This is a genomic window from Pseudomonas paraeruginosa, from assembly GCF_003025345.2.
Lineage (GTDB): Bacteria > Pseudomonadota > Gammaproteobacteria > Pseudomonadales > Pseudomonadaceae > Pseudomonas > Pseudomonas paraeruginosa.
This window is the reverse complement of record NZ_CP020560.1, coordinates 4,376,476-4,433,331: the sequence shown is the minus strand read 5'-3', so window position 1 is coordinate 4,433,331 and position 56,856 is coordinate 4,376,476. Positions and strand designations below refer to the sequence as shown.

Sequence of the window (56,856 nt, the reverse complement as noted above, 5' to 3'; positions counted from 1 at the left end):
CAGGTTGACCCCGGGCACGAAGCTCAGCACCAGCAGCACCAGCGCGCGCGGCAGGAAGTAGGCGAGCTTGCGCATCTCCCGGCCCATGGTGCGCGGGATCATCGCCAGCAGTTCGGCCCAGCTGAACGGCGGGAAGTCGTCGCGGCCGCGAACCACCACCTCGACCTTTTCCGAGAGGAAGCCGTTGAACGGCGCGGAGATGATGTTGGCGACCATGGTGAAGGTGAAGAACACGATCACCAGCACCAGCAGGACGAACAGTGGCCAGACGATGTACTGCAGGAAGCCCAGCCAGTCGGGCAGGCTGGGCATCAGCAGGTCGACCCAGTGGCTGAACTGCTGCATGGCGAAGCCGATCAGCAGGGCGAACACCAGCAGGTTGATGCTCAGGGGGATCAGCACGAACAGGCGCAGGCCGGGGCGCATGATCAGCCTCAGGCCTTCACCGAGGTATTGCGGGCCGCTCAGGGCTGGCATGGGTAGGGGCTCTCCAATGGGGGGCGGGCAGAAACCTTAGCAGACTCGCGAAAGCCCGGGACAGGGCGTGTTTGACCGGGCATTTCAGGGGGACGCCTGGTACAGGCAGTAGCGGTTGCGTTGTCGCTTGGCCTGGTACATGGCGCTGTCGGCGGCGCGCACCAGGCCCTCGGCGTCGCCGGCATGCCGTGGATAAAGGGCGATGCCGATGCTCGGGGTGACGAAGTCGATGTGCTCGCCGCCCAGCGCAATGGGCTGGACCAGCGCCGCCAGCAGCCGTTCGGCGAGGCGCGCGGGGCTGTTCGCCTGGCTGTCCTCGAGGAGCACGGCGAACTCGTCGCCGCCCAGGCGATAGGCCTTGTCCGGTTGCCGCAGGGTGTTGCGCAGGCGCTCGGCGACGGTCCTCAGCAGGGCGTCGCCGATGTCGTGGCCGAAGCGGTCGTTGACTTCCTTGAAGCGGTCCAGGTCCAGGTACAGCAGGGCGATCTCCGCGCCGCCGTTGCCGGCGCGGAACAACGCCTGGCCGAGCTGTTCCTCGAAGGCCTTGCGGTTGCCCAGGCCGGTCAGCGGGTCGCGGTAGGCCATTTCCAGCAATTGCTGCTGGTAGGCGACCTGGTCGCTGACGTCGCGGACGATGCCGCGGTAGCCGCGCAGTTCGCCCTGCAGGTCGTGGACCAGCGAGACCGTGGCCTCGAAGTAGCCGAGGCTGCCGTCGGCGCGCTGGAGGGGCACGGCGAAGGTTTTCCCGGCGCCGCTCTGCATGGCGCGCTGGAAGGGCTGGCGGGTGCGCGCCGGGTCGTCCTCGCCGAGCAGTTCGTAGTAGGGATGGCCGACCAGCGTTTCGCAGGGGTGGCCGAGCAACTGGCAGAGCGCGGGGTTGACGGTGAGGATCACGCCCCCGGCGTCCATCTCGAAGTAGCCGTCGCGCATCGACTGGAGGATCGCCCGGTCGCGCGCCTCGCTGTGTTCGAGGCGTTCGAGCATCTGGTTCATCTCGCCGGCCAGTTGCCCGAGCTCGTCGTTGCCGAAGTCGCTCAGGCGCGCCGAGTGGCTGTTGCGGCCGACCTCGGCGACCTCCCGGTTGAGCCGCTGGACCCGGCGCAGGACCCACAGTTCCAGGGCCAGGTAGCCGACCAGGAAGGCGCCCAGCGCGACCAGCAGGGAGGTGCCGAGGAAGAAGTTGATGGTCTTCTCGCCCTGCAGGTAGAGCTGGCGCGGGGTGGTGATGTCGAAGCGCAGCTGCGGCTCGCCGCGCGAGCTGAGGTATTGCAGGGAGACCTGCTGGCGGTGTTCGCCGAGGAAGCGCCGCGGGCTCAGCAGGGCCTGGTTGCGGGTGGTTCCGGTGCGGCTGTGGAGGGCTCGCCAGCTCGGGTCGGTGGGCGCGTTGGGCTGCGGCAGCAGGTCGGCGTTCATCTGTTCGCGCAGGCCGCCCAGGCGTTCCTGGTCGAGGAAGTAGCCGGCGAGGATCACCCCTTTCGGCGGTGCGCTGCCCTGGTTGTCGCTGATCGGCACGCTGACCAGCAGGGTCGGCAGGTTGTCCACCAGCAGCAGCTCGCTCAGGCTGTGCCCGGTGCCGTGCCGGAAATCCATGGCGCCCAGCTCCAGGGCGCGCCGTACCAGGGCTTGTGCCAGCTCCTGGTCGGACGCCGAGGATGCGCCGAACAGCACGCGCTGGCCGGGAGCGGCCGGCGACCACTGCCTGAGCGCCACGCGCCCGCGCTCGTCGAGGAACAGGACGAAGTCGAAGCCGAGGTCGTCGAGCATCTCGTGGTCGAGGTTCTCCTGTTCGAAATCGTCGTCGGGCTTCTGGATGAAACGATAGGTGGCGTTCCACCAGGCGTAGGTATGGACGATGTCGAGGTGGCGCTTGAGCTCGAAGTCCAGCTTGTTCTGCAGGAACAGCGCCTCTTCCTGCAGGCGCCGTTCGTCCTCGCGGTCGAAACGGCTGAGCAGGATGCTTTCCGACAGCAGCCAGATCCCGCCGAGGCTGACGATCAGCAGCGGCAGGAACAACCGGAGCAGGCGCGAACGTAGGGGCATGCGGGGACCGGGATAGTGGGGGACTGCCTGAGTCTAGCCGGAGGAGGCCGGCATAGGCGGTCTCTATCATGCGAATTGAAATTCGACATTTCAATGTATCGTCGCGGCTGGGTAACCTGCGCCGCATATCCTTTCGGCAGCCCGGCGGCATCGGGCGCGACCCAGCCCTTTCCAGGAGTGTCATCGATGAGTGTACTGGTCAACAAGCAAGCCCCCGACTTCAACGCCGCCGCGGTGCTCGGCGACGGATCCATCGTCGATTCCTTCCAGCTTTCCAGCCTGCGCGGCAAGTACGTGGTGCTGTTCTTCTGGCCCCTGGATTTCACCTTCGTCTGCCCTTCGGAAATCATCGCCCACAACAACCGCATGGATAAGTTCCGCGAGCTGGGCGTGGAAGTGGTCGGCGTGTCCATCGACTCGCAGTTCACCCACCACGCCTGGCGCAGCACGCCGGTGGAAAAGGGCGGCATCGGCGCGGTCGAGTTCACCATGGTCGCCGACCTCAAGCACGAGATCACCCGCGCCTACGGCATCGAGCATGACGACGGCGTGGCTTTGCGCGCGTCGTTCCTGATCGACCGCGCCGGGGTGGTCCAGCACCAGGTGGTGAACAACCTGCCGCTGGGGCGCGAGGTGGACGAGATGGTGCGCCTGGTCGAGGCCCTGCAGTTCACCGAGGAACACGGCGAAGTCTGCCCGGCCGGCTGGCGCAAGGGCCGGAAGGGCATGCAGGCGAGCGCCGCGGGCGTGGCCGCGTACCTGGCCGAGAACGCCGAGGCGCTGTGAAACCAGTCGCCGGCCGCGGCGAGCGGCCGGCCAGTCTTTTCCCGGGGCGACCGCTCCTTCCAAGCCTTCCCCATGTGCTTTGGTGGCCCCGTTTTTATTCGCGCCGACGCTGACGTCGGCAGGAGTTCGACGAGATGTCCGATACCGTTCGCCATGCCCGAGTGATCATCCTCGGTTCCGGCCCCGCCGGTTACAGCGCGGCCGTCTACGCCGCGCGCGCCAACCTCAGGCCGCTGCTGATCACCGGCATGCAGGCCGGCGGCCAGCTGACCACCACCACCGAGGTCGACAACTGGCCCGGCGATCCCCATGGCCTCACCGGCCCGGCGCTGATGCAGCGGATGCAGGAACACGCCGAGCGCTTCGAGACCGAGATCGTCTTCGACCACATCCATGCCGTGGACCTGGCCGGCAAGCCGTTCACCCTGCGGGGCGACAACGGCACCTATACCTGCGACGCGCTGATCATCGCCACCGGCGCCAGCGCGCGCTACCTGGGGCTGCCGTCGGAACAGGCGTTCATGGGCAAGGGCGTGTCGGCCTGCGCCACCTGCGACGGCTTCTTCTATCGCAACCGCGAAGTGGCGGTGATCGGTGGCGGCAATACCGCCGTGGAAGAGGCCCTGTACCTGGCCAACATCGCCAGCCGGGTGACCCTGGTGCATCGCCGCGGGACCTTCCGCGCCGAGAAGATCCTCCAGGACAAGCTGCGCGCGCGGGTCGCCGAGGGCAGGATAGTGCTCAAGCTCGACGCCGAGGTCGACGAAGTGCTCGGCGACGCCATGGGCGTCACCGGCGTGCGGCTGAAGAGGCGTGACGGCGGCAGCGAGGAGATCGCCGTGGATGGCATGTTCGTCGCCATCGGCCATACTCCCAATACCTCGCTGTTCGAGGGGCAGTTGGCCCTGAAGGACGGCTACCTGGTGGTCGACGGCGGGCGTGAAGGCAATGCCACCGCGACCAACGTACCGGGCGTGTTCGCCGCCGGTGACGTGGCAGACCACGTCTACCGCCAGGCGATCACCTCGGCCGGCGCCGGTTGCATGGCCGCGCTGGATGTGGAGCGCTATCTCGATTCGCTCTGATGAGAAGACAGCCCTGAGTGCTGCGTGCAGGGAAGGCCCCGCTTCGGCGGGGCTTTTCTTTGCCCGCGCGAAATGGGTGCCGCCGCCGGTGGGTGATCCGGTGACGCCGTGACGCGGGGGAGCGCGGCCGACGCGCGAGAACACGACTTAAGGTCGGCAAGGGTTGAATAGAGCAATTACTCTAGCCGGCCTAGAATCCAGACGCTTCGCGGTTTCCACCACAATAGAAAGAAGGAGGGTCATCCATGTTTCTCAGCCCTAGCGCAATCTGCCTGCTCGGCCTGATCACCTGGACCCTGTTGCTGGTCTTCCTGCTGGTCAGCCAGCGTGGCCTGCTGGTGTTCGGCGGGCGCATGGCGGTGAACGCCTTCGCCGCCGACGGCAGCAATACCCCCGGCGGCTTCGGCCAGCGCCTGGTCCGTGCCCATGCCAACTGCGTGGAGAATCTGCCGCTGCTGGCCGGCGTGCTGCTCTACGCGATCGCCAGCGGACAGACCAGCCTGACCGATCCGCTGGCGCCGCTGCTGCTCGGCGCGCGGCTGTTCCAGTCGCTGATGCACCTGCTCAGCATTTCCGCGCTGTTCGTCTGGCTGCGCTTCGCCGGCTTCCTCGTGCAACTGCTGGTGCTGGCCTGGTGGCTGCTGCTCCTGGCGGGGCTGGCGTAGCGGCGCGGCTTCAGTCGACCGCCGCCAGTTGCTCGGCGAACAGCGCCCGGTCGACGTTCGCCCCGCTGAGGATCAGGCCCACCTTCAGTCCCTCGAGGCGCTCGCGTTCCTGCCACGCCGCGGCGAGGGCGGCGACGCCGGCGCCCTCGCCGACGTTATGGGTGCAGGTGAAGCACAGGCGCATGGCCGCGCCGATCTCCGCATCGCTGACCCGCACCACGCGGTCGGCGCCGGCCAGGATCATTTCCAGCGCGCTCGGGTCCGGGGTGCTGCAGGCCATGCCGTCGGCCAGCCGGGTGGCGACCGGATGGCTGATCGCCGCGCCGGCCTCGAACGACAGCGCATAGGCCGGCGCGTGGGCGGAGACCACGCCGACGATGCGGGTCTTCAGGCCCAGCGCGTCGCGTGCGGCGATCAGGCCGCAGATACCCGAACCCATGCCGATCGGCACGTAGACTTCATCGAGATCGGGCTGCGCGGCGAACAGCTCCAGGGCGTAGCTGGCGACCCCGGCCACCAGCCAGGGATGGAACGCCGGAATCAGGTGCAGGCCGTCGCGCCGGGCGCGCTCGGCGGCGTATTCGCGGGAGGCCTGGAAATCCTCACCGTGTTCGACCAGCTCGGCGCCGAGGCTGCGCATCGCCGCGTTCTTCTCGCGGCTGTTGCCGTGCGGCACGACGATGACCGGGTGGATACCATGGCGGCTCGCCGAGAAGGCCACCGACTGGCCATGGTTGCCGCGGGTGGCGCTGATCACCCCGGCCGGCCGTTCGCCCTGGTGCGCCAGGTGGTGGAAGTAGGCCAGCCCGCCGCGCAGCTTGAAAGCGCCCACCGGCAGGTGGTTCTCGTGCTTCATCCAGACATCGCAGCCCAGCGCCTCGCACAGCAGCGGCCAGCGGATCTGCGGCGTCGGCGGCAGGGTCTGGCGGACGATCGCGGCGGCCTGCTCGAGGGCGGCGAGAGAAAATGACATGTGCGATTCCCCTGTACTTGTGGTCGGACCAGCCTAGGGAGCGCACAGGGGATTGAACAGGCACACGTAGCCGGGGTTTCGCCGGCGGACTGTACCGCTGGCCGGTTGTGTGGCGAAAGCGACTGCCGCCCGGGGGCGGGCGGCAGTCATGGGGGTTACAGCAGGGTCCAGGCGTCCTGCCAGGCCATGCCCTTGCCCGGCGCGTAGTACAGATCCCAGCCCTTGCACCAGCCGGAGTTCGGGTAGGGCTTGCACTGGTAGCGCTTGCCGTCGGCGCCGCGCACCACGGTGCCGGCGTCGTACTGCTGGAGGCCTTGCGGATAGTCGAAGTCGACCTTGCCGTCGCCGCCCGGTTGCTCGCCGCCGCCTTCGCTGGGCAGTTCGATGTCGACCTGGAAGCGATAGCCGGCCTGGCGCACGTAGACCTGGTTGTCCTGCGAACTGGCCACCGGGCTGACCGCGCCGTAGGCATCCAGTACGCCGACGTTGACCAGGGTCGAGTCCTGGTTGACCTTCTGCGCCAGCGCCAGCGGCCATTGCTTGGCGCCGTTGCTGCCCTGGGCCAGGGTCAGGCTGTGGCGCTGGGCGTCGCGGCCCTGGGCGTCGAACAGGCGCAGGGTGACGGTGGCGCCGGCCGGCAGGTCCTGCTGCGCACGCAGGTTGCCAAGCGCTTGCCAGGGGTTGGCGACGGCGCCGCTGAAGCTCACGTCGATGCAGGCGTAGAAGGCTTCCGGGCTGTCCGAGCGCTGCCAGACGTTGTAGATCACGTGCTTGCCGGTCTTGCCCTGGGGCAGCGGGCAGTTCATCCGGTAGGTGCCGTTCTCCAGCTTGACGCTGGTGATCGAACAGAACGGCGCCGGCTCCAGGTCGCCCCAGGCCAGCGGTTTCTCCGGGTTGTAGCCGTCCTTGGTGATGTAGAAGTCGAAGTAGCGGGTCGCGTGTGGCGCGCTGGCCTTGTAGACGAACTGGAAGTTGCCGCTGGCGTCCGGGGCGATGGCGGTGCTCGGCCAGTCGCTGCGGGCCAGGTTCAGGCCCTTGAACAGCGCCTTGCCGGCGCCGCAGAGCTGGCCGTCGGGGACCACCGCCTGGTGGTTGCCGTTGGCGTTGCCCTGGTTGACGCCATTCCAGTCGTACAGCGCCTGGGTGCCGCCGGCGGCGACGGCGGCCTTGCAGGCGGCCGACTTGGGATTCTCCGGACCTTCGAGGAAGCAGCCGTAGACCCGGCTGGGCGGCGTTTCCATCGAGCCGTGGGCGTTGGCCGCCTGGGGCAGGAACAGGGCGAGGGTGAGTGGCAGGAGTGCCAGGGTGGCTGAGTAGTGTTTCATGACAAGTCCTTTTTTGCAGAACCGGATTCATTGCGAAGCGGGCTGATCCTAGCCCCGGCTGGCGCTGCAGGGTCCCTACCAAATGTGACGGGGCGGTCAGAATTCCTACCCATTGCGGGTGGATGTCACGGAATGCAAAGCAGTCGGCACCCGCACTGTGAGCCGGTAGAGGCAGGCAAAGGGCCGCCATCGAGGGGCTGGAAGCGACGGCGACGCAGGAGGGCGGACCTGTCAGAACGATCAGTGTCCGCGCCCGGCCGCAGCCGGGCGGGAAGGTGGCTAGACCTGGCTGCCGAGCTGCTCGGCGCGGCGCAGCCAGCCCTGGCGCTGTTCCTCGCCGGAACTGCGCATCGGCGCGAACTCTTCCAGGCGGCGGGTGGCGATGCCACAGGCGCCGAGCACGTTGCGCACCATCTGCCGGTGCGCCGGCGGGCCCTTGAGGAAGCGCAGGCGCGACAGCGGCTGGTCGTGGCAGACCAGCAGGTCGGCGCTGCGCCCGCCCAGCAGTTGCTCCCAGTCCTTGTCCTGGGTGCCGCGGTAGCGGAAGGCGAAGCCCGGCTGCAGGGCGCGGTCGAAGAAGCCCTGCAGCAGGGCCGGCAGGCCGCCCCACCAGACCGGGTAGACGAACACCAGGTGCTCGGCCCAGTGGATCTGCCGCTGCGCTTCCAGCAGGTCGGGCTCGAGCACCTGGCTCTGCTCGTAGCCCTCGTGGAGGATCGGGTCGAAGGCCAGCTCGCCGAGTTTCAGTTCGCGCACCACGTGGTCCTTGCTCCGCGCGCCCTGGGCATAGCATTCGGCGAGCAGGTGGCAGAAGCTCTTGCGCTTGGGCGAGCCGATGACCAGCAGGATGCGCTTGCCGTCGCCTTCCAGCGGGGTGGCGCCGCTCTTGGCGGTCTCAACCATGGTGGCCGGCCTCCAGCATCAGTTCCGGACGCACCCATTCGTCGAACTGCGCCTCGTCCAGATAGCCCAGTTGCAGCGCCGCGGCGCGCAGGGTGGTGCCTTCGGCGTAGGCCTTCTTGGCGATCTCCGCGGCCTTGTCGTAGCCGATGTGCGGGTTCAGCGCGGTGACCAGCATCAGGCCGCGCTCCAGCAGGTCGGCCATGCGCTGGGCGTCCGGCTCCAGGCCGGCGACGCAGTGCTTGTTGAAGTTGCGGCAACCGTCGGCGAGCAGGCGGATGGATTCCAGCAGGTTGTAGACGATCACCGGCTTGAACACGTTGAGCTGCAGGTGACCCTGGCTGGCGGCGAAGGAGATCGTGCTGTCGTTGCCCATGACCTGGCAGGCCAGCATCGACAGGGCCTCGCACTGGGTCGGGTTGACCTTGCCGGGCATGATCGAGCTGCCCGGCTCGTTGGCCGGCAGCTTCACCTCGGCGAAACCGGCGCGGGGGCCGGAGCCGAGCAGGCGCAGGTCGTTGGCGATCTTCATCAGCGCCACCGCCAGGCTCTTCAGGGCGCCGGAGAGGATCACCAGCGGCTCGTGGCCGGCCAGCGCGGCGAACTTGTTCGGCGCGGCGACGAAGGGCAGGCCCGACTCGGCGGCGATTTCCGCGGCGATGGCGTCGGCGAAGCCCTTCGGCGCGTTGAGCCCGGTGCCCACTGCGGTGCCGCCCTGGGCCAGCTGGTAGACCGCCGGGAGTGCCGCGCGGATGGCGCGCTCGGCGTAGTCGAGCTGGGCGACGAAGGCCGAGAGCTCCTGGCCGAAGGTGATCGGCGTGGCGTCCATCAGGTGGGTGCGACCGGTCTTGACCAGGCTGGCGTGGCGCGCCGACTGTTCGGCGAGGCCGCCGGAAAGCTCGGCGATGGCCGGCAGCAATTGTTCGTGCACGGCCTTGGCGGCGGCGATGTGCATGGCGGTGGGGAAGCTGTCGTTGGAGCTCTGCGCGCGGTTGACATGGTCGTTGGGGTGCACCGGCGACTTGCCGCCGCGCGGGTTGCCGGCCAGTTCGTTGGCGCGGCCGGCGATCACCTCGTTGACGTTCATGTTGGTCTGGGTACCGCTGCCGGTCTGCCAGACCACCAGCGGAAAATGCTCGTCATGGCGGCCTTCGAGCACTTCGTCGGCGGCCTGCTCGATCAGCCGGGCGACTTCCGGCGGCAGTTCGCCGAGGTGGTCGTTGACCCGCGCGGCGGCTTTCTTGATCAGCGCCAGGGCATGGATCACGGCGAGCGGCATGCGCTGGCCGCCGATGGCGAAGTTTTCCAGCGAGCGCTGGGTCTGGGCGCCCCAGTAGGCGTCGTCGGGCACCTCGATGGTGCCCAGGCTGTCGGTTTCGGTCCGGCTCATGAGAATTCTCCAGGCGTGCGTTTCCGGCAGTTTAGGCCCTCCGTCCGGCTCTGGGTTCCGCTGCCGTCGCTTCGTCGCGGGCATTTTCCGTCGCGGCGCGGGTCGGAAATAGATTGGCCGCCGCGCGCGGCTACCAGCGTGCGCGGGTCGAGCCGATCCAGCCGAGGGCGCCGTCCACCGGTACGCAATCGCCGTCGTCGTGGCGCAGGGTGCCGCTGAAGCGGCCGAACCACTGCCGGGTATTGGCGTAGAACAGGCCGACGCTGGGGCGCGCCTGGTGCAGCTGTTCGGGGCGGAAGAGCAGTTCGACGCGGCCACAGGCGCTGTCCAGGCGCCATTCGGCCAGCGGGTCGCGAGGTTCGCGGATATGCACGTCGTCGAGCACGCGGCTGAGCGTGCCGCCGAACCACAGGGCGTTCTCGCGCAGGCCGCTGGCCTCGGTCCAGCCGCTGCCGAAGTTGCCGGCGATGCCGCCAGGCGCGGCGAAGGCGGCGCGGGTCCAGTAGGTGTGCAGCGGCCAGACGCCGCGACCGAAGTCCAATGCGGCGAAGCTCTGGCCCGCCTGGCAGTCGTAGTGCCGGTTGCCGAGCTGCAGGCTGCCGCTGATCGGCAGGCCGAGCTGGCGGCTGCAGGCGTGGAAGGTCTGCTCGCCCATCGGCACCACCAGGTTCACCGATTCCAGGTGCGATGGCCGCCGCACTTCCAGCGCCAGCTCCAGCGGCAGGCCGCCGAGATCCGGGGCCTGGCCGGTGATGCGCAGGCGCCCGGGCTGCTCGTCGAAACGCAGTTGCAGGCGCGGGTGCTCGAAGGCATGGCTGGCCTGCGGCTCGTCGGGCAGCTGGCAGCCGTGGCCGAAGAAGCGGATCTGCGTGTGCGCCACCGCCTGGCCGCTGGCCAGGTCGAGGAAGTAGGCGGCACCGTAGTTCAGGTAGTCGAGGTCGGCGACGGTCAGCGAGAGCATCCAGCCGGGACTGACGATGCACCAGTGGTTCCAGCGCTTGCGCCGGCCGAAGTGGCCGGGGATGCGGCAGAACACCCGCGGCCGGGTGGACCAGCCGATCGCGCGGGGATCGAGCCGGCCTTGGCCATCGCAGAGGTTGCGCAGGGGCGGGGGCGATACGGCGAGGGTATCGGCGGCGGTTTCGTTCATCCAACACATCCATGTGACAGGCTGAGGCAAGCATGCCGGCTGCGGAAGGAGGGCGGCAAGTACCCGCTACAGAACTGATAGTAGACGATGGGTAGCGGCGGGCGCGGAATAGGATTTTGCCGATATTCGGCGTCGCGCTTGAGCGGATTTCGAACTTAGGCGCAGAATGTCGGGTCCCACGGACACACCTACCCAACCTCAAGGATTTTCCATGACCCGTCTTCGCCTCATCGGCAGCGCCGTGCTGCTCAGCCTCAGCTCCATGGCCATGGCCGATTCCGCCAGCCAGGCCGAGCAATTCCTCAAGCTGGTCCATGCCGACAAGCTGACGGTGCCGGTCTACGCCCAGGTGCAGCAGATGCTGGCCCAGCGCTTCGCCCAGGCGAAGGCGCCGGAGAGCAAGAAGGCGGTCCTCGAGCGTTACCAGGCCAAAGCCAATGCCGAGCTGGACCGCGCCATCGGCTGGGACAAGATCAAGCCCGAGCTGATCAAGCTCTACACCAGCAACTTCAGCGAGTCCGAGCTGAAGGACCTGAACGCCTTCTACCAGTCGCCGCTGGGCAAGAAAGTCCTGGAGAAGATGCCGCGCCTGACCGCCGAATCCGCCCAGCTGACCCAGTCCAGGCTGCAGGGCGCCGTGGAGCCGGTGAACAAGCTGATGGCCGACATGGACAAGGAACTCGGCGTCGCCGCGCCGGCCCAGAAGAAAAAGTGAGCCGTGATTCGCGATGAGCATGCGTGACCGTATCCAGACCGCCTTGCAGCCCCTCGACCCGCAGCACGTCGAGGTGCACGACGAGAGCCACATGCACAGCCGCGGGCTGGAGACCCACTTCAAGGTGGTGCTGGTCAGCCCGCAGTTCGCCGGCCTGAACTCGGTGAAGCGGCACCAGAAGGTGTACGCCACCCTCGGCGGGCTGATGGGCGAATTCCATGCCCTGGCGCTGCACACCTACACTCCGGAGGAGTGGAGCCAGGCCGCGGTGCCGGCCTCGCCGACCTGCCGCGGCGGCAGCAAGCACGACAGCCACTGAGACGGCGTCCGTCGCGGCGGGGTGCAGAGCCTGCCCCTGCTGCGCTAGACTACGCACCCAGCGCCGGCCTTCCGCCGGCGTTGTCGTTTCCATGGCGCCAGCGGCTGGCGCTTTTCGTTCCGGTCCGCCCTTTACGCGGGCGACCACCTGGAGGCCATATCCCCATGACATCCATCGTCGTGGCGGCGCTGTACAAGTTCGTGACTCTCGACGATTACGTGGCGCTGCGTGAACCCCTGCTGCAAACCCTGCTCGACAACGGTGTGAAAGGCACCCTGCTGCTGGCCGAGGAAGGCATCAACGGCACCGTCTCCGGTAGCCGCGAAGGCATCGATGCGCTGTTCGCCTGGCTGCGCAGCGATCCGCGGCTGGCCGACATCGAGCACAAGGAATCCTATTGCGACGAACAGCCGTTCTATCGCACCAAGGTCAAGCTGAAGAAGGAAATCGTCACCCTCGGCGTGCCCGGCGTCGATCCGAACAAGCGGGTCGGGCAATACGTCGAGGCGAAGGACTGGAACGCCCTGATCAGCGATCCGGAAGTGCTGCTGATCGACACCCGCAACGACTACGAGGTGGCGATCGGCACCTTCGAGGGCGCGGTCGATCCGAAGACCCGCTCGTTCCGCGAATTCCCCGAGTACATCAAGGCCCACTACGATCCCGCGCGGCACAAGAAGGTGGCGATGTTCTGCACCGGCGGCATCCGTTGCGAGAAGGCTTCCAGCTACATGCTCGGCGCCGGCTTCGAGGAGGTCTTCCATCTCCGGGGTGGGATCCTCAAGTACCTCGAGGAGGTGCCGCAGGAGCAGAGCCTGTGGCGCGGCGACTGCTTCGTATTCGACAACCGGGTGACCGTGCGCCACGATCTTAGCGAGGGTGAATACGATCAGTGCCACGCCTGCCGCAACCCGGTATCGGTGGAAGACCGCCAGTCCGAGCACTACGTGCCCGGCATCAGCTGTCCGCACTGCTGGGACTCGCTGAGCGAGAAGACCCGGGCCGGCGCCCGCGAGCGGCAGAAGCAGATCGAACTGGCGCGGCAGCGCAACCAGCCGCACCCGCTCGGCCGCGACCCGCGCCAGTCCACGCTGGAGAACTGAACCTTGGCCAAGGCCCGCCTGCTGTATGTGATGGACCCGATGTGTTCCTGGTGCTGGGGCTTCGCCCCGGTCGCCGAGGCGCTGGCCCGGCAGGCGGCGGCCGACGCGGTCGCCTTCCACCTGGTGGCCGGTGGCCTGCGCGCCGGCCACGGCGCGGCACTCGACCCGAATACCCGAAGCTATATTCTCGGCCACTGGCAGACGGTGCGGCAGGCCACCGGCCAGCCGTTCCGCTTCGACGACGCACTGCCCGACGGCTTCGTCTACGACACCGAGCCGGCCTGTCGCGCCCTGGTGGCCGCGCGCAGCCTCGACGAGGCGTGCGCCTGGCCGCTGGTCAAGGCGATCCAGCGGGCGTTCTATGCCGAGGGCCTCGACGTCACCCGGGCGGCGGTGTTGACCGACCTGGCGGAGGCGGTGGGTATCCCGCGCATCGAGTTCGCCGCGGCCTTCGACAGCGGCGAGGCGCACGATGCCACCGCCGCCGACTTTGCCTGGGTCCAGGACCTCGGCATCGCCGGGTTCCCGACCCTGCTGGCCGAGCGCGACGGCCAGCTGGCGCTGCTCACCAACGGCTACCAGCCGCTCGCCGAGCTGGCGCCGCTGCTCGGCCGCTGGCTGGAGCGGGGCCGGCATGAGTGAGCGCGGAGACCGCCTGAGCTGGGCGGAGATTCGCCGACTCGCACTGCGCCACAAGAAAGCCCTGCTGCTCGCCAACCTGGTGGCGCTGCTGGCTACCCTCTGTACCGTGCCCATCCCCTTGCTGCTGCCGCTGCTGGTGGACGAAGTGCTGCTCGGCAAGGGCGACGCCGCGCTGCGTTTCATGGACCGCCTGTTGCCCGCCGACTGGCAGGTGGCGTTCGGCTACATAGGCCTGATGCTGGCGGCGACGCTCCTGTTGCGGGGGGCGGCTCTCGTGTTCAACGTGCTCCAGGCGAAGTTGTTCGCGCGGCTGTCCAAGGACATCGTCTACCGCGTCCGCCTGCGCCTGATCGAGCGTCTGCGGCACATCGCCCTGGGCGAGTACGAGACACTCGGCGGTGGTTCGGTCAGCGCCCACCTGGTCACCGACCTGGACACCCTGGACAAGTTCGTCGGGGAAACCCTCAGCCGCTTCCTGGTGGCCCTGCTGACCCTGCTCGGCACCGCCGCGATCCTGGTCTGGATGCACTGGCAGCTCGCCTTGCTGATCCTGCTGTTCAACCCGCTGGTGATCTGGTCCACGGTACAGCTGGGCAAGCGCGTCAAGCACCTCAAGAAGCTCGAGAACGACAGTACCGCGCGCTTCACCCAGGCGTTGACCGAAACCCTCGAGGCGATCCTGGAGGTCCGTGCCGGCAATCGCCAGGGCTTTTTCCTCGGCCGCCTCGGCCAGCGCGCCCAGGAGGTCCGTGATCATGCCGTGGCCTCGCAATGGAAGAGCGACGCCGCCGGCCGCGCCAGCGGCCTGCTGTTCCAGTTCGGCATCGACGTGTTCCGCGCCGCGGCGATGCTCACCGTGCTGCTCTCGGACCTGTCGATCGGGCAGATGCTGGCGGTGTTCAGCTACCTGTGGTTCATGATCGGCCCGGTCGAGCAGCTGCTCGGTCTGCAGTACGCCTACTATGCCGCCGGCGGCGCGCTGCAACGGATCAACGAGCTGCTGGCGCGGGCCGACGAGCCGCGCTATCCGCCGCTGCGCGACCCCTTCGCCGGCCGCGCCACCGTCGGCATCGAGGTGCGCGGGCTGGACTTCGCCTATGGCGAGGACAAGGTCCTGGAACAGCTCGACCTGAACATCGCAGCCGGCGAGAAGGTCGCCCTGGTCGGTGCCAGCGGCGGCGGCAAGAGCACCCTGGTGCAACTGCTGCTCGGCCTCTACAGCGCGCAGCGCGGCAGCATCCGCTATGGCGGCGTGGCGCTGGAGGAGATCGGCCTGGATTGCGTGCGCGAGCACGTGGCGGTTGTCCTGCAGCATCCGGCGCTGTTCAACGACAGCGTGCGCGCCAACCTGACCATGGGCCGCGAGCGCAGCGACGAGGCCTGCTGGCGAGCCCTGGAGATCGCCCAGCTGGGCGACGCCGTGCGGCGCCTGCCGCAGGGCCTGGACACTCTCGTCGGCCGTTCCGGGGTACGCCTGTCGGGCGGCCAGCGGCAGCGCCTGGCGATCGCCCGGATGATCCTCGCCGAGCCCAGGGTGGTGATCCTCGACGAGGCCACCTCGGCCCTCGACGCTGCCACCGAGTACGCCCTGCACCAGGCCCTCGGCGACTTTCTCGAGGGCCGCACCACATTGATCGTGGCCCATCGGCTGTCGGCGGTGAAGCAGGCCGACCGGGTCCTGGTGTTCGACGGTGGGCGCATCGCCGAGGACGGCGATCACCAGCAACTGATCGCCGAAGGCGGTCTCTACGCCCGGCTCTACGGCCATCTTCAGCAGATGTGAGGCGGCGGGCTGGCGCCTGGCGTTTTTTTCGTATATTCCCTATAAGACGTCGGGTTTTTATTGGCTGTAGCAATAAAAACCGCTGTCCGTTCCGCCAGGTGCAGGGCAGGTTCGGCAAACAGCCACTAGACTCAGACTGTTTGCCGGCTTATGGCCGGCTTCCGGCAGGGCAAGGCCTCGGGAGTTCTGCGTAGGGATCTTGAGCGGCCGACAGGTGATGCAGTCAGGGGTGTCGCGGACGCGCGCCCGATCGCTTTGCGCCAGTTTGAATGGTAGATGGAATGAGGCAGAACCGGACTCTCGACAAGCCCCGCCTGCTCGGCCTGGTATGGCCCTTCATCGTCGTGGTGTTGCTGCAGGCCATGCTCGCGGGAGGCAGTCTCTATGTCCTCTCCGCGGTGCGCAGCTACGTCGGTGGCGAAAGCCTCTGGTCGAAGGGCCAGAAGGACGCCATCTACTATCTCACCCTGTACGCCGACTCGCGTGCCGACGAAGACTTCCATCGCTACGAGGAAGCCATCGCGATTCCCCTCGGCGACCGCGAGATGCGCCTGGCGCTGGACCAGCCCGACGCCGACATCGAGGCGGCGCGGCAGGGTATCCTCAAGGGCGGCAACCACCCCGACGACGTTACCGCGATCATCTGGCTGTACCGCAACTTCCACGACTTCAGCTATTTCGAACGGGCCATCGAGCTGTGGCTGGTGGGCGACAAGTACGTCATGGAACTGATCGACGTCGCCGCCAGGATGCGCGCGGGGATCGGCGCCGGGCAGGCCGGCGCCGAGCAGGTACTCCAGTGGAAGAGCGAGATCCACGCGATCAACGAGAAGGTCACGCCGGCGGCCAAGGCCTTCAGCGACGCCCTTGGCGAAGGCTCGCGGGCGCTGCTCAGGTTGCTGCTGGTGGCCAACCTGGCGACCGCCAGCGTGCTGATCCTTCTGGCGTTCCTGCGCACCCGCCAGCAGCTGATGCAGCGCCAGGAGGTGGAGAACGCCCTCGACGCCGAGCGCGAGCGGGCGCAGATCACCCTGGCATCGATCGGCGACGGGGTCATCACCGCCGACACCGAGGGGGGCATCTCCTACCTCAACCCAGCCGCCGAGCAGATGACCAATTGGACCCTGGACAAGGCCCGCGGCCTGCCCCTGGCGTCGCTGTTCCGGATCGTCGACGAAAGCTCGCGGGAGGAGGGCATGCTGCTGATCGAGCAGATCCTCAGCGGCGAGATCGACGGTGGCCGCGAGCATTCCAAGCTGGTCCTGCGCCACGACGGCAGCAGCGTGCCGGTGACCCTGGTGGGCGCGCCGATCCACCGCGGCGGCGAGATCACCGGGGTGGTGCTGGTGCTTCACGACATGACCCGCGAGCGCCAGTACATGGCGCGCCTGTCCTGGCAGGCGACCCACGACGCGCTGACCGGCCTGACCAACCGTCGTGAATTCGAATACCGCCTGCAGATGGCGTTGGAGCGCCTGGAGCGAAGCAATGGGCGGCACGCGCTGATGTTCCTCGACCTGGACCAGTTCAAACTGGTCAACGACACCTGCGGGCACGCCGCCGGCGACGAACTGCTGCGCCAGGTCTGCACCCTGCTGCAACAGGGCCTGCGCGAAGGCGACACGCTGGCGCGGCTGGGCGGCGACGAGTTCGGCATTCTGCTGGAGAACTGCCCGGCGGAGAAGGCCGTGGAGATCGCCGACCACCTGCGCAAGACGGTGCAGGACCTGCACTTCACCTGGAGCGGACAGCCGTTCAATTGCACCGTCAGCGTCGGCCTGGTGCATCTGCTGCCGGGTATCTCGACCCTCGAGGAAGCGCTTCGCTCGGCCGACATGGCCTGCTACATGGCCAAGGAAAAAGGCCGCAACCGGGTCCAGGTGTTCCACCAGGACGACGTCGAGCTGTCGATGCGCTTCGGCGAGATGACCTGGGTCCAGCGTATCCACCTGGCGCTGGAGGAGGATCGCTTCAGCCTCTATGCCCAGCCCATCGTGCCGCTGGGCGAAGACGGCGAAGGCCCGCATGTCGAACTGCTGCTGCGCCTGCGCGACGAGGACGGGCGGCTGGTGCCGCCGCTGAGCTTCATCCCCGCCGCCGAGCGCTACGGCCTGATGACCCTGATCGACCGCTGGGTGGTGGAGAACGCCTTCAGGACCCTCGCCGAGCGCGCCGAAGACCCCGATGCGGAACCGATCGGCACCTGCGCCATCAATCTTTCCGGGGCGACCATCGGCGACGAATCGTTCCTGCAATTCCTCAACGAGCAGTTCGCCCGCTATCGCATCCCGCCGCAGAGCATCTGCTTCGAGGTCACCGAGACCGTGGCGGTGGCCAACCTGGCCAGCGCGATCCGCTTCATCAACGAGCTCAAGGACACCGGTTGCCGTTTCTCCCTGGACGATTTCTGCGCCGGCATGTCGTCGTTCATATACCTCAAGCACCTGCCGGTGGATTACCTGAAGATCGATGGCAGCTTCGTCAAGGACATGCTCGAGGATCCCATCGATCGCGCCATGGTCCAGGTGATCAACCACATCGGCCACGTCATGGGCAAGCGCACCATCGCCGAGTTCGTCGAGACCGCGGAAGTGATGGAGGCCCTGCGCGAGATCGGCATCGACTATGCCCAGGGCCTGGCCATCGGCGCGCCCCTGCCGTTCAGCCACCAACCTCCCGGCGGCGGGGTGGGCGCGGAGGGTTTGCGGCCGAGCCTCGGACAGAACCTCCGGTAGGTGACCGCGGGGCGAAGAAAGAGTAGTTTCGCTGCTATGAGGCCGTTGCCGACAAGAAGAGAAGGGAGACGGGTGTGAGCGAGTTCTTTGACCGTACGGGCCCCTTGCATGAGGCGGGAAGCTATCCGCAGTGGGCGCAGCAACTGATCGTCGACTGCCAGGCGAGCAAGGACCGGGTGTCCGGCCACGAGCTGTACCGGCGCATGCGCGACGCCGAGCTGAGCCCGGCGCTGATGCGCCTGTACCTGATCGGCGGCTGGCCGGTGGTCGAGCAGTTCCCCTTGTACATGTCGCAGAACCTGCTGAAGACCCGTTTCGCCCGCCATCCCGGCGAAGACATGGCGCGCCGCTGGCTGATGCGCAACATCCGCGTCGAGCTCAACCACGCCGACTACTGGCTGCACTGGGCCGAGGCCCATGGCGTGAGCCTGGCCGAGATCCAGGCGCAGGACGTGCCCGCCGAGTTGCACGCACTCAGCCACTGGTGCTGGCACACCTGCTCCAGCGATTCGCTGGCGGTGGCCATGGCCGCCACCAACTACGCCATCGAGGGCGTCACCGGCGAGTGGTCGGCGCTGGTCTGTTCGAACGGCGTCTACGAGAACGCCTTTCCCAGGGAAGGCCGCAAGCGCGCCATGAAGTGGCTCAAGCTCCACGCCCAGTACGACGATGCCCATCCCTGGGAGGCCCTGGAGATCATCTGCACCCTGGCCGGCACCAATCCCAGCGCCGAGCTGCGCCGGCAACTGCGCGACGCGGTCTGCAAGAGCTACGACTACATGTACCTGTTCCTCGAGCGCCTGATGCAGCTGGAGACGGCGCGTAGCGGGCGCAAGCTGGCGGTTGGCGTGGAATAGCGGTGTTTTCGCCTGGCGCTTCCGGCATTTCGCCGGGAGCCCTGCCGCCTTCGCTCAGGGCACCAGGACAACCTTCTCGGCGCACCCCGCATGCACCGCGTGATACTGCTCGACGCCCTGTTCCAGCGGCACCTCCCGCAGATTGCCGGGCAGCGGCAGGCGGCCCTGGTCGAACAGCTCGCCGAACGCGCCGAGGAAGCCGGCGCAGGCTTCCACGCCGTAGAGCAGCGAATTGATGCCCACCACCGAAGCGCCGCGGCGGTACAGGCTCAGCGCCGGCAGGCGCACGTGACCATCGAGCGGCGCGGCGATGATCGCCAGGCGGCCGAAGCTGGCCAGCGCCGGGACCGCCGCTTCCAGCCAGAAACCGGTGGTGTCGAAGATCACCTCGGCGCCGCCGGGGAAGACGCCTTCCACCTGTGCCGCCAGCTCGGCCGGCTCGCCCAGCAGCAGGGCGGGGATGCCCTGCGCCTCCAGCGCCTGGCGCTGTTCCTCGCGCCGCACCGCGCCGAGCGCTTCGGCGCCCAGTGCCCTGGCCAGGGCCAGCGCGGCCTTGCCGACCGCGCCGTTGGCGCCGATAACCAGTAGCCGGGTGCCGGCCTTGACCTGGCTGCGTTGCAGGGCGTCCCAGGCGGTGCTGTAGGGTACCCCGCAGCTGGCGGCCTGGGCGAAGCTCAGGCTTTCCGGCTTGAGCGCGACGCCGGTGGCCGGCAGGGTCAGGAACTGCGCATGGCTACCGTCGCGGAAGAATCCCGGTTCCCGCCCGGTGCCCCAGACCGCCTGGCCGAGCAGGGCCTTCGGTCCCTCCACCACCACCCCGGCGAAGTCGCGGCCTGGCACCCGGGGCAGGGTGGTATAGGGGAAGCGGCCGAGGACGTTCTTCACATCGCTCGGATTCAGCCCGGCGGCGCGGATTTCCACCCGCACTTCATCGGCGGTGGGGGGCGGGGCGGGCATCTCCACCAGTTTGAGGGCGGCGAGGTCACCGGTACGGTCGAATCGCAGTGCTTTCATCGGGGGCTCCGTGTCGTCGCGGGCGATCAGTGCAGCCACTGCTGCAACAGGTCGCGGCCAAGGGGGAAAAGCTGTTCGCCGAGCTGCATGCCAAGCAGGCCGACCAGGGCGATGGTGGGTGGCGCCGGCGAGCGGAAGTCGAGGACGGCGTAGAGCACGCCGACCAGCAGGCCGATGCCGAGGGAGATCAGGTAGTTCATGGCGGCTGGCGGGAGTGGTGATGGATGGCGCCAGTCTAGGTGGCCGATGGAAGATCCATCGGCCAATCGCTATCGAATACCGGTCAAGGCAGGCTCGGCTGGTGGTGCTCGGCCTTGTATTCGCTGGGCGAGACGCCCAGTTCGCGACGGAACATGTCGCTGAAGGCGCTGGGCGTATAGCCCAGTTCGTGGGCGATGCGGCTCACCGCGCGGCCATCGATCAGCGCGGCGGCGGCGGTGGCCAGTTGTACCTGCCGGCGCCAGTCGGCGAAGCCCATGCCCAGGCCGCGCTGGAACAGCCGCGAGAGCGTGCGCACGCTGGCCCCGGCGTCCTCGGCCAGGCGCTCCAGGCCGATCTCCAGCGACGGGTTGGCCATCACCGCCTGGCACAGCGCGAGCAGGCGTCGGTCAGAGGCGTCCGGCAGCGGCACGCGCAGGCTGGAGCGGCGGGCGCGGCCGAGTTCGAGCACGGCGAGGCTGGCCAGTGCCTGGTAATAGGCGGGCTCGCTTTGCCGCTCCTGCTCCACCAGGCCGACGATCAGCTCGCGCAGCAGCGGGCCGACCACCAGCACCAGCGTGCGGTCTTCCAGGCCGCGGGAGAGTTCCGGGCTCAGGTAGATGTTGCGCATCTGCAACTCGGAGGCGACCCGCACCGCATGGCGCAGGCCCGGAGGCAACCAGACCGCCCGTTGCGGCGGGACCGGCAGGGCCTCGTCGGGCGTTTCCAGCCACATCATCCCGGATACCGCGTAGAGCACCTGGCCCCAGGCATGCTCGTGGGCATCGACGCGGTGTCCGGCAGGATAGCTGCGGGCGACGCCGCGCAAGGGCCGGCGGCTATCGCTCAGATCGGGTGGGGCGGGTCGTGCCATGGGAATGCCGTAGCGGAGGAAAGACGCAGGTTAACCGCTTGACGCGGATCATGCAGCGCCAGCTTTCAGAGGAGCCGGGACAGCGCTGCTGGCAGCTTTTCGCACCGCCCTGTAAAGATAATTTTACGAAGACCGGGCGTTCGCCATGCATGCCGCCGGCGCGTAAGGAATAGTTGCCAGAAATCCTGCGCCAGGCCCTGCGCCGGGCCCTGCCGACGGCTTGTCCGGCGCGTCGCCACGGGGTGAGATGAAGGCATCTCCCATGTCGCCGGGCGCCTGAACCGGCGGCGGTCCATTCAACAAGAACAACGAGGAGGCCGGATGAACGCCGTGGCCAAGATCGAACAGCACAACCCCATCGGTACCGACGGATTCGAGTTCGTCGAATTCACCGCCCCGGACGCCCAGGGCATCGAGCAGCTGCGCCAGCTGTTCACCATGATGGGCTTCACCGAGACCGCCAAGCACCGTTCCAAGGAAGTCTTCCTGTTCCAGCAGAACGACATCAACATCGTGCTCAACGGCAGCCCCACCGGTCACGTCCACGAGTTCGCCCTCAAGCACGGCCCGAGCGCCTGCGCCATGGCCTTCCGAGTGAAGAACGCGTCCCAGGCCGCGGCCTACGCCGAAGCCCAGGGCGCGACCCTGGTGGGTAGCCATGCCAACTTCGGCGAGCTGAACATCCCCTGCCTGGAAGGCATCGGCGGTTCGCTGCTGTACCTCGTCGACCGCTACGGCGACCGCTCCATCTACGATGTCGACTTCGAGTTCGTCGAAGGCCGCAGCGCCAACGACAACTCGGTCGGCCTGACCTACATCGACCACCTGACGCACAACGTCAAGCGCGGCCAGATGGACGTCTGGTCCGGCTTCTACGAGCGTATCGCCAACTTCCGCGAGATCCGCTACTTCGACATCGAAGGCAAGCTCACCGGTCTGTTCTCCCGCGCCATGACCGCGCCCTGCGGGAAGATCCGCATCCCGATCAACGAGTCGGCCGACGATACCTCGCAGATCGAGGAATTCATCCGCGAATACCACGGCGAAGGCATCCAGCACATCGCCCTGACCACCGACGATATCTACGCCACCGTGCGCAAGCTGCGCGACAACGGGGTGAAGTTCATGTCGACCCCGGACACCTACTACGAGAAGGTCGACACCCGCGTCGCCGGCCACGGCGAGCCGCTGGAGCAACTGCGCGAGCTGAACCTGCTGATCGACGGCGCCCCGGGCGACGACGGCATCCTGCTGCAGATCTTCACCGACACGGTGATCGGCCCGATCTTCTTCGAGATCATCCAGCGCAAGGGCAACCAGGGCTTCGGCGAGGGCAACTTCAAGGCCCTGTTCGAATCCATCGAGGAAGACCAGATTCGCCGTGGCGTGATCTGACTCCCAGCCGCCAGCCTCTTCCGGGGCTGGCGGTTTTCGTTGCAGCCCGCGTTGCCGTTCCAGCGGCGCCATCGCGCCAAGCCCTTGCCCGCACCGCCGCGCCACGAGCCTGGCGGCCCATCCACGTCACGTACAACAACAAACAGGTGACGCATGACCCGTGAAACCCACCTTCGCCCAGCCGTCCGCCCGACGCCACGCGCCCCGCATGACGCCCGCCGTGCGTCCGTCGCCTGAGCCGCACGGCCCCGTTTCGCCTCCGACAACAATAAATTTCCACTTGCGTGAGATAACTCAATGGACGGCCAACATCCGCATTCGGGCGAGCTCAAGCGCGGCCTGAAGAATCGTCACATCCAGTTGATCGCCCTCGGCGGCGCCATCGGTACCGGCCTGTTCCTCGGCTCGGCCGGGGTGCTCAAGTCGGCGGGCCCGTCGATGATCCTCGGCTACGCCATCGCCGGCTTCATCGCCTTCATGATCATGCGTCAGCTCGGCGAGATGATCGTCGAGGAGCCGGTCGCCGGCTCCTTCAGCCACTTCGCGCACAAGTACTGGGGCGGCTTCGCCGGCTTCCTCTCCGGCTGGAACTGCTGGGTGCTGTACATCCTGGTAGGGATGTCGGAGCTGACCGCGGTCGGCAAGTACATCCACTACTGGTGGCCGGACGTACCGACCTGGGCCACGGCGGCGCTGTTCTTCGTCGTCGTCAACGCGATCAACCTGGCCAACGTCAAGGCCTTCGGCGAAGCCGAGTTCTGGTTCGCGATCATCAAGGTGGTGGCGATCATCGGCATGATCCTGCTCGGCTGCTACCTGCTGTTCAGCGGCAGCGGCGGCCCGCAGGCCTCGGTTAGCAACCTGTGGGCGCACGGCGGCTTCTTCCCCAACGGGGTGGGTGGGCTGGTGATGGCCATGGCGATCATCATGTTCTCCTTCGGCGGCCTGGAGATGCTCGGTTTCACCGCGGCCGAGGCGGACAAGCCGAAGACGGTGATCCCGAAGGCGATCAACCAGGTGATCTACCGGATCCTGATCTTCTATATCGGCGCCCTGGTCGTGCTGCTCTCGCTGACGCCCTGGGACAGCCTGCTGGCGACCCTCAACGCTTCCGGCGACGCCTACAGCGGCAGCCCGTTCGTGCAGATCTTCTCGATGATCGGCAGCGGCACCGCCGCGCACCTGCTGAACTTCGTGGTGCTCACCGCCGCGCTGTCGGTGTACAACAGCGGCACCTATTGCAACGGCCGCATGCTCCTCGGCCTGGCCGAGCAGGGCGATGCCCCGCGCGCCCTGGCCAGGGTCGACAAGCGCGGCGTGCCGGTGCGGGCCCTGGTGGTCTCGGCGCTGGTGACCTTCCTCGCCGTGGTGGTGAACTACGTGATCCCGCACCAGGCGCTGGAATTGCTGATGTCGCTGGTGGTCGCGGCGCTGGTGATCAACTGGGCGATGATCAGCATGGCGCACCTGAAGTTCCGCGCGCAGATGGAGCGCCAGGGCACCCGCACGCACTTCCGCGCGTTCTGGTACCCGTACGGCAACTACCTGTGCATGGCGTTCGTGGTGTTCATCCTCGGCGTCATGCTGCTGATCCCTGGCATCCAGGTCTCGGTGTACGCGATTCCGGTCTGGCTGCTGGTGATGTGGGCCTGCTATCGACTCAAGGGAGCTCCGCGGCCACTGCCGGGCCTGCGGGTGAAGCCGGTCGCCGAGTGACCGGGGGCACCGGCGCGGAGGGAGTGGGGAGCGACTCCCTCCGTGTCCCGGTGGTCCACAAGACTTTTTCTAGGGGTGCCCGTCGTTGACGGGCCGCCCGCCGAGTTCCTACAGTGGCAGCGCCATTTTTTCTCGTTAGAGGGATTTCCATGAAAAAAGCGCTCTGGCTGCTTCTCGCTGCCGTCCCCGTGGTCCTGGTCGCCTGTGGCGGCAGCGACGACGACAAGCAGACCGCCCAGGTCGACTACCTGGCCTTGCCGGGGGATGCCAAGCTGGATACCCGCAGCGTCGACTACAAGTGCGAGAACGGTCGCAAGTTCACCGTGCAGTACCTGAACAAGGGCGACAACAGCCTGGCCGTGGTGCCGGTCAGCGACAACTCGACGCTGGTCTTCAGCAACGTGATTTCCGCCTCCGGCGCCAAGTACGCCGCCGGCCAGTACATCTGGTGGACCAAGGGCGAGGAGGCCACCCTCTATGGCGACTGGAAGGGCGGCGAGCCCACCGACGGGGTCGCCTGCAAGGAACGTTGAGTTCGGCCCGGCGTCCAGCCGAAACGCAGGAACCCGGCCGCGGCCGGGTTTCTTCTTGCCTGCCTTCGCGCTCGACAAAGGGGTTATGCTGGCAGCCCGTTCGTACCCCGTGCCGCCCCATGCTGATCATCTCCAACGCCGTCCACCTGCCTGACCACGAGATCGAGCTGAACGCCATCCGCGCCCAGGGCGCCGGCGGGCAGAACGTCAACAAGGTCTCCAGCGCGGTGCACCTGCGCTTCGACATCCAGGCTTCGTCGCTGCCGCCGTTCTACAAGGAGCGCCTGCTCGCGCTGAGCGACCAGCGCATCAGCGGTGACGGCGTGGTGGTGATCAAGGCCCAGCAGTACCGGACCCAGGAACAGAACCGCGAGGACGCCCTGGAGCGCCTGGCCGAGCTGATCCGCAGCGTGGCCAAGGTGCAGAAGGCGCGGCGCCCGACCAAGCCCACGCGCGGTTCGCAGAAGCGTCGGCTGGATGGCAAGGCCAAGCGCGGCGCGGTGAAGGCCGGGCGTGGCAAGGTGGATTTCTGAGCCGACCCGTCCTCGCGCGGGATCAGCGCACGGCCTGGGCCATCGGCTGGCCGAGGCCGCGCTCGCGGTCGCGCTGCAGGCGATAGGCCTTGGCCGCGGCGGGGATCGCGGTGACCTGGCCGGTCTCCAGCCAGCGCCGCAGGCGGGTGGCATCGGCGAAATGGGTGTACTTGCCGAAGGCATCCAGCACCACCAGGTTGACCGGGCTGCGGTTGATCGTGGTGCGCATCACCAGGCAGTGCCCGGCTTCGTTGGTGAAGCCGGTCTTGGTCAGCTGGATGTTCCAGGTCTTGTTGTTGATCAGGTGGTTGGTGTTGCGGAAGCCCAGGGTGTAGTTCGGGTGGCGGAAGGCCACGGTTTTCTCCGGGGTGGTGCTCCACTGGCTGAGCAGCGGGTACTGCCGGCTGGCCACCAGCAGGCGGGTGAGGTCGCGGGCGGTGGAGACGTTGTGCAGCGACAGCCCGGTCGGCTCGACGTAGCGCGTGTTCTTCATGCCCAGGGCGTGGGCCTTGGCGTTCATCGCCTTGACGAAGGCGTTCTTGCCGCCCGGATAGTTCTGCGCCAGGCTCGCCGCGGCGCGGTTCTCCGAAGACATCAGGGCGAGCAGGAGCATGTCCCGGCGGCTGATCTGGCTGCCGACCCTGACCCGGGAAAACACCCCGCGCATCTCGCTGGTCTCGCTTATCGCGATCGGCAGCACTTCGTCCAGCGGGAGCTTCGAGTCGAGCACGACCATGGCGGTCATCAGCTTGGTGATCGAGGCGATCGGCACCACTAGGTCGGGGTTGCGCGAGTAGAGCACCTTGCCGCTGTTCTGGTCGGTGACCAGCGCGCTGCCCGAGGCCAGTTCCTGTTGCAGCGGCAGCTTGGCCTTGGGCGGTGGCGAGGCGGATATCGCGGTGGCAACGCTGAGGAAGAGAAGCAGGGTGACCAGTGACAGGAGACGGTTTCTCACGTGCGTTGCTCACTAATACGAGAAAGAGGGGGGCCTCGGGGGCAGTGTGAACTGGTCCCCATAATTGAGCATTTTATGCTCTTTTATAGGAAAAGCACGTAGGGCTTTGAAACTGCTGACTTATGGCTGGCCTGGCTCGGAGAGGTTCGGCGGATAACGCCTGCATGGTCGTGGTGCGGGGGGGGGCGAATAACCGCAACGCGGTTATCCGCCGCTTCGACGGAGGGCATGGCGTTCGCGGAGGCGAAAAAAAGCCGGCCATGACGGCCGGCTCAGGGTAACCGCTGGGGTTCAGTCCGCGCAGACCTGGGCGATGGCCTGTGCCAGGCGGTCGAGGCGGCGCGCGTCGAGACCGGCGACGTTGGCCCGGCCGCTGGAGACCAGGTAGACGCCGTGCTCGTCGCGTAGCCGTTGGACCTGCCGCGGGCTCAAGCCGGTATAGGAGAACATCCCGCGTTGCGCGCCGACGTGGGCGAAGCGCTCGGCCAGGCCGTGCGGCGCCAGGGCCTCGACCAGGCCGATGCGCAGGCTGGCGATGCGCGAACGCATGCCTTCGACCTCTTCCTGCCAGAGTCCCTTCAGCTCGCTGTCGCCGAGGATCGCCGCGACCACCTCGGCGCCATGCGCCGGCGGGGTCGACCACAGGTTGCGGGCGAGGAAGGCCAGTTGGCTGCGCACGTCGGTGAGCTTCTCGGCGTTCTGCGCGCAAACGATCAGTGCGCCGACGCGGTCGCGGTACAGGCCGAAGTTCTTCGAGCAGGAGCTGCTGACCAGCACTTCCGGCAGTTCGCCGGCGAACAGGCGTACCGCCCAGGCGTCTTCGTCGAGACCGTCGCCGAAGCCCTGGTAGGCGAAGTCGATCAGCGGCAGCAGCTCGCGGCGGCGCACCACGTCGAGCACCCTGCGCCAGTCGTCGTGGCTCAGGTCGAAGCCGGTCGGGTTGTGGCAGCAGGCATGCAGCAGCACCACGTCGCCCTGGGGAATGCGCTCCAGGCCGGCGAGCATCGCCTCGACATCCAGGCGGTTGTCGGCGCTGACGTAGGGGTAGTGGGAAACCTTCAGGCCGGCGGCGGCGAACAGCGTCTCGTGGATCGGCCAGGTCGGGTCGCTCAGCCAGATGCCGCGGCCGGGCAGGCAATGGGTGATGAAGTCGCCGGCCAGGCGCAGGGCGCCGGTGCCGCCGGGCGTCTGGGTGGCGTCGGCGCGCTGCTCCAGCAACAGCGGCGAGGCGGCGCCGAGCACCAGTTCCGCCAGGCGCGCGGCGAACAGCGCGTCGCCGTGGCCGCCGACGTAGCTCTTGGTGGTTTCCTGCTCGACCAGGCGCTGCTCGGCGAGTTTCACCGAACGCAGGATCGGGGTCAGGCCCTGGGCATCCTTGTAGACGCCGACGCCGAGATCCAGCTTGTCCGCGCGCGGATCGTTGCGGTAGGCGTCGAGCAGGCCCAGGATCGGGTCGCCCGGTACGCGGGCGACCTTGGCGAAATGACTCATTTGCGCCCCTCGGCGGTTTTCGCCACCTCGTCGGTGCGCGCCGCCATGATGAAGTCGTTGCGGTGCAGGCCCTTGATCGAGTGGCTCCACCAGGTCACGGTGACCTTGCCCCACTCGGTCAGCAGGCCCGGATGGTGGCCTTCGGCCTCGGAGATCTCGCCAATGGCGTTGGTGAAGGCCAGGGCGTGCCTGAAGTTCTTGAACAGGTAGACCTTCTCCAGCTGCATGATGCCGTCGCGGACTTCGATGTTCCAATCCGGGATCTGCCGCAGCAGCACGGGCAGTTCTTCGTCGCTGACGTGCGGGGCGTCGGCGCGGCAGGCTTCGCAATGGGCTTGGGTGAGTGCGGTCATGGTGGGAGTCCTTGGTTGTCGCATGTGGGAGCGGCGGACGGGCCGGGCCCGTCCACCATAGTACAAGGCCGCCGCGGGGTCAGCCGCGGTGGCGACGATTCTCGTCAGGCCGCCTGCCTGGGCGGGAACAGCGGCGCGTGCAGGCCCAGGCGCATGGCCTCGTGGACCAGCGCCATGATGTCTTCCTGGGCCAGCTGGAACAGGCGCTTGAGGTCGGGCAGGACGAAGTAGAGCGGTTGCAGGATGTCGATGCGGTAGGGCGTGCGCATCGCCTCCAGCGGATTGAAGGCCTGGTGCAGCGGCTCGTCGGAGAGGCTGTAGACGGTCTCCTTCGGCGAGGAGAGGATGCCGCCGCCGTAGATGCGCTTGCCCTGGTCGGTGTCGACCAGGCCGAACTCGATGGTCATCCAGTACAGGCGGGCGAGGAACACGCGTTCCTCCTTGCTCGCCTTGAGGCCGAGCTTGCCGTAGGTATGGGTGAATTCGGCGAACCAGGGGTTGGTCAGCAGGGGGCAGTGGCCGAAGATCTCGTGGAAGATGTCCGGCTCCTGCAGGTAGTCCAGTTCTTCCGGGGTGCGGATGAAGGTGGCGACGGGGAATTGCTGGCTGGCCAGCAGTTCGAAGAAAGTCTGGAACGGGATCAGCGCCGGTACCCGCGCCACGCGCCAGCCGGTGGTGGCCTGGAGAACCCGGTTGATCTCGTCGAGCTGGGGGATCCGGTCGTGGGGCAGGCCGAGCTGTTCGATGCCGTCGAGGTATTCCTGACAGGCGCGGCCTTCGATCACCTTCAGTTGCCGGGTGATCAGGGTGTTCCAGACCTGGTGCTCGGTTTCCGGGTAATGGATGAAACCGTTGTCGTCGGGCTGGCGGGCCACGTACTGCGTCGTTTTCATACGGACTCCATGAGCGGCTTGTGGCCGCGGGGTCTTTGTTGTTGTCGTTGCCTTATCGATACCGCGTCGGGACGCTCCGTGCAGCCCCGGATAGGGGCCGGGCAACGAGGATGAAACGGCGTTTTCGTAAAGTTTTCCTTACGAATTTACCGGGGTCGCCTGTTCATTGGCTCAGGCATTCTTGCTGGTGAGTCTAACTGTCACATATTCTTGACGGAAATTTCCGGTCGGGAGTTAAAAAATCCGACCGCGAGCCCATCAGAACGACAACACCGGGCCACGCCATGCGTATCAAAGTGCACTGCCAGAACCGTGTAGGCATTCTTCGCGACATCCTCGACCTGCTGGTCGACTACGGCATCAACGTCAATCGCGGCGAAGTCGGCGGCGACCAGGGCAACGCCATCTACCTGCTCTGTCCGAACCTGATCAATCTCCAGTTGCAGTCGCTGCGGCCCAAGCTGGAGGCGGTGCCGGGGGTCTTCGGGGTCAAGCGCGTCGGCCTGATGCCCAGCGAGCGCCGGCACCTGGAGCTCAACGCGCTGCTCGCCGCCCTGGACTTTCCGGTGCTCTCGGTGGACATGGGCGGGCAGATCGTCGCCGCCAACCGTGCCGCCGCCCAGCTGCTCGGCGTGCGCGTCGACGAAGTGCCGGGGATTCCGCTGTCGCGCTATGTCGAGGACCTCGACCTGCCCGAGCTGGTACGCGCCAACAAGGCGCGGATCAACGGGCTGCGGGTGAAGGTGAAGGGCGACGTGTTCCTCGCCGACATCGCCCCGCTGCAATCCGAGCACGACGAGAGCGAGGCGCTGGCCGGCGCGGTGCTGACCCTGCATCGCGCGGACCGCGTCGGCGAGCGCATCTACCATGTGCGCAAGCAGGAGCTGCGCGGCTTCGACAGCATCTTCCAGAGCTCGCGGGTGATGGCCGCGGTGGTCCGCGAGGCGCGACGCATGGCGCCGCTCGACGCGCCGTTGCTGATCGAGGGCGAGACCGGCACCGGCAAGGAGCTGCTGGCGCGCGCCTGCCACCTGGCCAGCCCGCGCGGGCAATCGCCGTTCATGGCGCTGAACTGCGCCGGCCTGCCGGAGTCGATGGCCGAGACCGAACTGTTCGGCTATGGACCCGGGGCCTTCGAAGGCGCGCGTCCGGAAGGCAAGCTCGGCCTGCTCGAACTCACCGCCGGCGGCACGCTGTTCCTCGATGGCGTCGGCGAGATGAGCCCGCGCCTGCAGGCCAAGCTGCTGCGCTTCCTGCAGGACGGCTGTTTCCGCCGGGTCGGCAGCGACGAGGAGGTGTACCTGGACGTGCGGGTGATCTGCGCGACCCAGGTGGACCTGTCCGAACTCTGCGCCAAGGGCGAGTTCCGCCAGGATCTCTATCACCGCCTCAACGTCCTCTCGCTGCACATTCCGCCGCTGCGTGAATGCCTGGACGGCCTGGCGCCGCTCGCCGAGCACTTCCTCGACCAGGCCAGCCGGCAGATCGGCTGCGGCCTGCCGAAGCTCTCCGCGCCGGCGCTGGAGCGCCTCGAGCGCTACCACTGGCCGGGCAACGTGCGGCAACTGGAGAACGTGCTGTTCCAGGCGGTCTCGCTGTGCGAAGGGGGGACGGTGAAGGCCGAGCACATCCGCCTGCCGGACTACGGCGCGCCGCAACCGTTGGGGGACTTCTCGCTGGAGGGTGATCTGGACGCCATCGTCGGCCGTTTCGAGAAGGCGGTCCTGGAACGCCTGTTCCGCGAGCATCCGAGCAGCCGCCAACTGGGTAAGCGCCTCGGGGTGTCGCACACCACGGCGGCGAACAAGCTGCGCCAGTACGGCGTCGGGCAGGGCGAGGGTTGAGTCCCGGCCCCGGCGAAGACCGGGGCCGGGCGCTCCTTCGCAATCAGGCGAGGAGCGGGGCGGGCTCAGTCGGCCTTCTGCTCGATGCCGGCCTGCAACTGCTGGTCGCGGTTGCGTCCGCCGACGCGCAGGGCGCCGAGGTTGAAGGCCTGGTCGTCGCGGGTCGCCTGGTCGTGCTCCTGGCTGAACTCGTCCTTGATACCGAAGGCCAGGTCCACCGGCGACCTGGAGACGTTCAGGCCGAGATCGGCGCGGTAGTCCTTGCCGGCCAGGGCGCGGGTTTCCACGCGCGAGCCGCCGAGGTCGACCTTGCCGTCGCTGGCGCTGATCCGTGCGCCGGTCAGCTGGGTCGCTGCGCCCACCTGCAGGTTCACGCCCTGCCTGCCGGTGATGCCGGAGGCCTCGGTGACGTAGTTGCGGCTGACGTGGCTGACGTCCAGGTACAGCGTCGGGGTTACCGAGGCTTCGCCGCTCTTGTCGCCGAACAGCACGTTCTCGACGGCATTGCCGACCTTGGCGCCGGCCGTCTGCTTGTCGTTCACCGCATAGCTACCGGTCTTGTTCGGCGACAGGCGCTGCTTGAGGCCGGACAGCCGGTCGCCGAGCGCTTCGCCTTTCTCCGCCAGATAGCCCCTGGCCCTGTCCAGCTTGCTGGCGAAGGCGCCGCGCGGCTCCGGGTTGACCTCGTAGCTGCCGCTGCGGACCAGCTTCTCGCCCAGGCGCTCCTTGGCCGTTTCGGCTTTGGCGAGGAGGTTGTCCCCGGCCTTGCCGAGCCGCTCGACATTACGGTCGACGCCGTTCTCCAACTTGCCGCGGTGCTTGTCGAAAGCATTCTCGGCCTTGGTTTCCAGCTTGTCCTTCAGCGGTCCGGTCTTGCTCGCCAGCTTGTTCACCAGGCCGGGCTGGTTCTTCTCCACGCCCAGGCGCGCGTCGACGTTGACCTTCACGCCCTCCGCGCGGTCCTGGCGGCTCTCCACCCGCAGGTCGCCGCCGATGCGCCCGTCCACCTGTGCCGCGTCGATGCGCGCGCCCTCCAGGCGGGTGTCGCCCTGGCTCGCCAGGATTACCCGGTCGGCCTGGATGACGCTGTCGCTCTGGGTCTGGCTGCGCAGGACATCGACATCGACCTTGGCGCGGGCCTGGACGGCATAGTCGCTCCGGTAGTCGCTCGGCGCGCCGGTGGTCTTGCCGCCGTTGGCCCCGGCACCGAGCAGCACGCCCCAGTTGGCGCGCCGCTCGCTGGATTCGGCGGACTCCTGGAGAATGCCGCCGTTGCCGGCTTCGAGACTGACCTGGGCGGCTTCGATGCGAGTGCCTTGCAGGCGTACCGCGGTGGCGTCGTCCGCGGCGCTGGAAAGGCTGGCCTTGGTCGCGCTGTGCAGGTTGCCGCCGTTCAGCGCGTGACGTTCCTCGTCGACCCGGCCGATATTGAAGTTGCCGCTGACGCTGCCGTTCTTGCTGCTCGTTTCGGCGTCGCGAACGCTGCCGCCGCCTAGGCTGAAGCCGCCGCCGAGGTTGTTTCCCCCGGCCCGGTGGCTATCGCGGGCGGCCTGCAGGTCGAGCTTGCCGCCGGCGGCCAGGACTATGTCGCCGGTCTTCGCTGCCGCGCTGCCGATATTGCTGCCTTGCAGGACCAGATCGCCGCCGCTGCGCAGCTCCACCGCGCCCTTGGCCTGGATGCCGGCGACCCGCGCCTGGCTGTCCCGGCTGTCGCCGGCCTTGTGGTCGAGTTGCAGGCCGGCGCTGGCGTTCAGCCCTTTGCCGTTGGCGCTGGGGGCCATGCCGCCGCTCAACGCGGCGTCGCCACGCAGGCTGGCGCTGCTGGCGCTCTGCCGGTCGTTGGCCTGTTCCAGGGCCAGGTTGCCGCCGGCGCTGAGCCTGACCCCGGCTTCGCCGCCGTCGAAGCGGCTGCCCTGGTAGAGGCCGTCGCCGCCGAGGCGGATCTCGACGCCCTGCTTCGCGGCGTATTCGCCGACCACCGCGGTGGTCTGGCTGGTGCTGTTCTCGCTGCTGCCGCCAATGCCGCTCAGGCGCAGGTTCAGGTCCTGGCCGGTGGTGGTGTAGAGGCGCCCGCCGACCTTGGCGTCGAGGCTCTGCTCATGGCTGCCGGAGGTGTTCTCCGCCGCCCTGGCGTCATGTCTGGCGGCGTCGATGAGGAGGCCTCCGCTGCGAGCCTGGTAACGGGTGCCCTCGTCCTGCAGGGCGTCGCCGACCTTCAGTTCGACCTGGCCGCCCGCGAAGCTGCTGACCTGCGCCTGGCTCGCCTGTTGCTCGCCGCGGCTGTCGCGGTGGCTGATCTCGAGGTCGACGCCGACGTTCGGCTGCTCCAGGTTGTCGAGCAGGCCGGGCTGGTGGACCTTGCGCTGGGCGACGCCTTCGACCGCCTTCTCGATCGGCCGGGTGATGCCGCGGTACTCGAGGTTGGCGCCGATGTCGCCGCTCCAGCCGCTGTCGTGGCGCTGGCTGCTCTGGCTGTCGCGGGCGGCCTGGTTGTCGACCGTGCCGGCGGCGACCGCCAGGCTGTCGCCGGCCTCCAGGCGCGCGCCCTGCGTCGTCAGGCTGCCCTGGGCGGCGTCGATCCTGAGATTGCCCGTCGCGTTCACCTGGCTGGTGCGCGCATGGCTTTCGGCGTCGTTCTCGTCGATCCGCTGGTGGCCGACTTCGATACCGCTGCCGGCACGGTCCAGGCCGCCGGTATAGTAGAAGCCGCCGCCGGTGGTGGTCTGTTCGCTGCTGCGGGTCTTGCTGTCCTGCTCGGCGAGCAGGGCGACGTTCTTCCCGGAGAGGCTGGCGTCGCCCGCGCTGGCCTTCAGCTCGGCCCCCTTCACGGTGAGATCGCCGCCGGCCTTCACGGCCAGGGTGGCGCCGCCCAGGCTGGAGCCGCTGTTGCGGGTTTCCTCGCGGCGGACGCTGGTCCGCTGGTCCTGGTAGCGCACCCCGGCGCGGTATTGGCGGCTGCCTGGGGTCTGCTCGCCGGCATAGGCGTCGAAGCCGCGGGTGTGGCGGCTGTCGCTGCCGTCGTGGCGCTCCTGCGCCGAGGCTATCTCCAGGTTGCCCTTGGCCTCGGCGGCGAGGGCGCCGCCAGCCTCGACCCGGGAGCCGCGAATGGCGATGTCGGCGGCGCTGCGCAGGGTCAGGTTGCTGTCCGAGCGTACTTCGCTGGCGCGATTGCTGCTGTCCTTGCTGCGCTGGCGACTCTCGTCCTTGGCGATGCCGAAGAACTTGCTGTCCTTGCTGTAGCTGTTGCTGTGGGCGGTTTCCTCCACGCCGTCGATGCGCAGCGAGCCTTTCCCGCTGACCACCTCGGCCTTGCGCGCGCCGCGTACCTGGCTGCCGCGCACCTCGACCGCATCGGCGGTCACCGTCAGTGCGCCGTCGGCCTTGACCCGGCTGCCCTGTTGCAGGGTCTTGCCGCTGTCGCCGTCGCCGTGGCTGCCGAAGAAGCTGCCGCCGACCAGGTCGCCGGAGTAGCTGTTGTCGCGGCTGCTGTGGCTGCGGCTGGCGCTGCCGATGTCGACGCTCTTGGCTTGCAGGTCGAGGTCGCCGCGGCTGGCCACGTCGGCGCCTTCTAGATTCAGGCGCCGGCCGCCGCCGAGTTCGACCCGCGCGCCTTCGAGGCTGCTGGCCACGCTGCGTTGCTCGCTGCTGCCCTTGTCCCAGTTGGCTTTCCACAGGTGCTTGCGGTGCGCGCCCTGGTCGCGTTCGGTGCGGGTCTCGGTGGCGGCGAGAAGACGGGTATCGCTGCCGCTGGAGACTTTCAGGGTAGCGCCGGCCTTGACCGTCGCCGCCCTCAGTTCGCTGTCGCCCCGCGCGGCCAGGCTCGCGTCGGCGCGGGCATCGATCCGGCTGCCGTGCTGCTTCGAATCGGTGACGGTACGCGTGCGGTCGTAGGTTTCCCAGGTGATGCCGATGGTGCTGTTGCTCCAGCGCTCGCGGCTTTCCCGCAGGTTGCGGCTTTCCACGCTGCCCAGGGTCAGGTTGCGCCCGGACTTGAGGTCGACGCTGCCGCCGCTGACGTCGGCGGCGGCCAGGCTCAGGTCGCCGCGGGCATGCAGGCCGACGTTGCCGCTGTCGCTGCGGATCGCCGCGCGCAAGGCGTTCAGGCTGTTGTCGGGAAGCGCCTGGCCGCTGATCGACAGGTCGCCGGCGGAGCGCAGGTCGACGCCGTCCCTGCCGTCGATCCCGACCGGGCCGACGCGCACGCCGGCGCCCTCGGCGGTGCTGAGGATGTTGATGCGTCCGGCCTGCATGGCGCCGAACAGGCTGGCGTCGATGCGCCGCTCGCCCGGACGGACGTCGCCGGACGGGTCGCGCTCGACCTTGCCGCTCGGGTAGTCGATGCGGTTGCGACCGACGGTCAGGTCGAGCTCGGTCGACGCCTCGATCTTGCCTTGGCTGTCGACTCGCGGCGCCAGCAGGGCGATGCTGCCATCCCGGTTGCTCAGGCCCTGGCCCTGGATCTGCAGGGCGCCGACGGCGTCGTTGGTGTTCAGCGCCTGCAGCTTGCCGTCGGCCAGTTCCGGACGGCCGACCAGCAGGCTGGCATGGGGCGTGTTGATGAAGCTGCCGCCGTTCACCGAGATGCCGTTGGGGTTGGCCAGGATGTAGTCGGCGGCCTGGCCGAAGATTTCCTGCGGGCCGTTGATCGCCGAGGCGTTGCGGCTGATCACCTCGTTGAGGATGGCGCTGGCGGCGTCGCCGCGCAGTTGCGGGTTGGCCGCCAGTTGTCCGGCGAGCTGCGAGGCGCCGGGTTGCAGCGCATTGTTGAGGACCAGGCCCTGGCGGTCGACGTTGTAGTCGAGGAACTGGTTGTGCGACAGGCCGGCGGCGTTCGGCGCGACGATGTTGACGATGGGCACGCCGCCCTGGTTGAGCAGTTGCGGCGTGCCGCCCGGCCCGCCGGCCGCCTCCAGCCCGCCGGCGAAAGCCTGGGGCAGGTGGGGCGCCAGCAGCAGGCCGGCGATCAGGCAGCGGAGTTTTCCCCGGGGGGAGAGGTGGAAGACAGGATTGTCTCTATGCATGAGAACCTCTTCGTTCAGGTTGGCTGTAACGTTGCGCGTGGTTGGTGGTCGCCGCTGCTGTCGCGCTCAGGTCAGCGGCTGATCAGGCTTCAGATCTGCAGGCTCAGGCGCAGCAGCCAGCTCTCCGGCTCGTGGCGGAAGGCGGACGGCGCGGAGAGGCTGCGCTGGTAGTCGAGGTCGAGCTGGACCTGCTTCCAGCTCAGGTTGAGGCCGGCGCTGGCACCGCTCAGGTACTGGCCGGGGGCGCCGTGGTAGAGCTTGACCCAGCCGTGGTCCAGGCCCAGGCGCGGAGTGACCTGCACCGGCAGGTCGCTGCGCAGCGGCAGGCGCAGGGTGTTGCGCCATATCGCGCCAATCGCGCCGGAGACGCTGTTGCGGCGGAAGCCGCGCACCGCGGAGTCGTCGGTGGCCAGCAACTGCTCGATGGCTGGCAGCGGGTCGGCGCTGTACTGCGCCGTGAGTTGGCTCTGCCACTGCCAGGCCTGGCCGGCGAGCTGGCCGTTGCGCCATTGATTGAGGCCGAGGCGGTACTTGTCGAATTGCGCCCGGGGGTAGTTGTCGGCCCGCCCCGCGCGATCGCGGTCGGCGCCGAGGGCGCTCAGGCCACGGGCGTAGCCGAGGTCGAGACTCCAGACCGCGCTGTCCAGCCAGAACAGGTTGAGGCCGGCTTCGACGACGCTCAGCCGCGGGCTCTGGTTGGTCAGGCGGATGCCACCGAGGTAGCTGTCGACATCCTTGCGCGCCAGTTGCAGGTTGGCGCTCAACTGGTGACGCTGGCCGCGCCAGAGCACGCGGTCGGCGCGCAGGCTGAAGAGATCGGTCGCGCCGGTCTGGTAGAAGGTCTGCCGGCCGGTGCGCAGCGGCGAGCGGAATTCGGCGTGGCTGGCGAACAGGCTGTAGGTCCAGTAGCCATAGGGAATCGCGTAGTACAGGCTGCTGCTGCGGCTGTAGCGTCGGTCGCGATTCAGCGTGTCGCTGGCGCTCAGCAACAGCGAGTCGTTGAGTTCCAGCGGGCTGTCCAGGCCCAGGCTGAGGTTGCCGCGATCGCGTCCGGTGGCCAGGCTGCCGAGGTTGTCCAGGCCCAGGCCGAGGCTCCAGCGCGCGGCGCCGCCGCGTTTGCGCAGGAGGATCCGCGAGGCGCCGGGCTGGCTGCCCGGGGCGATGTCGGCGGCGAGATCGACCGAGCGCAGGCGGTTCAACTGGTCCAGGCCCTGCTCCAGGTCGCGCAGGTTCAGCGGCTTGCCGAGCACGCCGGGGAAGGCGCCGCGCAGCGATACCGGCAGGCTCTGGTCGTCCAGTTCGATGGACTCGACGTAGCCTTCGTCGACCAGGATATCCAGGCTCTGCCCGGCCTCCGGGGGATTGGCCAGATAGGGGCGGGCGGCGACGTAGCCGGCATCGACATAGAGCCGGGTGATCGCCGCCAGCAGGCGGTTGATCTGGCCGGGTCCCATGCATTCGCCGATCAGCGGGCCGAGCGTGCGGTCCAGGCGCTCCCGGCTGAGCAGGGTGACGCCGCCGATCCGCGTGCCGCTCAGGGGCCAGCAGTCGTGGTCTGCGATGGGCGGCGATGCCGGCGCCGGGGCCGTCGAGCCGCCGAAATTGCCGCGCTGCAATTGGCGTTGGCGTTCCTCCAGCTGCATGCGTTGCAGTTCCAGTTGTTGCTGCTGGTGTTGGCGCAGGGCTTCCTGCCCGGGTTGGCCCGGATCGGCGGCGAAGACGGGCGAGGCGCCGAGCAGGCCCAGCAGCAGGGCTCGGCAGAACGGGCGGCGGGGCGATGATTCGGTAGAGCGGTACGGCACGCGGCATCCTTCATGTATCAGGCGCCCACGGGCAGGACGTGGACGTTTCAGCGACAGCTTTGACACAAAGTGTTGTTATGTAAACTTTGTGTCTTGTGTAGATTAGTCGCAGACCTCACCCGTTTGTTACATCCGAGTAAAGAAATTGACCGGTTGCTGACTGGACGAAGAAACGCCTGTGAACTGATTCACGAAAGTTTGGCGTGTCGCGACTGGCGTGAAGGCCCGATTCGACTGGGTAGCGCAGAGGGTAAGGAAGGGAAGGGAGGGGAATGCGGCCTGGCTGGCCGGAAATCGGATTGTCGTCGTCGGGTACACAATGATCGCGCCGGAGGGGCGGGTTGCCCGTCGTGGCGCGATCCTTCGGAGAGCGGCCCAAGGGCCGGACGAGCTCTAGCCGCCGCTGCAGCCGTTGCCCCAGACCTGATACTCCACGGTATGTTTCCGGCCTTTGGAATCTTCGTAGGTCATGCGTGCGGGAACGATGCCGCAGGCCTCCGAAGTATCGGTGGAAGATATGACGCGAGCGACATCGAGATGCATGCCGTAGGCATATTCCTCGACAGTACCTTCCTGCTGGCTGGCAGGTTGTTCCTGGGTGCCAGCCGCCATCACCAGCGGCGAGCAGGCGAACAGGGCGATCAGGGCGAAAGCCTTCATTACTGGTTACCTGAGTGGTTTCTGAGTGAGTGCGATCTGCCGTCGGAAGACAGGCGGACAGGTCTCCGGTGCAACTCGATAAACAAGGCTGGATAATTGAAGTCTGCAATCAAGTTGCGAAGTCTAAGTTCAACGGAAGTGAACTTTGGCTGTTGGGTTAATTATAAATTCGGTGATGCTGCGACATATAGACACGGTCAAGACAAGAACCTTGTACGGATTGGTAACAATGACCTGTTGGGGCGCCGCAGGCGCGCTATCCGGCACTGCCGGTCGTGGCCAGCGGCGACTGCGGATCGAGCAGCGAACTGCGGATGAAATGCAGGTAGCTGAGTACCCGGCGCAGCGGCGAGGTGTCGAACTGCGGCGCGCGCGGTTCCGGCGCCGCGCGGACCGCCATGATCGCCTGCTCCACCGCGTGCAGGGCGCGCTGGCGGTTGCTCGGGCCGGGTTGCAGGAACAGCCGGATCAGCGCGCGTCCCATCAGGCGGATCGCCCGGCGCCAGGCGGTGCGTTCGGCGTAGCAGGGTTCCTGGGGCAGGCGCTGCTGTTCCAGGCGCAGCTCGATGATCGCCTGGCCGACCTCCAGCACCAGGAACATCCAGCCCAGCAACCGGCGCTGCACGTCCGGGCGGCCGGCGGAGAAGGTGTAGGCTTGGTTCAGCAGGTCGCGGGTGCCGCTTTCGAAACCGGAGACCAGGCCCTTGCTCTTGCCGCTGATGGCGAACACCACCCGCTCGCGCAGGTCGTGCTCCAGGCGCTTCCACATCCACGGCCGGTTCGGCGGCAGGATCACCATGGCGGCGACCGTGGCGAGGACCATCGACAAGACTAGCGCCAGGTATTCGTTGAAGAACGCCAGGGCGTCGTAGCGCGCCATGTTGGCCGGCAGCGAGGCGAAGCAGAACCACACCAGCAGGCCGACGCCGTAGCCGTTCCACTGCGGCCGCCAGAGCAGCAGGGCGCCGACCGCGAAGACCGGCAGCAGGCAGCAGAGCAACATCGGGAAACCGTCCACGTGGGGTAGCAGGTAGAGCAGCACGAACAGCCCGGTGCAGGCTCCGGCGAGGGTCCCGAGGGTGAGTTGCAGCGACAACCGGCCGGGATTCGGCGAGGTCGAGGAGAGCGCCGAGATCAGTACCGCGGTGAGGGCGAAGGTGCCGCCGTGGGGCCAGGAGGTCTGGATCCAGAACGTGCCGAGCAGGCCGATCATCAGCGCGCTGCGCGCTCCGGCGACCAGCGCGGCGACCGGGTTGGCGCGGGCGACGAAGCTTTCCTTCCACTGCTCGCGGGCATGGTGGTGCTCGGCCAGGGAAGCGTGGGTCAGGGCGTAGTTGTGCAGGTCGTCGGTGAAACGGAAGGCCAGTTCGGCGGCGGTGTTGAAATCCAGCAGGTCGTTCTCGCCGGGACGCTGTTCCAGCAGGCGCTGGCGGGCCTGGCGGATGTTCTGCATCAGTTCCGGCTTGTAGGCCTCGATGCGCTCGGCGAGCCGGGCGGCATCGGCGTCGGTGGGCAGCCGTTCGCGAATCGGCGCAAGCAGCCCGGCAAGCTCCGCCAGGCATGGCGCCAGGACCTCCAGGGCATTCTGCGCGCCGCGCCCGCGCAGGCGTTCGAGCAGGCGGTGGAGGCCGTGGAAGCGACTGGTCATGACCATGAATTCGTTGTTCAGGCGAATCAGCCGGCCGCTGCGCAGGCGCATGTGCGGATCTTCGAAAGTAGTGGCGCTGCGCAGGTTCTCCAGGCCCACGGACTGGGCGACGAAGCGCGCACTGAGCTCGCCGAAGCGCTCGCCGTCGAGGCTGCCCTGCAGGCCTTCGGCGGCGAACCCGGCGAAGTCGCGCAGGCGTCCGTAGAGCGTAGTGCGCAAGGCGGCGCCGCTGGTCTGGGGCAGGAAGATGGCGCTGACGGTGCCGGTGCAGAGGATCCCCAGGGAGATTTCCAGGACCCGCCACAGCGCCGCCATGAAGGCGCCTTCCGGATGCGCGGTGGCGGGAATCCCGATCATGGTCGCGGTGTAGCCGGCGAGTACGCAGGCGTAGCCGCGGAAATCGCGGTAACGCGCGGCGCCGGCGGTGCACAGGCCGACCCAGAGCGCCAGGCTGGCGAGGAACAGCACGCGCTCTTGGGCGAACAGGGCGATCAGGGTGACCATCACGCTGAGGCCGATCAGGGTCCCGACGATGCGGTAGAAACTCTTGGCCAGGACCTGCCCGCTCTGCGTCTGCATGACGATGAAGACCGTCACCAGCACCGTGCTCGGCTGCGGCAGCTCCAGGCGGTAGGCCAGCCACAGGGCGAGGCTGGCGGTGAGCAGGGCCTTGAACACGAAGACCCAGGCCACGCCGTCGCTGCGCGCCCATTCGAGCAGGGCGCGGCGCAATTCGTCGGGGCTGGGAATGAACGCGAGGGGAGCCGGTGGAACCAGGGGGAGACCTTTCCGGGTGGCGCGGGGCACTGCTGCGAATCCTGAACGACGGCGAGGGGAGGCCGAAACGGCTGGGAATTCTAGGAGCGCCCGCGCTTGCGGATAAGAGCGCGGATAGGTGAAAAATTTTTGTCACAAAAGGCAATAATAGGTGGGTTGACTCGTGACAGAATCTGCGCCGCCTTGGGGTGTCCTCCGGGTTGCGTGGAAAAGAGACGCGCCATAAGCGTCAGAGCCTAGAGGGCCGTGATGGATATCCTGTTCAATATGCGCGCGTTCGTCAGCGTCGCGGAGACCGGCAGTTTCACTGCCGCCGCCCAGCGCCTGGACCTGACGACCGCCTATGTCTCCCGTGCGGTGGCCAAGCTGGAGGCTCACCTGCGGACCCGCCTGCTGCACCGCACCACCCGGCGCATCGCCCTGACCGAAGCCGGGCAGCGCTACCTGATGCGCGCCCAGCAGATACTCGCCTACATCGAGGAGGCCGAGGCCGAGGCGGGCGATGCCCATGCGCGGCCGTCGGGCACGCTGAAGGTCCACGCGATGACCGGCATCGGCCAGCACTACCTGATCAAGGCCATCTCGCAATATTGCGAGACCTACCCGGAGGTCGGCTTCGACCTGACCCTGGCCAACCGGATCACCGACATTCTCGACGAGGGCTACGACATTTCCGTGGTGATAGCCCCCGAACTGCCGGACTCCGGTTTCGTCTCCAAGTGCATCGGCCAGACCTACAGCATCCTCTGCGCCTCGCCGGGCTACATTGCCGCGCATGGCTTCCCCAGGTTGCCGGCGGAGCTGTCCGCGCACCGTTGCCTGCGCCTGGTGAACTCGGTGATGTCGCTGGACCGCTGGCTGTTCGACGGTCCCGACGGCCAGGAACTGGCCTGCATCAACCAGACGCATTTCCAGGTCAACACCGCCGACGCCATGACCGAGGCGGTGGTCTCCGGCATGGGTATCGGCGCGCTGCCGGTGTACGCGGCGGTCAACGGCCTGAAGGACGGCAGCCTGGTGCGGGTGTTGCCGCGCTATAGCCTGTTCCATCTCAACGTCTACGCGCTGTACCCGTCGCGGCAGTATCTGGACGCGAAGATCCGCACCTGGGTCGAGTTCCTCCGCGAGCACATGCCGGCGATGCTCGCCGCGGACGAACGCAGCCTGGCGGAGAGCGGTGGGTTGGCGAACTGAGCTGCGTCCTTCGCGACGATCGCACCCCGGCTTGTCGGGAGTCGCAGGGCGGATAACCGCCTGGCGGTTATCCGCCGATTCTCCGGAGCCCTACAGGCTGTCTCCGACCCTCTGCAACTCCTCGATCAACGCCCGCACGCAGCTCGGCAATGCCTCCAGGTCCCGCACCAGCAGGCTGCGTTCGCGGATCGCCCAGGGTTCGTCGAGCTCGATGGTCGCCAGCTTCATCGTCCGGCTGTGGCGGCGCGCGGCGGACTGCGGGATCACGCCGATGCCGACGCCGCCTTCGATCATCCGGCAGATCGCCTCGAAGCTGGAGACCTGGATGCGCAACGACAGCTGCTCGCCCATCTGCTCCACCCGTTCGTACAGGAAGGCGTGCAGGGTGGTGCCCTCGGGCAGGCCGATATGCTGGAACTGCAGGGTGTCGCGCAGGCGTACCCTGGCCTGTCCGGCCAGCGGATGGCCCTGGGGCACCGCCATCACCAGGCGGTCGGTGCTGAAATGCAGGACCTGCAGGCCACTGGCCGCCACCGGCCCGGCGATGATGCCGAGGTCGGTGGAGCCGTCCAGCACGCCTCGGACGATGTCGCGGCTGAGGCGTTCCTGCAGGTCGACGCTGACCCCGGGGCGGGCGGCGAGGAAGCCGGCGAGGATTTCCGGGAGGAATTCGGTGACCGCGGTGGTATTGGCGAAGATGCGGATATGCCCGGCGGCGTCGCTGCCGTACTCGGTGAACTCGCTCTTCAGGTATTCCACCTGGCGCATGATCAGCCGCGCGTGCTGTAGCAGACGCTGGCCCGCCGGGGTCAGTTCGACGCCGCGGCTGTCGCGGTACAGCAGGCGGCTGCCGAGCTGGCCTTCCAGCGCCTTGATCCGCGCGCTGGCGGCGGCCGGGGAAAGGTGGGCGCGGCGCGCGCCCTGGGTCAGGCTGGGCGACTCGGCGATATGGATGAACAGGCGCAGGTCGGCGAGATCGAAATGCATGGGCACTCCATGGCGTTCGGCAAAGCCGAACGCGCCATTGCGAAATTGCAAATTCTCAAAACGCTAGCATCCTATCATTCTCCTCCCATCACCCCTAGGTCATGGGAAGCCACGCATGAGTGAGTCCGCTTTCGCCCCCTGGATCGGTCGCCAGGAAGAAACCCACGATCAACTGAGCCGCAACCTGGTCAAGCGCATCGCCGCCACCTTCGGCGAGCCGACCCCGGCCCATGGCGAGGCGCTGCCGCCGCTCTGGCACTGGGCATTCTTCCAGGACCCGGTGGAGGCCGCCGGCCTCGGCACCGACGGTCATCCGGCGCGCGGCGGTTTCCTGCCGCCGGCGGACGATCGCAACCGCATGTGGGCCGGCGGACGCCTGGAGTTCCACCAGCCGCTGCGGGTCGGCGGCGAGGCCAGCCGTACCTCGACCATCCTGCGGGTCGAGGAGAAGCACGGTCGCAGCGGCGCCCTGCTGTTCGTCACCCTGCGCCACGACTACCGCCAGGACGGCCAACTGGCGCTGAGCGAAGAACACGACATCGTCTACCGCGAACCGACCCCGCCCAAGCTCGGCGGCACCGAGGCGCTGCCCGCGGGCGACTGGCGCGAGGCGCTGGAGCCCGATCCGGTGTTGCTGTTCCGCTACTCGGCGGTGACTTTCAACGGCCACCGCATCCACTACGACTGGCCCTATGTCACCGAGGCCGAAGGCTATCCGGGCCTGGTGGTGCACGGTCCGCTAATCGCCACCCTGGCCCTGCGCGCGTTCTGCCGGGCCAATCCGCAGGCGCGCCTGCGGCGCTTCGCCTATCGCGGCCTGCGCCCGCTGATCTGTCCGGATCCGTTCGAGGTCGGCGGCCGCCTGCTCGGCGCCGGCAAGGCCGAGGTCTGGGTCGGCAATGGCGCCGGCCTGGCCCAGCGCGGCGACGTGGAATTCGACTGAAAGGGCCCTGCGCCCGTCCAACGACAAGAATCGAGGAGTCACCGATGAATCCGAACAGCGAAGAGCTGAACGCGATCCGCGAGGGCGTGCGTGCCCTCTGCGCCGAATTCGACGCCGCCTACTGGCGCCGCATCGATGAGCAGCGCGGTTTTCCCGAGGCCTTCGTCAAGGCCCTGACCGACGCCGGCTGGCTCTCGGCAATGATCCCGGAGGAGTACGGCGGTTCCGGCCTGGGCCTGGCCGAGGCCTCGGTGATCCTGGAGGAGGTCAACCGCTGCGGCGGCAACTCCGGCACCGTGCACGGGCAGATGTACAACATGTTCACGTTGCTGCGTAACGGCAGCGAGGCGCAGAAGCGCTTCTACCTGCCGAAGCTGGCCAGCGGCGAGCTGCGCCTGCAGTCGATGGGGGTGACCGAGCCGACCACCGGCACCGACACCACCAAGATCAAGACCACCGCCGTGCGCCAGGGCGACCGCTACGTGATCAACGGGCAGAAGGTGTGGATCTCGCGGATCCAGCACTCCGACCTGATGATCCTGCTGGCGCGCACCACGCCGCTGGCCGAGGTGAAGCGCAAGTCCGAAGGCATGTCGATCTTCCTCGTCGACCTGCGCGAGGCCATCGGCAAGGGCCTCACCGTGCAGCCGATCGCCAACATGGTCAACCATGAGACCAACGAGCTGTTCTTCGACAACCTGGAGATTCCCGCCGATAGCCTGATCGGCGAGGAAGGCAAGGGCTTCCGCTACATCCTCGACGGCCTCAATGCCGAGCGCACGCTGATCGCCGCCGAATGCATCGGCGACGGTCGCTGGTTCATCGACAAGGCCAGCCACTATGCCCGCGACCGCGTGGTTTTCGGCCGGCCGATCGGGCAGAACCAGGGCGTGCAGTTCCCCATCGCTGAGGCGCACATCGAGGTGGAGGCCGCCGACCTGATGCGCTGGCGCGCCTGCCGGGAGTACGACGCCGGGCTCAACGCCGGGGCCAGCGCGAACATGGCCAAGTACCTGGCGGCGAAGGCTTCCTGGGAGGCGGCCAACGCCTGCCTGCAGACCCACGGCGGCTTCGGCTTCGCCTGCGAATACGACGTCGAGCGCAAGTTCCGCGAGACCCGCCTGTACCAGGTGGCGCCGATCTCCACCAACCTGATCCTGTCCTACGTGGCCGAGCACCTGCTCGAACTGCCGCGCTCGTTCTGAAGCGGGAGCCGCCCATGCAGATCGACCGCCTCGACCATCTGGTGCTCACCGTTCGCGACATCGACGCCAGCATCGATTTCTACACCCGCGTGCTCGGCATGCGCGCCGTCACCTTCGGCGCCGGCCGCAAGGCCCTCGCCTTCGGTGCGCAGAAGATCAACCTGCACCAGGCCGGGGGCGAATTCGAACCCAAGGCCGAGCGACCCACGCCGGGGTCCGCCGACCTCTGTTTCATCGTCGCCACGCCACTTGGGGCGGTGGCCGAACAACTGCGCCAGCAGGCGGTGGAAATTCTCGAGGGTCCGGTGCAACGCACCGGCGCCGGCGGGCCGATCCTCTCGCTGTACCTGCGCGATCCCGACCTGAACCTGATCGAACTGAGCAACCCGCTGTAGGCCGCGTGCCTCGGGACAACTACAAGAGAGCGTTGGTCATGACCGACTACACCCAGCAACTCGCCGGCTTTCTCGCCGGCCTGCGCTACCAGGACCTGCCGCCGGCGGTGCTGGCGCGTATCGAGGAATTGTTCCTCGATTGGCTCGGCTCGGCCCTGGCCGGCAAGGGCCAGCATCCGATCCCGCTGTTCGAGCGCTACGCCGAACGCATGGGCCCGGCCGACGGCAGCGCGCAGATCCTCACCAGCCGGCGGCGCAGTTCGCCGTACTTCGCCGCCCTGGTGAACGGCGCGGCGTCCCATGTGGTGGAGCAGGACGACCTGCACAACAGCTCGGTGCTGCACCCGGCCGCGGTGGTGTTCCCCGCCGCCCTGGCCGCGGCCCAGGACCTCGGCCGCAGCGGCGCCGAGCTGCTCCTCGCGGCGGTGGCCGGCTACGAGGCCGGCATCCGCATCGGCGAATTCCTCGGTCGTTCGCACTATCGGGTGTTCCATACCACGGCCACGGTGGGCACCCTCGCCGCCGCGGTGGCGGTCGGCAAGCTGATGGATCTCGACCGCGAGCGCTTCGTCAACCTCCTCGGCAGCGCCGGGACCCAGGCCGCCGGGCTCTGGGAGTTCCTCCGCGACGCCGCCGACTCCAAGCAACTGCATACCGCCAAGGCGGCCGCCGACGGCCTGCTCGCCGCCTACCTCAGCGCCGACGGCCTGAGCGGCGCACGGCACATCCTCGAAGGCGAGCAGGGCATGGCCGCCGGGATGTCCAGCGACGCCGACCCCGAGCGCCTGGTGGATCGCCTCGGCAGCCGCTGGGCGCTGCTGGAAACCTCGTTCAAGTTCCACGCTTCGTGCCGCCATACCCACCCCGCGGCCGACGCCCTGCTGGCGCTTATGCAGCGCGAAGGACTCGATCATGCGCAGATCGCCGCGGTCACCGCGCGGGTCCACCAGGGCGCCATCGACGTGCTGGGACGGGTGCTCGAGCCGCAGACCGTGCACCAGGCGAAGTTTTCCATGGGCACGGTGCTGGGCCTGATCGCGGTGTACGGCAAGGCCGGGCTCGGCGAGTTCCACCTGCACGCGCTGAACGACCCGCGGGTCGCTGCGTTCCGCGCGCGGGTCGAGATGCGCCTGGACCCGGAGGTCGATGCCGCCTATCCACGGCGCTGGCTCGGGCGGGTCGAAGTACTGGATCGCGAGGGGCGTCGCCACACCGCCGCCATCGACGAACCCAAGGGCGATCCCGGCAACACCCTCAGCCGCGACGAACTGGCCGAAAAGTTCCGCCGCCTGCTGGCGTTCTCCGGCGCGGCCACCGACGCCGAGGCGGAAACCCTCATCCAGCGGGCCTGGGGCCTGCGCCAGGCGCCGTCCGTGACGGCACTGATCTGATCAACCGAACCAGCCGCACCTCGCCCCCGTCGGGCGAGGGCAGGGAGCCCGAACCATGACGCAATCCCCCAAGCCGCGCCCGCTCGACGGCATCACCGTGGTCAGCCTGGAGCACGCCATCGCCGCGCCGTTCTGCACCCGCCAACTGGCCGATCTCGGCGCGCGGGTGATCAAGATCGAGCGCCCGGGCGTCGGCGACTTCGCCCGTGGCTACGACGAGCGGGTCAACGGCCTGTCGTCGCACTTCGTCTGGACCAACCGTTCCAAGCAGAGCCTCAGCCTCGACCTCAAGCAGGCCGAGGCGCTGCCATTGCTGGAGAAGCTGCTGGAGGGCGCCGATGTGCTGGTGCAGAACCTCGCGCCGGGCGCCGCGACGCGGCTGGGGCTGTCCTACGAGGCGCTGCGCGAGCGCTTCCCGCAGCTGATCGTCTGCGATATCTCCGGCTACGGCGAAGGCGGTCCCTACGAGAAGAAGAAGGCCTACGACCTGCTGATCCAGAGCGAGGGCGGCTTCCTTTCGGTGACCGGCGGCGCCGGGCCGAACGAGATGGCCAAGGCCGGCTGCTCGATCGCCGACATCGCCGCCGGCATGTACGCCTACAGCGGCATCCTTTCGGCGCTGCTGCTGCGTGAACGCACCGGCGAGGGCAGCCGGATCGACGTGTCGATGCTGGAAAGCCTGGTGGAGTGGATGGGCTACCCGATGTACTACGCCTACCAGGACGCGCCGCCACCGCCGCGCGCCGGCGCTTCGCACGCGACCATCTATCCCTACGGGCCGTTCCCTGCCGGCGACGGCGGTACGGTGATGCTCGGCCTGCAGAACGAGCGCGAGTGGCGGGCGTTCTGCGACAAGGTCCTGCGGCAGCCGGAACTGGCCGACGACGAGCGCTTCTCGGCGAACTTCAAGCGTTCGGCCAACCGTGACGCCCTGCGCGCGCTGATCGTCGAGGCCTTCGCCAGCCTGCCGGCCGCCGAGGTGGTGGCGCGCCTGGAACAGGCGCAGATCGCCAATGCCCATGTCAACGACATGGCCGGGGTCTGGGCGCACCCGCAGTTGCAGGCGCGGCAACGCTGGACCTCCATCGACAGCCCGGCCGGGCGCCTGCCGGCGTTGTTGCCGCCGGCCAGCAGCAGCGCCTTCGTTCCGCGCATGGATGCGGTGCCGGCGCTGGGCGGCGACAGCGACACGCTGCTTGCCGAACTGGGCTGTACCGCCGCCGATATCCAGCGCCTGCGCGCGACCGGAACGGTATGAGGAGGCGGACATGAACCGACAGATCGTGCGCAGCGCGCTGTTCGTCCCGGCGACCCGCCCGGAGCGGATCCCCAAGGCCCTTGCCAGCGGCGCCGACCGAGTCATCGTCGACCTCGAGGATGCGGTGGAGGAGGGACTGAAGGTCGAGGCGCGGGCCAATCTCCGGCGTTTCCTCGTCGATACGCCGGAAGCCCGGGTGCTGGTGCGGATCAACGCGGCGGAGCATCCGGGGCATGCCGACGACCTGGCGCTGTGCCGCGAGCACGCCGGGGTGATCGGCTTGCTCCTGCCGAAGGTGGAGAGCGCCGCCCAGGTACGACACGCCGCGCAGGGCAGCGGCAAGCCGGTCTGGCCCATCGTCGAGAGCGCCCGCGGCCTCGCCGCGCTGGGCGGGATCGCCGCCGCCGAGGGGGTCGAGCGGTTGTCCTTCGGCGCCCTCGACCTGGCCCTGGACCTCGACCTCAACACCGGCAGCAACGCCGCCGAGCAGATCCTCGGCCACGCCCGCTACGCGCTGCTCCTGCATTCACGCCTGGCAGGCCTGGCGCCGCCGCTGGACGGCGTCTATCCGGCGATCCAGAACCGCGCCGGACTGATCGAGGCCGTGCGCTTCGCTCGCGACATGGGCTTCGGCGGGCTGCTGTGCATCCATCCGGGGCAGGTCGAGCCGATCCACCAGACATTGATGCCGAGTCCCGCGGAACTGGACTGGGCGCGTCGCGTGGCGCAGGCCGGCGCCTGCGGCGCGGGAGTCTTCGTGGTCGATGGCGAGATGGTCGACGCGCCGGTGCTGGGACGCGCGCGGCGTTTGCTGGAGCGGGCCGGGGAGGGCGGCTGAGCGCGTTCGACAGACGCGAATGCGGGCTTGTGCAATGGCGAATTCTCCGAACGCGCCAGCTGCGTCAGGCTCGTCGATACCTCGAAAGCACAACAACAATCTGAGGTCACGACATGTTCAAGACGATGGTACGGGCGCTGCTGTGCGCCCTGGCGATCGGTGGCTCCTGCCTGGCGAATGCCGCGCAGCCGATCGTCATCAAGTTTTCCCACGTGGTCGCGGAAAACACGCCCAAGGGCCAGGGTGCGCTGCTGTTCAAGAAACTCGTCGAACAGCGCCTGGCCGGACGGGTCGAGGTGGATGTCTACCCCAACTCCTCGCTGTTCGGCGACGGCAAGGAAATGGAGGCGCTGCTGCTGGGCGACGTGCAGATGCTCGCGCCGTCCCTGGCCAAGTTCGAGCAGTACACGCGCAAGGTGCAGATATTCGACCTGCCGTTCCTCTTCGACGACATCCAGGCGGTCGACCGCTTCCAGCGCAGCCCGCAGGGGCGCGGCCTGCTGACCAGCATGCAGGACAAGGGCATCCTCGGCCTGGCCTACTGGCACAACGGCATGAAGCAGCTCTCGGCCAACCGCCCGTTGCTGGAGCCGGAAGACGCGCGCGGCCTGAAGTTCCGCGTGCAGGCGTCCGACGTGCTCAACGAGCAGTTCCGCCAGTTGCGCGCTATCTCCCGGAAGATGTCCTTCGCCGAGGTCTACCAGGGCTTGCAGACCGGCGTGGTGAATGGCACCGAGAACACCTGGTCGAACTACGAGAGCCAGAAGGTCAACGAGGTGCAGAAGTATTTCACCGAGTCCAACCACGGCCTGGTGGACTACATGGTGATCACCAACGCGAAGTTCTGGAACGGCCTGCCGGCGGACATCCGCGAGGAGCTGCAGCGGATCATGGAGGAGGTCACCGCGCAGGTGAACCTCGCGGCGGAGCGCCTCAACCGCGACGCCCGCCAGCGCATCCTCGCCAGTGGCGCCAGCGAGATCCATACCCTGAGCCCGCAGCAGCGCGCCGACTGGCGCCAGGCGATGCAGCCGGTATGGCAGAAATTCCGCGGCAATGTCGGCGCTGACCTGCTCCAGGCCGCCGAAGCCTCCAACCGTCCCGATTGACCCGTCCGGCCCCGCCCGGCCGGGCGGGGCATTGTGGAGAACACCGAAATGAATCGACTCGTGCGCGTCTGCAACCGCTTCGAGGAGGGCGCCATCGCCTTCCTGCTGGCGGCGATGACGCTGGTGACCTTCCTCTATGTGGTGATGACCAATGTCTTCACCCTGTTCTACGACCTCGGCGACCGCCTGCCGCCGCTGCGGGCTCCGCTGTACTCGGTGGGCGACGCGATCCTCGGGGTGGCCCAGGACATGTCCTGGAGCAATGCGCTGACCAGGGCGCTGTTCGCCTGGCTGATCTTCCTCGGCATCGCCTACGGCGTGCGCACCGCCGGTCACCTCGGGGTGGACGCCCTGGTGCGCCTGGCGCCGCGCCCGCTGCAGCGCCTGGTCGGGGTGCTCGCCTGCCTGTGCTGCCTGGGCTACGCCGGGCTGTTCATGATCGCCAGCTACGACTGGGTGAAGACCCTGTTCGTCGCCGGCATCGGCGCCGAGGACCTCGATCACTTCGGCATCCTCCAGGCCTACATCGCGATGGTGGTGCCGCTCGGCTTCGGCCTGGTGCTGCTGCGCTACCTGGAAATCCTGGTCAACCTGCTGCGCGGTCGCCAGCTCGGGCTGGGGCTCGCCGACGAGGCCGCCGAGGCCTCCAAACTGGCCGGCGAAGAGACCGGGGAGAACCGCCCATGACCGTGCTGATCCTGTTCCTGCTGCTGTTCCTGTTCATGTTCATCGGCGTGCCCATCGCCATCTCCCTGGGGCTGTCCGGCGCGCTGACGATCCTGCTGTTCAGCCCGGACTCGGTACGCTCGCTGGCGATCAAGCTGTTCGAGACCTCCGAGGCCTACACGCTACTGGCGATCCCGTTCTTCCTGCTCTCCGGCGCGTTCATGACCACCGGTGGCGTGGCGCGGCGCCTGATCGACTTCGCCAACGCCTGCGTCGGGCACATCCGCGGCGGCCTGGCGATCGCCGCGGTGCTCGCCTGCATGCTGTTCGCCGCGCTGTCCGGCTCGTCGCCGGCGACGGTGGCGGCGGTCGGTTCGATCGCCGTGGCCGGCATGGTGCGCTCCGGCTATCCGCGCGCCTTCGGCGCAGGGATCATCTGCAACGCCGGGACCCTGGGCATCCTCATCCCGCCATCGATCGTGATGGTGGTCTACGCCGCCGCCACCGAGACCTCGGTGGGCAAGCTGTTCGTCGCCGGGGTGGTTCCGGGGCTGCTGCTCGGGGTGATCCTGATGGTGGTGATCTACATCGTCGCGCGGGTCAAGAAGCTGCCGGCGCAGCCGCGCGCCAGCTTCCGCGAGTGGCTGGCCGCCGCGCGCCGCGCCGGCTGGGGCCTGTTGCTGCTGGTGATCATCCTCGGCGGCATCTACTCCGGGCTGTTCACCCCCACCGAGGCGGCGGCGGTGGCGGCGGTGTATTCGGCCTTCGTCGCGCTGTTCGTGTACAAGGACATGCGCCTGCGCGACTGTCCCAAGGTGCTGCTGGAGTCGGGGCGGCTGAGCATCATGCTGATGTTCATCATCGCCAACGCCATGCTCTTCGCCCATGTGTTGACCACCGAGCAGATCCCCCAGCAGATCACCGAATGGGTGGTGCAGGAAGGCCTGACCCCGATCGGCTTCCTGCTGATGGTCAACGTGGTCCTGCTGGTCGCCGGCAGCTTCATGGAGCCCTCGGCGATCGTGCTGATCCTGGCGCCGATCTTCTTCCCCATCGCCATGAAGCTGGGCATCGACCCGATCCACCTGGGCATCGTCATGGTGGTGAACATGGAGATCGGCCTGGTGCACCCGCCGGTGGGCCTCAACCTGTTCGTCACCTCGGCGGTCACCGGCATGCCGCTGGGCGCGACCATCCGCGCGGCGCTGCCGTGGCTGATGATCCTGCTGCTGTTCCTGCTCCTGGTGACCTACGTGCCGCTGATCTCGCTGTGGCTGCCCGGCCTGCTGGGCATGAGCTGAGGCCGGGGCGGGGTGAGTGACGCGCCCCGCCGACCCACGCAAGGCTACGATCGGCGCGGCTTATAGCGACCATAGGTGGTGTCGCGCAGTGGTAAGACCATGGTCGTATGGTTCGTGGAGTGTGCGCTCGCTACAACTGGGCACAACAAAAACAACACTCACGTACCGAGGTTAAAGCCATGTCTGCGGCATCCCTGTACCCCGTGCACCCGGAAGCGGTGGCACGGACCTTCACCGACGAAGCCACCTACAAGACGATGTACCAGCAGTCCGTCGTCAACCCCGACGGCTTCTGGCGCGAACAGGCCCAGCGGATCGACTGGATCAAGCCGTTCGAGAAGGTCAAGCAGACCTCCTTCGACGACCATCACGTGGACATCAAATGGTTCGCCGACGGCACCCTCAACGTGTCGCACAACTGCCTCGACCGTCACCTCGCCGAACGCGGCGACCAGGTGGCGATCATCTGGGAAGGCGACGATCCCGCCGACCACCAGGAAATCACCTACCGCCAGCTCCACGAGCAGGTCTGCAAGTTCGCCAACGCCCTGCGCGGGCAGGACGTGCACCGCGGCGACGTGGTCACCATCTACATGCCGATGATCCCCGAGGCCGTGGTCGCCATGCTCGCCTGCACCCGCATCGGCGCGATCCACTCGGTGGTCTTCGGCGGCTTCTCCCCCGAAGCCCTGGCCGGGCGCATCATCGATTGCAAGTCGAAGGTGGTGATCACCGCCGACGAAGGCGTGCGCGGCGGCAAGCGTACTCCGCTGAAGGCCAACGTCGACGACGCCCTGACCAACCCGGAAACCTCCAGCGTGCAGAAGATCATCGTCTGCAAGCGTACCGGCGCGGAAATCAAGTGGAACCAGCACCGCGACGTCTGGTACGACGACCTGATGAAGGTCGCCGGCAGCACCTGCGCACCGAAGGAAATGGGCGCCGAGGACCCGCTGTTCATCCTCTACACCTCCGGTTCCACCGGCAAGCCGAAGGGCGTGCTGCACACCACCGGCGGCTACCTGGTGTATGCCTCGCTGACCCACGAGCGGGTCTTCGACTACCGTCCGGGGGAAGTCTACTGGTGCACCGCCGACATCGGCTGGGTCACCGGCCACACCTACATCGTCTATGGCCCGCTGGCCAACGGCGCCACCACCATTCTGTTCGAGGGCGTGCCGAACTACCCCGACGTGACCCGCGTGGCGAAGATCATCGACAAGCACAAGGTCAACATCCTCTACACCGCGCCGACCGCGATCCGCGCGATGATGGCCGAGGGCAAGGCGGCGGTGGCCGGTGCCGATGGCTCCAGCCTGCGCCTGCTCGGCTCGGTGGGCGAGCCGATCAACCCGGAAGCCTGGCAGTGGTACTACGAGACCGTCGGCCAGTCGCGCTGCCCGATCGTCGACACCTGGTGGCAGACCGAGACCGGCGCCTGCCTGATGACCCCGCTGCCGGGCGCCCATGCGATGAAGCCGGGCTCCGCGGCCAAGCCGTTCTTCGGCGTGGTGCCGGCGCTGGTGGACAACCTGGGCAACCTGATCGAGGGCGCGGCCGAAGGCAACCTGGTGATCCTCGACTCCTGGCCAGGCCAGGCGCGGACCCTCTACGGCGACCATGATCGCTTCGTCGACACCTACTTCAAGACCTTCAAGGGCATGTACTTCACCGGCGACGGCGCGCGCCGCGACGAGGACGGCTACTACTGGATCACCGGGCGGGTCGACGACGTGCTCAACGTCTCCGGCCACCGCATGGGCACCGCCGAGGTGGAAAGCGCGATGGTCGCCCACCCGAAGGTCGCCGAGGCGGCGGTGGTCGGCATGCAGCACGACATCAAGGGGCAGGGCATCTATGTCTACGTCACCCTAAACTCCGGGGTCGAGCCGAGCGAGGCGCTGCGCCAGGAGCTGAAGCAGTGGGTCCGCCGCGAGATCGGGCCGATCGCCACGCCGGATGTGATCCAGTGGGCGCCGGGCCTGCCGAAGACCCGTTCGGGCAAGATCATGCGGCGCATCCTGCGCAAGATCGCCGCGGCCGAGTACGACACCCTCGGCGACATCTCCACCCTTGCCGATCCGGGCGTGGTCCAGCACCTGATCGAGACCCATCGCTCGATGCAGGCCGCCTGACTCCCGCCTGATCCGAAACGACCCCGCGCGGTGCGAGCCGCGCGGGGTCTTTCATTTGGCGCGGGTCGAGGAGGAGGGCGTGCCGAATGGGCGCGCACGGGAATGCGTCGGCGGTAACACTTCGGTGATGCGCGCCTGCGCATAATTGGGGCGAGAGGAAACGCCACGCACCGCGAGGGTGCGACACGGGGTAGCAGGCGAAGCGAGTCGGCTCGTCCAAACCCTTGAAGATGAAGGAATTACCAATTTATGGCTTGAGATTTGCTTTATTCATTGATTACACTTCGCGTTTTCCGGGCACAAATGCAGCTGCCTGTCAATATCGCCGAAAGCCCTCTTCGGTGCTTTTATAATTAGTTGTCGCATTGAAGAAATAACCACTTCCGGCCTGTCGCTAGAATGCCGCTCACCCCAGCTGGCGCCCTTTCCACGAGAAGGCGTCCTGCGCAAGAGCCGGTGAACACGCATATCCGTCGGCGGCCTGGGCAAGGTTCTATTTCTCCTGCCAATCGATGCCATCCCCTTCGAAGGAGTTCCAGATGAAGAAGCTCGCACTTCTCGGCGCCCTGGCGCTGTCCGTGCTCTCCCTGCCCACTTTCGCCGCCGACAAGCCGGTGCGCATCGGCATCGAGGCGGCCTACCCGCCGTTCTCGCTGAAGACCCCGGATGGCCAACTGGCAGGCTTCGACGTGGATATCGGCAATGCCCTCTGCGAGGAGATGAAGGTGCAGTGCAAGTGGGTCGAGCAGGAGTTCGACGGCCTGATCCCGGCGCTGAAGGTGCGCAAGATCGACGCCATCCTGTCGTCGATGACCATCACCGACGAGCGCAAGCGCTCGGTGGACTTCACCAACAAGTACTACAACACCCCGGCGCGCTTCGTGATGAAGGAAGGCGCCAGCCTCAACGATCCCAAGGCCGACCTGAAGGGCAGGAAGGCCGGCGTCCTGCGCGGCAGCACCGCCGACCGCTATGCTTCCGGCGAACTGACCCCGGCCGGCGTCGAAGTGGTGCGCTACAACTCCCAGCAGGAGGCCAACATGGACCTGGTGGCCGGTCGTCTCGACGCGGTGGTCGCCGACTCGGTGAATCTCGAGGACGGCTTCCTCAAGACCGACGCCGGCAAGGGCTACGCCTTCGTCGGCCCGCAACTGAACGATGTGAAGTACTTCGGCGAAGGCGTCGGCATTGCCGTGCGCAAGGGCGATAGCGAGCTGGCCGGCAAGTTCAACGCGGCCATCGACGCCCTGCGCGCCAACGGCAAGTACAAGCAGATCCAGGACAAGTACTTCAGCTTCGACGTCTACGGCGCGAACTGACGCTGTCCGTCACAGGTGGCACAAACCTCCGCGACGCCTCGCGCTGTTTGTGCCACTTTTTTATTGAGTGGACGCCCCTGCTTTAGCGCTGCATTAGCTGCATAGAGGTACCGTTTTGATGATCACTGGCTACGGTGCGACCATCGTCGATGGCGCCTGGCTGACTCTCCAGCTGGCCCTGCTTTCCATGCTCCTGGCCATCGTGCTCGGCCTGCTCGGCGCGGCCTTCCGCCTGTCGCCGGTGCGCTGGCTGGCCTGGTGCGGCGACCTGTACGCCACGGTGGTCCGCGGCATTCCCGACCTGGTGCTGATCCTGCTGATCTTCTACGGTGGCCAGGCCCTGTTGAACTGGGTCGCACCGCAGTTCGGCTACGACGACTACATCGACCTGAATCCCTTCGTCTCCGGCGTCGGCACCCTCGGTTTCATCTTCGGCGCCTATCTTTCGGAGACCTTCCGCGGCGCCTTCATGGCGATCCCCAAGGGCCAGGGCGAGGCCGGCTATGCCTACGGCATGAGTCACCGCCAGGTGTTCTTTCGCGTCCAGGTGCCGCAGATGATCCGCCTGGCGATCCCCGGCTTCACCAACAACTGGCTGGTGCTGGTCAAGGCCACCGCGCTGATTTCCGTGGTCGGCCTGCAGGACATGATGTTCAAGGCCAAGCAGGCTTCCGACGCGACCCGCGAGCCGTTCACCTATTACCTCGCCGTGGCCGGCCTGTACCTGCTGGTGACCAGCGTGTCGCTGCTGTTGCTGCGTCTGCTCGAGCGCCGCTATTCGGTCGGCGTGAAAACCGCGGAACTGTGAATCAAGGGGCCTTGCCGTGATCTTCGATTTCTCTGTCATCTGGGACAGCCTTCCGCTCTATTTCGACGGCCTGCTGGTCACCCTCAGGCTGCTCTCGATCTCCCTCCTGGTCGGCCTGCTGCTGGCGGTGCCGCTGGCGCTGATGCGGGTCTCCAGGCAGCCGCTGGTGAATTTCCCGGCCTGGCTCTACACCTATGTGATCCGCGGCACGCCGATGCTGGTCCAACTGTTCCTGATCTACTACGGCCTGGCGCAGTTCGACGCGGTGCGCGAAAGCGCGCTGTGGCCCTGGTTGTCGAACGCCTCGTTCTGCGCCTGCCTGGCGTTCGCCATCAACACCAGCGCCTATACCGCCGAGATCCTTGCCGGCAGCCTGAAGGCCACGCCCCACGGCGAGATCGAGGCGGCCAAGGCGATGGGCATGTCGCGCCTGCAGATGTACCGCCGCATCCTCCTGCCCTCGGCGCTGCGTCGCGCCCTGCCGCAGTACAGCAACGAGGTGATCATGATGCTGCAGACCACCAGCCTGGCGTCCATCGTCACCCTGGTGGACATCACCGGCGCCGCGCGGAACGTCTACTCGCAGTACTACCTGCCGTTCGAGGCGTTCATCACCGCCGGCCTGTTCTACCTGTGCCTGACCTTCATCCTGGTG

Annotated in this window: 48 protein-coding genes (2 of these 48 cut by a window edge); 29 read left to right on the top strand and 19 right to left on the bottom strand. The window is 67.6% G+C overall.

The genetic code is table 11. The features are described 5' to 3' along the window. Together cysZ and B7D75_RS21045 are read right to left on the bottom strand one after the other, a co-directional pair. Positions 1-477, bottom strand: partial view of a sulfate transporter CysZ gene (gene cysZ, locus B7D75_RS21050; RefSeq protein ID WP_107114387.1) — the 5' portion only. The gene continues 264 nt to the left of window position 1, outside the view; the window shows 477 of its 741 coding nt (coding positions 1-477); the start codon lies at positions 475-477; its stop codon lies beyond the left edge, outside the window. A gap of 84 nt (positions 478-561) precedes the next feature. Beyond that, positions 562-2,517 carry a sensor domain-containing diguanylate cyclase gene (locus B7D75_RS21045; protein ID WP_107114386.1) on the bottom strand — a complete coding sequence of 652 codons (1,956 nt, stop codon included), beginning with the start codon at positions 2,515-2,517 and terminating at the stop codon, positions 562-564. Positions 2,518-2,703: 186 nt separating this feature from the next. Between B7D75_RS21045 and B7D75_RS21040 the strand changes: the two genes are divergently transcribed. The 3 genes from B7D75_RS21040 to B7D75_RS21030 all read left to right on the top strand — a co-directional run bounded on the left by B7D75_RS21040 (position 2,704) and on the right by B7D75_RS21030 (position 5,053). Then, on the top strand, positions 2,704-3,303 hold the full coding sequence (locus B7D75_RS21040) for a peroxiredoxin (protein ID WP_034080220.1): 600 nt from the start codon (positions 2,704-2,706) through the stop codon (positions 3,301-3,303). A gap of 134 nt (positions 3,304-3,437) precedes the next feature. Continuing rightward, positions 3,438-4,388 carry a thioredoxin-disulfide reductase gene (gene trxB / locus B7D75_RS21035; RefSeq protein ID WP_033997307.1) on the top strand — a complete coding sequence of 317 codons (951 nt, stop codon included), beginning with the start codon at positions 3,438-3,440 and terminating at the stop codon, positions 4,386-4,388. 245 nt (positions 4,389-4,633) lie between these two features. Then, on the top strand, positions 4,634-5,053 hold the full coding sequence (locus tag B7D75_RS21030; RefSeq protein WP_012076976.1) for an MAPEG family protein: 420 nt from the start codon (positions 4,634-4,636) through the stop codon (positions 5,051-5,053). A 10-nt stretch (positions 5,054-5,063) separates the two neighbouring features. Here B7D75_RS21030 and B7D75_RS21025 read toward each other — a convergent pair whose 3' ends face one another. The 5 genes from B7D75_RS21025 to B7D75_RS21005 all read right to left on the bottom strand — a co-directional run bounded on the left by B7D75_RS21025 (position 5,064) and on the right by B7D75_RS21005 (position 10,791). After that, positions 5,064-6,026, bottom strand: coding sequence for a threonine dehydratase (locus tag B7D75_RS21025; protein ID WP_034080219.1), 963 nt, complete (start codon positions 6,024-6,026; stop codon positions 5,064-5,066). 155 nt (positions 6,027-6,181) lie between these two features. Continuing rightward, complete coding sequence (cbpD, locus tag B7D75_RS21020) at positions 6,182-7,351, bottom strand: chitin-binding protein CbpD (RefSeq protein ID WP_033997309.1); 1,170 nt, start codon at positions 7,349-7,351, stop codon at positions 6,182-6,184. A gap of 279 nt (positions 7,352-7,630) precedes the next feature. Then, positions 7,631-8,254, bottom strand: a complete 624-nt coding sequence (locus B7D75_RS21015; protein ID WP_012076973.1) for an NAD(P)H-dependent oxidoreductase — start codon at positions 8,252-8,254, stop codon at positions 7,631-7,633. After that, a complete protein-coding gene (locus B7D75_RS21010; protein WP_012076972.1) occupies positions 8,247-9,641 on the bottom strand; it encodes a class II fumarate hydratase in 1,395 nt (464 codons plus the stop codon). The genes B7D75_RS21015 and B7D75_RS21010 overlap by 8 nt, the downstream gene beginning before the upstream one ends. 130 nt (positions 9,642-9,771) lie before the next feature. Beyond that, positions 9,772-10,791, bottom strand: coding sequence for a DUF2804 domain-containing protein (locus tag B7D75_RS21005; RefSeq protein WP_012076971.1), 1,020 nt, complete (start codon positions 10,789-10,791; stop codon positions 9,772-9,774). Between the two features lie 166 nt (positions 10,792-10,957). On the opposite strand from B7D75_RS21005, the gene B7D75_RS21000 reads away from it, so the two are divergent. The 7 genes from B7D75_RS21000 to B7D75_RS20970 all read left to right on the top strand — a co-directional run bounded on the left by B7D75_RS21000 (position 10,958) and on the right by B7D75_RS20970 (position 18,945). Beyond that, positions 10,958-11,506, top strand: a complete 549-nt coding sequence (locus tag B7D75_RS21000) for a DUF2059 domain-containing protein (RefSeq protein WP_023442949.1) — start codon at positions 10,958-10,960, stop codon at positions 11,504-11,506. A 13-nt stretch (positions 11,507-11,519) separates the two neighbouring features. Further along, complete coding sequence (locus B7D75_RS20995; protein WP_034080215.1) at positions 11,520-11,825, top strand: BolA family protein; 306 nt, start codon at positions 11,520-11,522, stop codon at positions 11,823-11,825. 164 nt (positions 11,826-11,989) lie between these two features. Further along, a complete protein-coding gene (gene trhO, locus B7D75_RS20990) occupies positions 11,990-12,928 on the top strand; it encodes an oxygen-dependent tRNA uridine(34) hydroxylase TrhO (protein WP_003151945.1) in 939 nt (312 codons plus the stop codon). Between the two features lie 39 nt (positions 12,929-12,967). Then, a complete protein-coding gene (locus B7D75_RS20985) occupies positions 12,968-13,570 on the top strand; it encodes a DsbA family protein (protein WP_107114683.1) in 603 nt (200 codons plus the stop codon). Further along, positions 13,563-15,353: an ABC transporter ATP-binding protein gene (locus tag B7D75_RS20980; protein WP_107114385.1), complete on the top strand. Its 1,791-nt coding sequence runs from the start codon at positions 13,563-13,565 to the stop codon at positions 15,351-15,353. The genes B7D75_RS20985 and B7D75_RS20980 overlap by 8 nt, the downstream gene beginning before the upstream one ends. A gap of 281 nt (positions 15,354-15,634) precedes the next feature. Next, positions 15,635-18,088 carry an EAL domain-containing protein gene (locus B7D75_RS20975; RefSeq protein WP_033997312.1) on the top strand — a complete coding sequence of 818 codons (2,454 nt, stop codon included), beginning with the start codon at positions 15,635-15,637 and terminating at the stop codon, positions 18,086-18,088. 74 nt (positions 18,089-18,162) lie between these two features. Further along, the gene (locus B7D75_RS20970; RefSeq protein ID WP_107114384.1) at positions 18,163-18,945 is read left to right on the top strand and encodes a TenA family transcriptional regulator; all 783 of its coding nucleotides are present in this window, start codon (positions 18,163-18,165) and stop codon (positions 18,943-18,945) included. A 54-nt stretch (positions 18,946-18,999) separates the two neighbouring features. On the opposite strand, the gene B7D75_RS20965 is transcribed toward B7D75_RS20970, so the two are convergent. From B7D75_RS20965 to B7D75_RS20955, 3 genes are all read right to left on the bottom strand, one after another. Further along, on the bottom strand, positions 19,000-19,959 hold the full coding sequence (locus tag B7D75_RS20965) for a quinone oxidoreductase family protein (protein WP_034080209.1): 960 nt from the start codon (positions 19,957-19,959) through the stop codon (positions 19,000-19,002). 26 nt (positions 19,960-19,985) lie between these two features. Further along, positions 19,986-20,159 carry a DUF1427 family protein gene (locus tag B7D75_RS20960; protein ID WP_107114383.1) on the bottom strand — a complete coding sequence of 58 codons (174 nt, stop codon included), beginning with the start codon at positions 20,157-20,159 and terminating at the stop codon, positions 19,986-19,988. Between the two features lie 83 nt (positions 20,160-20,242). Then, positions 20,243-21,031, bottom strand: coding sequence for an AraC family transcriptional regulator (locus tag B7D75_RS20955; protein ID WP_033997316.1), 789 nt, complete (start codon positions 21,029-21,031; stop codon positions 20,243-20,245). Between the two features lie 321 nt (positions 21,032-21,352). On the opposite strand from B7D75_RS20955, the gene hppD reads away from it, so the two are divergent. From hppD to arfB, 4 genes are all read left to right on the top strand, one after another. Beyond that, complete coding sequence (hppD, locus tag B7D75_RS20950; RefSeq protein ID WP_003149888.1) at positions 21,353-22,426, top strand: 4-hydroxyphenylpyruvate dioxygenase; 1,074 nt, start codon at positions 21,353-21,355, stop codon at positions 22,424-22,426. A 297-nt stretch (positions 22,427-22,723) separates the two neighbouring features. After that, positions 22,724-24,142, top strand: a complete 1,419-nt coding sequence (locus tag B7D75_RS20945; RefSeq protein WP_012076961.1) for an amino acid permease — start codon at positions 22,724-22,726, stop codon at positions 24,140-24,142. 149 nt (positions 24,143-24,291) lie between these two features. Continuing rightward, positions 24,292-24,675, top strand: a complete 384-nt coding sequence (locus B7D75_RS20940; RefSeq protein ID WP_003085889.1) for a lysozyme inhibitor — start codon at positions 24,292-24,294, stop codon at positions 24,673-24,675. Between the two features lie 119 nt (positions 24,676-24,794). Then, positions 24,795-25,208, top strand: coding sequence for an alternative ribosome rescue aminoacyl-tRNA hydrolase ArfB (gene arfB / locus B7D75_RS20935; protein WP_034080206.1), 414 nt, complete (start codon positions 24,795-24,797; stop codon positions 25,206-25,208). 22 nt (positions 25,209-25,230) lie between these two features. Here arfB and pbpG read toward each other — a convergent pair whose 3' ends face one another. The 4 genes from pbpG to phhA form a co-directional block, all read right to left on the bottom strand. Continuing rightward, positions 25,231-26,163, bottom strand: coding sequence for a D-alanyl-D-alanine endopeptidase (gene pbpG / locus B7D75_RS20930; protein WP_107114382.1), 933 nt, complete (start codon positions 26,161-26,163; stop codon positions 25,231-25,233). A gap of 291 nt (positions 26,164-26,454) precedes the next feature. After that, a complete protein-coding gene (locus B7D75_RS20925; RefSeq protein WP_012076958.1) occupies positions 26,455-27,654 on the bottom strand; it encodes an amino acid aminotransferase in 1,200 nt (399 codons plus the stop codon). Next, on the bottom strand, positions 27,651-28,007 hold the full coding sequence (locus B7D75_RS20920) for a 4a-hydroxytetrahydrobiopterin dehydratase (RefSeq protein WP_003149893.1): 357 nt from the start codon (positions 28,005-28,007) through the stop codon (positions 27,651-27,653). The genes B7D75_RS20925 and B7D75_RS20920 overlap by 4 nt, the downstream gene beginning before the upstream one ends. 104 nt (positions 28,008-28,111) lie before the next feature. Continuing rightward, positions 28,112-28,900, bottom strand: coding sequence for a phenylalanine 4-monooxygenase (gene phhA, locus B7D75_RS20915; RefSeq protein ID WP_003149895.1), 789 nt, complete (start codon positions 28,898-28,900; stop codon positions 28,112-28,114). Between the two features lie 284 nt (positions 28,901-29,184). Here phhA and B7D75_RS20910 point away from each other — a divergent pair, with 284 nt between their 5' ends. After that, positions 29,185-30,744 (top strand): sigma-54-dependent phenylalanine hydroxylase transcriptional regulator PhhR, encoded by a 1,560-nt coding sequence (locus B7D75_RS20910; RefSeq protein WP_033997319.1) that lies wholly within the window; start codon positions 29,185-29,187, stop codon positions 30,742-30,744. A 65-nt stretch (positions 30,745-30,809) separates the two neighbouring features. On the opposite strand, the gene B7D75_RS20905 is transcribed toward B7D75_RS20910, so the two are convergent. From B7D75_RS20905 to B7D75_RS20880, 4 genes are all read right to left on the bottom strand, one after another. Then, positions 30,810-35,765 carry a hemagglutinin repeat-containing protein gene (locus B7D75_RS20905; protein ID WP_107114381.1) on the bottom strand — a complete coding sequence of 1,652 codons (4,956 nt, stop codon included), beginning with the start codon at positions 35,763-35,765 and terminating at the stop codon, positions 30,810-30,812. An 89-nt stretch (positions 35,766-35,854) separates the two neighbouring features. Beyond that, complete coding sequence (locus B7D75_RS20900; protein WP_003155066.1) at positions 35,855-37,567, bottom strand: ShlB/FhaC/HecB family hemolysin secretion/activation protein; 1,713 nt, start codon at positions 37,565-37,567, stop codon at positions 35,855-35,857. A gap of 393 nt (positions 37,568-37,960) precedes the next feature. After that, positions 37,961-38,227: a DUF2790 domain-containing protein gene (locus B7D75_RS20890; protein WP_012076955.1), complete on the bottom strand. Its 267-nt coding sequence runs from the start codon at positions 38,225-38,227 to the stop codon at positions 37,961-37,963. Between the two features lie 256 nt (positions 38,228-38,483). Further along, the gene (locus B7D75_RS20880) at positions 38,484-40,682 is read right to left on the bottom strand and encodes an FUSC family protein (RefSeq protein ID WP_003155062.1); all 2,199 of its coding nucleotides are present in this window, start codon (positions 40,680-40,682) and stop codon (positions 38,484-38,486) included. 219 nt (positions 40,683-40,901) lie between these two features. On the opposite strand from B7D75_RS20880, the gene B7D75_RS20875 reads away from it, so the two are divergent. Then, positions 40,902-41,846, top strand: a complete 945-nt coding sequence (locus B7D75_RS20875; protein WP_003155060.1) for a LysR family transcriptional regulator — start codon at positions 40,902-40,904, stop codon at positions 41,844-41,846. Positions 41,847-41,936: 90 nt separating this feature from the next. On the opposite strand, the gene B7D75_RS20870 is transcribed toward B7D75_RS20875, so the two are convergent. Then, complete coding sequence (locus tag B7D75_RS20870) at positions 41,937-42,833, bottom strand: LysR family transcriptional regulator (RefSeq protein ID WP_012076953.1); 897 nt, start codon at positions 42,831-42,833, stop codon at positions 41,937-41,939. A 115-nt stretch (positions 42,834-42,948) separates the two neighbouring features. On the opposite strand from B7D75_RS20870, the gene B7D75_RS20865 reads away from it, so the two are divergent. The 13 genes from B7D75_RS20865 to B7D75_RS20805 form a co-directional block, all read left to right on the top strand. Continuing rightward, positions 42,949-43,776 carry an FAS1-like dehydratase domain-containing protein gene (locus B7D75_RS20865; RefSeq protein ID WP_034080200.1) on the top strand — a complete coding sequence of 276 codons (828 nt, stop codon included), beginning with the start codon at positions 42,949-42,951 and terminating at the stop codon, positions 43,774-43,776. Positions 43,777-43,820: 44 nt separating this feature from the next. Further along, positions 43,821-44,981, top strand: coding sequence for an acyl-CoA dehydrogenase family protein (locus tag B7D75_RS20860; protein ID WP_034080199.1), 1,161 nt, complete (start codon positions 43,821-43,823; stop codon positions 44,979-44,981). A gap of 14 nt (positions 44,982-44,995) precedes the next feature. Further along, the gene (locus B7D75_RS20855) at positions 44,996-45,376 is read left to right on the top strand and encodes a VOC family protein (protein ID WP_024917499.1); all 381 of its coding nucleotides are present in this window, start codon (positions 44,996-44,998) and stop codon (positions 45,374-45,376) included. Between the two features lie 38 nt (positions 45,377-45,414). Continuing rightward, complete coding sequence (locus B7D75_RS20850; protein ID WP_043102803.1) at positions 45,415-46,767, top strand: MmgE/PrpD family protein; 1,353 nt, start codon at positions 45,415-45,417, stop codon at positions 46,765-46,767. 55 nt (positions 46,768-46,822) lie between these two features. Further along, on the top strand, positions 46,823-48,025 hold the full coding sequence (locus B7D75_RS20845) for a CaiB/BaiF CoA transferase family protein (protein ID WP_058135613.1): 1,203 nt from the start codon (positions 46,823-46,825) through the stop codon (positions 48,023-48,025). Positions 48,026-48,035: 10 nt separating this feature from the next. After that, the gene (locus tag B7D75_RS20840; protein ID WP_107114379.1) at positions 48,036-48,863 is read left to right on the top strand and encodes an HpcH/HpaI aldolase/citrate lyase family protein; all 828 of its coding nucleotides are present in this window, start codon (positions 48,036-48,038) and stop codon (positions 48,861-48,863) included. A 113-nt stretch (positions 48,864-48,976) separates the two neighbouring features. Continuing rightward, a complete protein-coding gene (locus B7D75_RS20835) occupies positions 48,977-49,972 on the top strand; it encodes a TRAP transporter substrate-binding protein (protein WP_012076946.1) in 996 nt (331 codons plus the stop codon). 48 nt (positions 49,973-50,020) lie between these two features. Then, complete coding sequence (locus B7D75_RS20830; RefSeq protein ID WP_034080197.1) at positions 50,021-50,659, top strand: TRAP transporter small permease; 639 nt, start codon at positions 50,021-50,023, stop codon at positions 50,657-50,659. Next, positions 50,656-51,939, top strand: a complete 1,284-nt coding sequence (gene dctM, locus B7D75_RS20825; RefSeq protein WP_012076944.1) for a C4-dicarboxylate TRAP transporter large permease protein DctM — start codon at positions 50,656-50,658, stop codon at positions 51,937-51,939. The genes B7D75_RS20830 and dctM overlap by 4 nt, the downstream gene beginning before the upstream one ends. A gap of 179 nt (positions 51,940-52,118) precedes the next feature. After that, the gene (acs, locus tag B7D75_RS20820) at positions 52,119-54,074 is read left to right on the top strand and encodes an acetate--CoA ligase (protein ID WP_003154030.1); all 1,956 of its coding nucleotides are present in this window, start codon (positions 52,119-52,121) and stop codon (positions 54,072-54,074) included. A 539-nt stretch (positions 54,075-54,613) separates the two neighbouring features. Then, positions 54,614-55,393: an ABC transporter substrate-binding protein gene (locus B7D75_RS20815; protein ID WP_012076943.1), complete on the top strand. Its 780-nt coding sequence runs from the start codon at positions 54,614-54,616 to the stop codon at positions 55,391-55,393. Between the two features lie 118 nt (positions 55,394-55,511). Next, entirely contained in the window at positions 55,512-56,201 is a 690-nt protein-coding gene (locus B7D75_RS20810; protein WP_033997326.1) for an ABC transporter permease, read from the top strand. Positions 56,202-56,217: 16 nt separating this feature from the next. Then, positions 56,218-56,856, top strand: partial view of an ABC transporter permease gene (locus B7D75_RS20805; protein WP_003154026.1) — the 5' portion only. It continues 60 nt past the right edge of the window; 639 of the gene's 699 nt are visible here — the first part of the coding sequence; its start codon is at positions 56,218-56,220; the stop codon falls past the right edge of the window.

Coding starts and splice junctions, on each gene's coding strand:
- B7D75_RS21045 (WP_107114386.1), bottom strand. CDS start 2,517: ATGCCCCTACGTTCGCGCCTGCTCCGGTTGTTCCTGCCGCTGCTGATC.
- B7D75_RS21040 (WP_034080220.1), top strand. CDS start 2,704: ATGAGTGTACTGGTCAACAAGCAAGCCCCCGACTTCAACGCCGCCGCG.
- trxB (WP_033997307.1), top strand. CDS start 3,438: ATGTCCGATACCGTTCGCCATGCCCGAGTGATCATCCTCGGTTCCGGC.
- B7D75_RS21030 (WP_012076976.1), top strand. CDS start 4,634: ATGTTTCTCAGCCCTAGCGCAATCTGCCTGCTCGGCCTGATCACCTGG.
- B7D75_RS21025 (WP_034080219.1), bottom strand. CDS start 6,026: ATGTCATTTTCTCTCGCCGCCCTCGAGCAGGCCGCCGCGATCGTCCGC.
- cbpD (WP_033997309.1), bottom strand. CDS start 7,351: ATGAAACACTACTCAGCCACCCTGGCACTCCTGCCACTCACCCTCGCC.
- B7D75_RS21015 (WP_012076973.1), bottom strand. CDS start 8,254: ATGGTTGAGACCGCCAAGAGCGGCGCCACCCCGCTGGAAGGCGACGGC.
- B7D75_RS21010 (WP_012076972.1), bottom strand. CDS start 9,641: ATGAGCCGGACCGAAACCGACAGCCTGGGCACCATCGAGGTGCCCGAC.
- B7D75_RS21005 (WP_012076971.1), bottom strand. CDS start 10,791: ATGAACGAAACCGCCGCCGATACCCTCGCCGTATCGCCCCCGCCCCTG.
- B7D75_RS21000 (WP_023442949.1), top strand. CDS start 10,958: ATGTCGGGTCCCACGGACACACCTACCCAACCTCAAGGATTTTCCATG.
- B7D75_RS20995 (WP_034080215.1), top strand. CDS start 11,520: ATGAGCATGCGTGACCGTATCCAGACCGCCTTGCAGCCCCTCGACCCG.
- trhO (WP_003151945.1), top strand. CDS start 11,990: ATGACATCCATCGTCGTGGCGGCGCTGTACAAGTTCGTGACTCTCGAC.
- B7D75_RS20985 (WP_107114683.1), top strand. CDS start 12,968: ATGTGTTCCTGGTGCTGGGGCTTCGCCCCGGTCGCCGAGGCGCTGGCC.
- B7D75_RS20980 (WP_107114385.1), top strand. CDS start 13,563: ATGAGTGAGCGCGGAGACCGCCTGAGCTGGGCGGAGATTCGCCGACTC.
- B7D75_RS20975 (WP_033997312.1), top strand. CDS start 15,635: ATGAGGCAGAACCGGACTCTCGACAAGCCCCGCCTGCTCGGCCTGGTA.
- B7D75_RS20965 (WP_034080209.1), bottom strand. CDS start 19,959: ATGAAAGCACTGCGATTCGACCGTACCGGTGACCTCGCCGCCCTCAAA.
- B7D75_RS20960 (WP_107114383.1), bottom strand. CDS start 20,159: ATGAACTACCTGATCTCCCTCGGCATCGGCCTGCTGGTCGGCGTGCTC.
- B7D75_RS20955 (WP_033997316.1), bottom strand. CDS start 21,031: ATGGCACGACCCGCCCCACCCGATCTGAGCGATAGCCGCCGGCCCTTG.
- hppD (WP_003149888.1), top strand. CDS start 21,353: ATGAACGCCGTGGCCAAGATCGAACAGCACAACCCCATCGGTACCGAC.
- B7D75_RS20945 (WP_012076961.1), top strand. CDS start 22,724: ATGGACGGCCAACATCCGCATTCGGGCGAGCTCAAGCGCGGCCTGAAG.
- B7D75_RS20940 (WP_003085889.1), top strand. CDS start 24,292: ATGAAAAAAGCGCTCTGGCTGCTTCTCGCTGCCGTCCCCGTGGTCCTG.
- arfB (WP_034080206.1), top strand. CDS start 24,795: ATGCTGATCATCTCCAACGCCGTCCACCTGCCTGACCACGAGATCGAG.
- B7D75_RS20925 (WP_012076958.1), bottom strand. CDS start 27,654: ATGAGTCATTTCGCCAAGGTCGCCCGCGTACCGGGCGACCCGATCCTG.
- B7D75_RS20920 (WP_003149893.1), bottom strand. CDS start 28,007: ATGACCGCACTCACCCAAGCCCATTGCGAAGCCTGCCGCGCCGACGCC.
- phhA (WP_003149895.1), bottom strand. CDS start 28,900: ATGAAAACGACGCAGTACGTGGCCCGCCAGCCCGACGACAACGGTTTC.
- B7D75_RS20910 (WP_033997319.1), top strand. CDS start 29,185: ATGCGTATCAAAGTGCACTGCCAGAACCGTGTAGGCATTCTTCGCGAC.
- B7D75_RS20905 (WP_107114381.1), bottom strand. CDS start 35,765: ATGCATAGAGACAATCCTGTCTTCCACCTCTCCCCCCGGGGAAAACTC.
- B7D75_RS20890 (WP_012076955.1), bottom strand. CDS start 38,227: ATGAAGGCTTTCGCCCTGATCGCCCTGTTCGCCTGCTCGCCGCTGGTG.
- B7D75_RS20875 (WP_003155060.1), top strand. CDS start 40,902: ATGGATATCCTGTTCAATATGCGCGCGTTCGTCAGCGTCGCGGAGACC.
- B7D75_RS20870 (WP_012076953.1), bottom strand. CDS start 42,833: ATGCATTTCGATCTCGCCGACCTGCGCCTGTTCATCCATATCGCCGAG.
- B7D75_RS20865 (WP_034080200.1), top strand. CDS start 42,949: ATGAGTGAGTCCGCTTTCGCCCCCTGGATCGGTCGCCAGGAAGAAACC.
- B7D75_RS20860 (WP_034080199.1), top strand. CDS start 43,821: ATGAATCCGAACAGCGAAGAGCTGAACGCGATCCGCGAGGGCGTGCGT.
- B7D75_RS20855 (WP_024917499.1), top strand. CDS start 44,996: ATGCAGATCGACCGCCTCGACCATCTGGTGCTCACCGTTCGCGACATC.
- B7D75_RS20850 (WP_043102803.1), top strand. CDS start 45,415: ATGACCGACTACACCCAGCAACTCGCCGGCTTTCTCGCCGGCCTGCGC.
- B7D75_RS20845 (WP_058135613.1), top strand. CDS start 46,823: ATGACGCAATCCCCCAAGCCGCGCCCGCTCGACGGCATCACCGTGGTC.
- B7D75_RS20840 (WP_107114379.1), top strand. CDS start 48,036: ATGAACCGACAGATCGTGCGCAGCGCGCTGTTCGTCCCGGCGACCCGC.
- B7D75_RS20835 (WP_012076946.1), top strand. CDS start 48,977: ATGTTCAAGACGATGGTACGGGCGCTGCTGTGCGCCCTGGCGATCGGT.
- B7D75_RS20830 (WP_034080197.1), top strand. CDS start 50,021: ATGAATCGACTCGTGCGCGTCTGCAACCGCTTCGAGGAGGGCGCCATC.
- dctM (WP_012076944.1), top strand. CDS start 50,656: ATGACCGTGCTGATCCTGTTCCTGCTGCTGTTCCTGTTCATGTTCATC.
- acs (WP_003154030.1), top strand. CDS start 52,119: ATGTCTGCGGCATCCCTGTACCCCGTGCACCCGGAAGCGGTGGCACGG.
- B7D75_RS20815 (WP_012076943.1), top strand. CDS start 54,614: ATGAAGAAGCTCGCACTTCTCGGCGCCCTGGCGCTGTCCGTGCTCTCC.
- B7D75_RS20810 (WP_033997326.1), top strand. CDS start 55,512: ATGATCACTGGCTACGGTGCGACCATCGTCGATGGCGCCTGGCTGACT.